Source organism: Syntrophomonas erecta subsp. sporosyntropha (genome assembly GCF_055395365.1).
This window is the reverse complement of the sequence record NZ_AP042459.1, coordinates 634,387-691,698: the sequence shown is the minus strand read 5'-3', so window position 1 is coordinate 691,698 and position 57,312 is coordinate 634,387. Positions and strand designations below refer to the sequence as shown.

Genomic DNA, 57,312 nt, shown 5'->3' with positions numbered 1-57,312 from the left:
CCTAGATCATGGTTTAGATATTTTAATTGGTTCGGCCAGCGAATGCGGGCAAGGTTAACCCGGTTTTTTAAAAGTACTATGAAAAATTACGTTTTTTAGAGGTATAAAAAGAAAAGCGCACGCGCATAATATAAATCGGAAATATTAGGCAGATTCGGTGCCTATCGTGAATTGAACACTGGCCTAGAGTTGCCTAATATTTATTATAGTGTTATTAGCACTCGCAATTAATGAGTGCTAATAACAAGATACAATAAATTACAAAATTTAAAGGGGGTATAACCTTTGAGAATTCAACCTTTAGCAGATCGTCTGGTGGTTAAAGTACTTGAACAGGCCGAAGAAAAAACTAAGAGCGGACTTTATGTTCCTGATACAGCCAAGGAAAAACCCCAGGAAGGAGAAGTACTGGCAGTTGGTTCTGGAGCTTTAAATGACAAGGGTGAAAGAATAGTCATGGATGTCAAGGTAGGCGACCGGATCATCTATTCCAAATATGCTGGTACCGAAGTTAAAGTTGATGGAGAAGACTACTTGATACTGTCCGAAAGAGACGTACTGGCAATTTTAAAGTAAACAGGTGAAGGAGGTACATAGATGATAGCCAAAGAAATTAAATTCGGTGAAGAAGCTAGAAGATCCCTGGAAAAGGGAGTAGATACACTTGCTAATGCAGTAAAGGTTACCTTAGGTCCCAAAGGTAGAAATGTAGTACTGGATCGCAAATTTGGGTCCCCTTCCATTACTAATGATGGTGTAACCATCGCTCGGGATATTGACCTGGAGGATCCATGGGAAAATCTAGGTTGTCAATTGGTAAAAGAAGTTGCTATCAAGACGAATGATGTGGCTGGTGATGGTACTACTACGGCTACTGTGCTGGCCCAGGCTATGATTAAAGAGGGCCTTAAGAACGTGGCGGCTGGCGCTAACCCTATGATTATGAGAAGGGGTATAGACAAAGCTGTTAATGCATTAGTCGATGAAATTAAAAATATTAGTAAGCCGGTAGAATCAAAAGATTCCATTGCTCAGGTAGCAGCTATTTCTGCGGATGATCCTGAGATTGGCACCCTTATTGCTGATGCCATGGAAAAGGTAGGGCGTGACGGTGTTATCACTGTAGAAGAATCTCAGTCGGTAGGCACTTACCTGGAAGTTGTGGAAGGGATGAGCTTTGACCGTGGGTATATTTCTCCTTATATGATAACTAATACTGAGAAGATGGAAGCAGTTCTGGATAATCCTTACATCCTAATTAGTGATAAAAAAATAGCTTCTATCCACGAAGTCCTGCCTGTACTAGAAAAAGTAGTCCAGACCGGCAAACCTTTATTGCTTATTGCTGAAGAAGTAGAAGGCGAAGCTCTGGCGACTATGGTAGTGAATAAGTTAAGAGGTACCTTTAACTGCGTGGCAGTCAAGGCTCCTGCCTTTGGTGAGAGAAGAAAAGCTATGCTTGATGATATTGCTATCCTGACCGATGGACAGGTGGCCTCAGAAGATCTGGGAGTAAAAATGGAAAACGTTACCCTGGATATGCTGGGAAGAGCTCGTCAGGTGGTAGTAAAGAAAGAGGAAACCATTATTATTGATGGGGCTGGTTCTGAGGGAGCTGTAAAAGATCGTATCGCCAACATTAAAAGACAGCTGGAGGAAACTGATTCTGAGTATGACCGCGAAAAATTACAGGAAAGAATGGCTAAACTATCCGGCGGCGTAGCTGTAATCCAGGTAGGGGCAGCTACTGAAACCGAGTTAAAAGAGAGAAAGCACCGTATTGAGGATGCTCTGGCTGCTACCAAGGCTGCAGTTGAGGAAGGTATTGTTTCTGGCGGTGGTGCAGCTCTGATTAATGTCATCGCTGCTATTGAAAAGATTACTGCCGAAGGTGACGAACAGACCGGTATAAACCTGGTTAAGAAAGCTCTGGAAGAACCCCTGCGCCAGATTGCTAATAACGCAGGTGTAGAAGGATCGGTAGTCGTAGAAAAAGTTAAAGCCGCATCAGTAGGAACTGGTTATAATGCCCTGACTGGTGCTTATGAAAATATGATCGGAGCAGGGATTATTGACCCGGCCAAAGTTACCCGTTCTGCTGTGCAGAATGCAGCCAGTATTGCTGCTATGGTGTTGACCACAGAAGCTGTAGTTAGCGAGATCCCCGGTAAGGATGACCCCATGAAGGGTATGGGAGCTGGAGCTGGCGGCGGTATGCCGATGATGTAAAAGTAACGAAAGAAAAAAGGCGCTCATAAAGAGCGCCTTTTTTTAACCTATAATACTGGTAAACTTTAAAAAATATCAGTTGGAAACATAGGAATTTATCTACCGACCCGGAAAAAGCGTATGTTTTTAAAGCCTAAGACGGAAATCTAGAGTATTAAAACGCTAATATGTATATAAAATACCAACAACTTATCAGAATATTCTGAAAATATTCTTGACTTTAGGATGTAGTTATTGCTTTAATTAATTCAAGTTGCATGTATCCTATGTAATATTCATAATGTATAGGGATCAATTAAAATCCTTAAGAAGGAATTAAGGTTATATTACCGGTTAAGGGTCCCGGAAAAACTGGAAATACGGGATTATTAAGGTGGTGGGTTCTTTTGGGTATTGAAATACTTGGTATGGGACATGCACTTCCGGAAGGAGTGCTGACCAATCAAGATTTAGAACAAATGGTGGATACTTCGGATCAATGGATAATAGAACGTACTGGTATTAGAGAAAGGCGCATAGTTAAACCTGGAACGGCCAACTCGGATTTGTGTGCTCAGGCAGCACTGGCAGCCTTAAAACAGGCTGGGTTACCGTCTTCTGAAATAGGCTTAATTGTCGTTGCGACTGTAACTCCAGATATGGTTTTTCCCTCGACCGCCTGCCTGGTACAGGAAAAAATTCAGGCTTTTAATGCGGCTGCTTTTGATCTGCAGGCTGGTTGTACGGGATTTATATATGCTATGGATCTAGTTAAAAAATATGTGCAGGCAGGTGGATGCAGGTATGCTCTTATTATAGGAGCAGACCTTTTAACCAGAATTACTGATTATACTGATCGGAATACCTGTGTGCTATTTGGTGATGGGGCTGGAGCAGCCGTTTTAGGTTTAGCTGAAGATAACGCCGGGATAATTGAGACTTTGGTGGGGGCAGATGGTCGAGGACATCAGCTTTTACATATGCCGGCCGGAGGTTCTTTGCAGCCGGCCAGTCAGGAAACAGTTGCCCAGCGCCTTCATTACATTAACATGAATGGTAATGATGTATTTCGCTTTGCTTCCCGGATCATTGTGGAGGTAAGTAAACAGTTACTGGACCGGGCCGGACTTGATTATAATGATGTTGACCTGTTTGTACCTCACCAGGCTAATTTAAGGATTATTCGTACTGCTATGAAGCGCATGAAAATAGCAGAAGATAAAACTATGATTAATATAGATCGGTATGGTAATATGTCGGCAGCATCTATTCCTGTGGCTCTGTCGGAGGCCTATTCCTCCGGACGGATAAAAGAAGGCGATGTAGTCCTTATGGTAGCCTTTGGTGCTGGGTTAACCTATGGAGGAGCATTGGTTCGCTGGGGGAGGTTAAATGCTGGTGATTAAAACTGTACTCTGTGATTTACTTGATATTAAATACCCGTTTTTCCAAGGGGGTATGGCCTGGATAGCGGGGGGGCGATTAGCCGGGGCTGTATCTAAGGCGGGAGCATTAGGCGTGATTGGAACAGGTGGAGGAGATATTAAATGGATCAGGGAACAGATTGATATTGCCTACACCATTACCAGCCAGCCCTTTGCTGTCAATCTGATGCTGGCTAGGCCTGACATAGATGAAATTATTAGGACTGTTATTGAAAAAAAGGTACCGGTAGTCACTACGGGAGGCGGTAATCCCGGAAAATACATACCGGTATTTAAAGAGGCAGGTATAAAGGTAATCCCGGTGGTAGCTTCAGTAGCTTTAGCTAAACGATTAGCCCGTCTGGGAGCAGATGCTATTATCGCCGAAGGAATGGAGTCAGGAGGACATATCGGCGAGATGAGTACCATGACTATTGTACCGATGGTTGTTGATGCAGTTGATATCCCGGTGATTGCGGCTGGTGGAATTTTCGATGGTCGGGGCATTATAGCAGCCCTGGCCTTAGGAGCCCAAGGAGTACAGGTGGGGACCAGGTTTATATGTGCCCAGGAATGTGAGGTCCACCCGGAATACCAGCAAAAAGTTATTAAAGCCCGTGACCGGGATACGGTAGTTTGTGGAACAGTGACCGGTCATCCGGTACGGGCCATTCGTAATCAGTTTACCCGTCTGTACCTGGAAAAGGAACGTAGTGGAGCTAGTCGGGAGGAACTGGAGCAACTAGGGCGGGGACGTTATCCAGCTGCGGCTGTTAAGGGAGATATTGTTGAAGGTACGGTACTGGCAGGCCAAGCGTGTGCAGCGGTAAAGAAAGTCGAAAGTGCTGCTGATATCGTTAATAGCATGATGAGGGAAGCCGCTGAGGTTAAAGAACGGTTAGGAGGGAAATAATGGCCCGGATAGCTTTACTTTTTCCCGGTCAGGGGGCCCAGCGGGCCGGAATGGGAAAAGAATTTGCTGAGCATTTTGAAGAAGCAGCCGGTATTTTTCAGCGGGCTGATAATGCTGCCGGTTTTAGTTTAAGCAATTTATGTTTTGAAGGTCCCCAGGAAAAGCTGGATATGACCCGCTGGGCTCAGCCCGCTTTATTAACTACCTGTATAGCCATGTTAGAGGTGGTTCGTAATAAGGGTATTAATCCCCAAATGCTGGCGGGACTAAGTCTAGGTGAGTATACGGCTTTAACGGCTGCCGGAGCCATAGATTTTGAACAGGCCCTAAATCTGGTAAGTATTAGAGGGAAGCTGATGCAGGAAGCGGTTCCTGAAAATTGTGGGGCAATGGCTGCGGTTACCGGCCTGGAGAATGCTAGAGTAGAAGAGGCCTGTGAGCAGGCGGAAGGTGTAGTAGGTATAGCCAATTACAACTGTCCTGGCCAGGTGGTTATTTCCGGAGAAAAAATACCGGTGGAGCAAGCCGGTGCCATTATCAAAGAAATGGGGGGGCGAGTAATACCTTTAGCGGTAAGTGTTCCCTCACATAGCCCTTTAATGATGGAAGCAGCACAGGCTTTAAAACCTTATCTTACTGAATTGGAATGGAATGAACCTTTGCTGCCGGTAGTCAGTAATGTTAATGCCCGGGAAAATTCCAGACAGGATTTACCCGGTATTTTAGCCAGACAATTATTTTCTCCGGTTTTGTGGGAACATAGTATACGTTACATGCGGGATAAAGTAGATTATTTTATAGAAATAGGCCCGGGCAATACCCTGGCTGGTCTGGTGAAACGGATTGATCGGCAGGCTTTTCTGGGGTCAATTCATGATGTGAATTCACTGAATAAGGTACTAGAGAGGGTGAAAGCTTTATGAAACCAAAAGTAGCTCTGGTGACTGGTGCTTCCCGGGGGATCGGCCGGGCTATTGCTGTCCAATTGGCTGGAGACGGCTTCCAGGTAGTTGTTAATTACCACAGTAACGAAGAAAAAGCTCGGGAAGTTGTGGAGGAAATCAAAAGCCGGGGAGGAGAGGCTACTGCTATAGCAGCTGATGTAGCTGATTCAGAAGCGGCCAGCCGCCTCGTTAAAGATACTGCTGGTTGCTACGGGAGAATTGATGTACTAGTTAATAATGCTGGGATAAACCAGGATCAGTTGCTATTACGCATCAGTGATGCTGACTGGGAAAAAATATTAACTACTAATTTAAATTCCGCTTTTTATTGCAGCCGGGCAGCTGTAAAATTAATGCTCCGCCAGCGTTATGGCAGAATTGTCAGTATATCATCAGTAGTAGGTATCAATGGTAATGCTGGTCAGGTACACTATGCGGCTTCTAAAGCCGGGCTGATTGGGATGACTAGGTCTATTGCTCGGGAATATGGAAGCCGGGGAATAAATGCTAATATTGTTGCTCCAGGCTATATTGCCAGCGATATGACCTCTGATTTGAATGAAGAGATTCAGCAAAAAATGCTGGAAGGCATTGCGGTAGGTCGCCTGGGAACTCCCCAGGATGTTGCAGGAGTTGTGGCATTTCTAGTCTCCACCCAGGCAGATTATCTTAGTGGTCAGGTGATCCGTGTGGATGGAGGCATGAGTGCATTATAAATATAAATAAACTTGTATTAAGGAGGAAAAAGAGATGGATGTATTTGCAACTGTAAGAGATATTATTGTTGAGATTAAGGATGTTCCAGCTGATACTGTAAAGCTGGAATCGCATTTTGAAGAAGATCTGGAGGCCGATTCACTGGATATTGTAGAGATGTTAATGTTGTTAGAGGAAAAATTTGAACTGCAGATTCCAGAAGAGGTTGCGGAAAAACTAAAAACTGTAAGTGATGCAGTTGATTATATCCAGGCCCAAGTGGCGGAAAAAGAGTAATTGGGGTGATAGGGATGACCAGGCGGGTAGTAATAACCGGGATGGGGATGATCACCCCGGTAGGACATAATAAAACCGAATTCTGGAACAACCTGTTACAGGGCAAAAGCGGGATAGGCCCAATTGACCGGTTTGATGCCAGCCGGTTTCCCACTCGAATTGCTGCCCAGGTAGAGGGTTTCAATGCCCAGGATTATATACCCCGGGCGGAAGCCAGACGGATGGACCGTTTTACCCAGTTGGCCTGTAGTGGGGCCCGGCTTGCTTTGGAAGATGCTCAATTAGTAATTAAACCAGAGGATTCTTATCGGGCCGGGGTATGGATCGGTTCCGGAATTGGAGGAATAGAGACTTTTGAAAAACAGCATGTGGCTCTGATTAATAGAGGGGCAGGAGGGGTAAGTCCCTTTTTCATTCCTATGTTAATTCCCAACATGGCCTCCGGCCAGGTTGCTATTATGTCTGGAGCCCGGGGACCGAGTGGTTGTACAGTTACCGCCTGCGCTTCAGGGGCTAACTCCATTGGTGAGGCTTTTAATCTCATTCGTTGGGGCAAAGCAGAAGTAATGTTGACTGGAGGAAGTGAGTCTTGTATTACTCCCACCGGCATAGCTGGGTTTTGTTCAATGAAAGCCATGTCCACCCGTAATGATGAACCTACTAAGGCCTGTCGGCCTTTTGATGCCGACCGGGATGGATTTGTTATGGGTGAAGGGTCAGGAGTGTTAATACTGGAGGAGCTCCAGCATGCCCAGGAACGCGGGGCCCATATTTATGCGGAAATTATCGGTTATGGGGGCAGTACTGATGCAGTGCATATGGTACAGCCGGATCCAGAAGGTAAGGGTGCAGCCATAGCTATACGAGCGGCTCTGGATGATGCTGCTATTCAGCCACAGGAAGTGGATTATATCAATGCTCATGGAACCGGCACCGGGCTTAATGATCTGGCGGAAACTCTGGCCATTAAAGAGGTGTTTGGTTCTCATAGCCGTAATTTAAAAATAAGTTCTACCAAACCGTATACAGGTCATATGTTGGGGGCAGCTGGGGCGGTAGAAGCGATAGCTTCAGTTTTGGCTTTGATAAACAATACAGTTCCCGCTACTCTTAATCTGGAAACGGCTGATCCGCAATGTGATTTAGACTATACTCCGTTGAAATCTTGCCAGGCTGAACTAAACACCGTTATATCTGAATCATTAGGATTTGGTGGTCATAATGCGGTATTAGTTATCAGGAAGGTAAGGTGATAGTGTGATAGATAAAGTAATGGCTTTATTACCGCACCGCTATCCATTTTTAATGGTGGATCGCATTGTGGATATAGAACCAGGGAAGAAAGCTACTGCCATCAAAAATGTAACCATTAATGAACCGTTTTTTACTGGACATTTCCCAGGGCATCCCGTTATGCCGGGAGTAATGATCCTGGAGGCCATGGCGCAAACCGGGGCCTGTGCTCTATTAGCAGATGATCATTACCAGGATTGTCTGCCTTATTTGGCTGGAATCGACCGGATACGTTTTAAAAATAACGTACTGCCCGGGGATCGTCTGGTGATTACCACTGAATTAGTGACTATAAAAGGTACGATAGGGCGGGGAAAAGGTCAGGTCATGGTAGAAGATAAACTGGTATGTAAAGGCGAGTTTTTATTCGCTCTAGTTAAAGGAGCTAGATAGGATGAAAAACTACCTATTTAGTAAGAAAAAGTATTTTTCCCTACCTCCCACGGTGATTTCCAAAGATACTACGGAGAGTCCGACTATTTCCAGGTGTCCCTCATGTTCCCGAACCCTGGAAGAGGTTATATCTGAGTTGAAGGTATGTGAGGAGTGTGGTTATCATCTCCCTCTGGATGCCTACCGGCGTATAGAATCTATCGTCGATCCGGGGAGCTTTGAGGAATTTGGAGGAGAAATCTCTTCCCATAATCTCCTTAACTTTCCGGGCTATGATGCTAAACTGAAACAGGCCCGTGAAAGAACCGGGCTTAGTGAGGCTATAGTTACTGGTATGGCATGTATTGGAGGGCACCAGGTAGTACTGGGTGTTATGGATTCGCGTTTTATGATGGCCAGTATGGGAGTGGTAGTAGGCTATAAAGTGGTACTGGCGGTTAGAAAGGCTATGGCGGAGAAATGTCCTTTGCTGCTGTTTACGGCATCAGGCGGAGCCCGTATGCAGGAAGGTATGCTGGCTCTAATGCAGATGGCAAGGACATCAGCAGCTATTGGTGAACTTGACCGGGCTGGTTTATTGTATGTAGCGGTATTAACTCATCCGACTACCGGGGGAGTGATAGCCAGTTTTGCATCTTTGGCTGATATTATTGTGGCCGAACCAGGAGCCCTTATTGGTTTTACTGGCCCTAGGGTAGTTGAGCAAACCTTAAAACAAAAACTACCCGAGGGTTTTCAGCGGTCGGAGTTTCTGTTAGAGCATGGAATGGTTGATGCGGTAGTGAACCGTCAGGAGTTACGCGAATACTTAACCCGCATTATAAGCATGCATACTGTTTCGGCGCTATAATCAAATCTAGTTAGTAACAGATAGCTGTCCGCAATTATGGTCAGGAGGATAGCATGGTAAAACGCAACTTTGATTTTGAGGAACAGGCCTTGCAGCTCCAGCGCAAGGTTGAAGAGCTAAAATTAATAGCTGAACAAATGCAGGTAGATCTGGAAAAAGAGATTGAAGAATTGGAAAACAAGATCGAATTTATGCGACAGGATAAATATAACCATTTAACTGCCTGGGAAAAGGTTTTGATAAGTCGTCAGCCCGGCCGGCCAACTCCCCTTGAATATATCGCTAGATTATGTGATGACTGGATCGAGCTGCGTGGGGATCGGCTAATAGGGGAAGATCCGGCTATTGTGGGAGGTATTGGGATTTATCAGGGGTATATAGTTACTCTGCTGGGGCACCAGAAGGGTAAACAAACTACTGAAAACCTGCAGCGCCATTTTGGAATGCCTCACCCGGAAGGGTTTCGTAAAGTATCTCGTCTGCTTCACCAGGCAGAAAAGTTTAATCGTCCAGTTATAACATTTATTGATACACCAGGTGCTTACCCGGGAGTTGCAGCCGAGGAAAGAGGTCAGGGATGGGCTATCGCCCGGGTACTTATGGAGCTTTCCAGGCTTTCGGTGCCAGTTATAAGCATAGTAACTGGGGAGGGGGGCAGTGGAGGAGCTCTAGCCCTAGCAGTTAGTGACCGTTTGCTTATGCTATCCCACGCAGTATTTTCGGTGGCTTCTCCAGAAGCATGTGCTTCTATTCTATGGAGGAATTTGGAAAAAACTGAACAAATGGCTGCAGTTATGAAAATTACTGCTCAGGATCTTTTGAAGCTGGGTTTGGCTGATGAAATTATAGAGGAACCTCCTGGTGGGGCTCAGCAGGATATGGATACCATGGTGCAAAGGATCGATGATAGGCTTAAATTCCATTTGCAGGAATTGGTTGAAGTAGACCGGAAGCTGCTGGTTACACAGCGGCAAACCAGGTTGTTAAGTGTGGGAGGAGAAATAGGTACTTTCTAAGATCACCAGGATTCTCCTGTAATCTGCCCTTTAGATAAAAAAAGTCTTTGGCTTTGCCAAAGACTTTTTTAATGAAGTAATGGCTAAACCATTACTTTTTAAAGATCATAATATAGTTCGAATTCCAGTGGATGGGGCTGGTCATTTACCTGACGGGTTTCTTTGCGTTTAGCTGCTATCCAGGTTTCGATCAACCGTTCCGGGAATACTCCACCAGCCAGCAGGAAGTCGTGGTCAGCTTCCAGTGCATCTAGAGCTTCATCAAGGTTTTTAGGCAGGGACTTAATCTTAGCCTGTTCTTCAGCTGGTAAATTATAAAGGTTTATATCATAGGGACCAAAACCTGCCGCAGTTGGGTCGGTTTTATTTAAAATTCCATCGATTCCAGCCATAAGCAGAGCGGCAAAGGCCAGATACGGGTTGCAGCTGGCATCGGAGGAGCGGAATTCAAAACGCTTTTGGGCGGGGGACTTGGCGTAAGCCGGGACTCTTATTACTGCACTGCGGTTAGCAGTAGCAAAGCATACACTGACTGGTGCTTCATAACCAGGAACTAGTCTTTTGTAGGAATTGGTAGTGGGACTAGTCAGGGCCAGTAATGCCGGAGCATGTTTAAGCAGTCCCCCGATGAAATACAGGGCTTCCTGGCTTAATTGTGAATATCCGTCTTTGTCATAGAATACCGGTTTACCATCCTTAAACATATGCATATGTACATGCATACCATTACCAGCTTCTCCATAGAGGGGTTTAGGCATAAAGGTAACCGTTTTGCCTTCCTGAAAAGCTAGATTCTTAATAAGGTATTTGGCCAGCATAGTCTTATCTGCCATTTCTTTAATTCCGCCAAATTCCACTTCAATTTCAATTTGACCGGGGCCACCTACTTCATGATGATGGTACTTAACTGCAATATTATTATCTTCTAAAAGCAGGCACATTCTGGAGCGCAGGTCATAGAGGATATCCTGTGGTGGTGTAATATGGTAGCCACCTTTGAGAGGGATTTTATATCCTAGATTTTGGCATGCGTTTTCACCGCTATTCCAGATAGCCTGTTCGGTATCTATTATAAAACCAGTCCGGTTAGGGAGGCACTCATAGCTAACCTGGTCAAAAACATAAAATTCGTATTCCGGACCTATGCGTATTTCATCTGCAATTCCAGTTGACTGCAGGTATTTTTCTGCCCGGGTAGCTATAGTACGTGGATCCTGATCAAAACGGTAATTTTTGGGCTGGGCAATAACGAAAACATCCCCAATCATACTTAGGGTTGGAACCTCGGTAAAAGGGTCACAGACCGCAGTGGTGATGTCGGGGATGAAAACCATGTCACTGTTTTCTATGGGAGCATATCCGTAGTTAGAACCATCAAAACCGATTCCGTATTCCAGGGTATCAGGGGTGAAGCGGATGGTAGGGATAGTTAGGTGGCGCCATCTACCCAGCAGATCAATCATTTTAAAGTCAATCATCTGGATCTGGTTATCTGTGCAGAACTTCATCACATCTTCATAACTGCCAAACACTCTATTGATCCTCCTTTAGTTTATATAGCTATAATGAACCATTTACGACTATACTAATCACCTGCAAATTATAACAAACCTGAAAACCCTTCGTAAAGGACTTTATGATCTAGTCCATGCCACCTGTATGGAATAATATTCTACAGTCGGTTAAGTAATATCCCGGGGATGAGTTTAATACAATGTATTACTTAAAGGACACTAGCAGGGAGTGAGTATTATAAATAAAACCCGTTGGATAATACTGATTATAACCGGGATGTTGCTGGTAGCTTTAGCAGCTTCAGCAGGAACCATTAAAGAATACTATATTAAATCAAAGTTGGAGCCCCAGGTGGTTCTCGATGAAGCAATAAAAAAAATGACCGCGGTCACCAGTTATAGATACCATCTTAAATCCGGATTTACCGTTGACAACCGAAAGGAGGTGATAAGTGAGGTCAAAGGTGAGAGAACTAAAGGAAATACTCATATAAAGGGGGAGATGGTTAACACACCGATTGATATTTATTATATAGACCGTACTATCTATAACTATGATTCCTTCTCCAGAAAATGGCTGGTCATCGATAGTGGTACTACCAACTCGGAGGAACTGCTGATTTCCGAGCTTAATCCACTTTCAAATTTTCGCTTTAAGCAGGTAGCGGATGTTAGTAAAGTAGGGTTTGGAACTATAGATGGTACGGAATGTTTGGTCATTGACTGCCGGCCCTCGATTGAGAGCCAGCTGTTGGAAAGTATCTGGAAGGATTTTCAATATAGATTATGGATTGATTACAAGCAAAATCTAATATGTAAGGCAGTTTTAACCGCTGTTAATAAACAAACACCCCAAACCAAATTAAACCTTAAAGTGGAATTTAAAGACATTAACCAGAAGCTAAGTATTAGACCGCCGGATACGGCCTCTAAAAAGGAATAACTCAATAAAATTGTTAACTTCAAGCCGGGGCTTAGCTCCGGCTTAATTATATTCAGGTACCTTTTTAAGCACTTATACTATCAATGGGATTAATTGCACAGTGCCTCTGTAGTTGTTATAATCCATTTTATAAGGAGGTGCAGTTGTTGAATTTGGATGAAGTAGATATTCTCTTCGACCGAGAAGCTGTTACCCGGAAGGTAAAAGAACTGGGGCAGATTATTAATGCTGATTATCAGGGTAGAGACCTTTTAGTAGTAGGCATTCTTAAAGGCGCCTTTATTTTTATGGCCGATCTGGTAAGGGAGATTGACCTTCCCCTGCAGCTTGATTTTATGGATGTATCCAGTTATGGCGATTCGACCGTTTCATCAGGGGAAGTTAGAATTATAAAGGACCTGGAGTATTCTATTAAGGATAAAGATGTATTGATCGTGGAGGATATAGTTGACACTGGGTTAACTCTCAAGTACATTAAAGAAATCTTACACCGTCGTGGCCCGGGTAGTATTAGGATATGCTGCCTTTTGGACAAACCTTCCCGGCGTAAGGCGGACATATTTCCCGAATACGTAGGATATTCTATTCCTGACAGGTTTGTAGTTGGTTATGGGCTTGATTACGCAGAGCAATACCGTCACTATCCGGCCGTCTGTGAATTAAAGCCCTCAGTTTATCAAAAATAGAGGTGAATTTATGGATAGGGAATTAGTTCTGGTACTGGATTTTGGTGGGCAACATAATCAACTGATGGCTCGCCGGATTAGGGAACTTTCAGTTTATAGTGAAATGGTGTCTTTTGATATTCCCTATGAAGAAGTAAAGGCTAAAAACCCGCAGGGGATAATTCTTAGCGGGGGTCCGGCCAGTATACAGGAAGAAGGGGCACCCCAGTGTGACTGGCGCATATTCGATCTGGGAGTACCGGTATTGGCAACTGCTTATGGAATGCAGCTCATGGTCCAGCATCTGGGGGGGGAGACCCAGCCTGTTAAACTATCGGAAGGTGGCACCCGGTTTTCAGTAGCAGGAGAAGACCTGTTATTTTCCGGCCTGGAAAAGGATATGCAGGTATGGATGAGTGGTAAGGATATGGTGGCTGCTCTGCCGGAAGGGTGGATAAAAACAGGTAGCACGGATAACTGCTCTTTTGCGGCTATAGCTAACCCGGAACGAAAACTATATGGTGTTCAATTTTATCCCGAGGCCAAAGAGACTGTTTACGGACGGGATATATTAAAGAATTTCCTGTTTAAAATTTGCAGATGCCGGGCAGATTGGAATATGGATGACTTTATAGATGAGACTATCGAAGATATTCGTACCCGGGTAGGTAACAAAAAGGTACTTTGCGGACTAAGCGGTGGGGTAGATTCTGCGGTTGCTGCTGCCTTAGTACATAAAGCGGTGGGTGACCAACTAGTATGTGTCCTGGTTGATCACGGTTTAATGCGTAAAGGTGAAGTCGATCAGGTGGTTGAAACCTTTCAGAACCAGATGCATATGAACCTAATTCTGGTTAGGGCGGAGGAGCGTTTTCTGGCTCGCCTGGCGGGAGTTACTGATCCAGAACGTAAGCGCAAGATTATCGGCGAAGAATTTATCCGTGTCTTTGAAGAAGAAAAAGCCAAATTAGGGGAAATAGATTATTTGGTACAAGGAACAGTATATCCTGATGTAATCGAAAGCGGTACCAAAACCACCGGTGTTATTAAAAGCCACCATAACGTAGGGGGACTTCCTGAGGATATGGATTTCAAACTTATTGAGCCCTTACGTCTTTTATTTAAAGATGAAGTCAGAATTATAGGTGAAAAGTTAGGTATTTCTGATGAAATTGTATGGCGTCAGCCCTTCCCGGGTCCAGGTTTGGCAGTTCGTGTTTTAGAAGAAGTCACCTGGGGAAAATTAGAGATACTGCGGGAGGCTGATGCGATTGTCCGGGAAGAGATAAAGAAAGCCGGCCTGGAAAAAGAAATCTGGCAGGCTTTTGCGGTACTGCCCCCGGTACGCAGTGTAGGGGTAAAAGATAATGAACGCACCTATGCTTATCCTATTATAATACGGGCAGTGATCAGTGATGATGCTATGTCTGCTGAAATAGCCCGTTTACCTTATGATCTACTGGAAATAATGGCCCAGCGCATAATAAAAGAAGTTAATGGTGTTAACCGGGTAGCTTACGATATTACCAGCAAACCACCCGGAACCATTGAGTGGGAATAGGAAAAAAAGATAACTCCTCTGTTCAGTAAAACAGGGGAGTTATCTTTGTATAAACGGGTAATTTATCTTTGATAATGGGGTAGTTTAGTAGGTGTTTCCACAATCATTTCAATAAACCCCATAAAGTTATGGTTTTCATACCAGGGAGACTGGACGATTAATTTTTTTATCCCGTCTTTTTCAATAGTGTAGTAGTTAGGAGTATGGTTTTTAAACATTTCATTGAGTTTACTGCGGGAAGGTTCAGGATGGCAATCGAATAGGTTTCTCCCCAAAAGGTGACGGCCCCCTTCCGCGGAAAAGTTACCAACCGAGATCTCATTCATATAGATTATAATCCCTTCCTGATCACATACGGTAACTGCAGCAGGTAACTGCTGGATCCAACGGGGAATCTGCATCTTATGTATTCTCTCTTTCCATTAATTTTAAACCCGTAGGGGACAAAAGGGATGTTTACCCTTTGTCCCAGCTAGTGAGAATTAATGATGGTGGTCACCATGATGGTTACAGGTTACATTTTGGTCGCTTAGCTTACCTGCTGAGAATTGTTCTAAAACCTCGCGGTAAAAACCTTGAGCGCCACGAATAACTGATAAACCGTTAATCTCTAAAGCCTGCTTGGCTGGAGCACCTATACCGCCAACTATCACTGTTCCCACTCCTTCACGGAGTAAAAGATCAGACAAACCCTCGTGATTATGCTGCAGGTTGTTAGCATTTACTAAGTGGATATCACTAACTACTCCATCCATAATGCTGGCTATAGCAAAGTCACGGCTCTTACCGAAGTGTTGATTAACGAATTCTCCTTCTACTGGGATAGCTACTTTCATCTTATGGCCCCCTTATTATTGTTGAGATAGTTTTATTCTAGCTTAGTATTATACAATATTCTACAATTATATTATCCAATCTGATAGTCGGCTATTAAAGGATAAACCAACCGGTGGATGACGAAAAAAAGGGGCTATAAAGCCCCCTTAATAATATCTCCATTGCGTTCAATTGGTTCGCCGATGTACCAGTGTCCTACCAGGGAATCTTGCTTTTTTCCGTTTATGAGTATTTGTACTCGATTGATACCTTTTAATTCGGTAAGGCTATTGACCAGCGAAGTGATAGTCATAGTCTCACCCGCACTACCGCCCCAGTGTTTAGTTCTAATCTCTTCGGTAAAGTCCACATAAGCGGTTCCATCCTTTATTTCTAGGGACAGTAATTTAGCCTCCGGTGGAATGGTGGGGCGCAGGTTATTATTACGGGGACCGTTAATAAGCTCTTTTACAATTTCAGTGGCCAAAAGGGCTTCTTTCTTACTGCTGTCAATTTGAACCACTCGTTTTTCCGGCACGAGATACATGGCCTGGTCATCACCAAAATAAAGGGTAACTTCCTGGCTGACCTTTTCCTTTTGGTTGTCTGCCGGATTAAGGGGGGGTTGGTCAGGATCGTTGGATTTCTTACTAGTTGGTGTGCACCCACTGACCAGAAGCAACAAGATTAAAATCACTAATGGCAGGATAGTACTTAGTCTTTTGAAATGCACTACTTCACCTTCTTTACCTGATTTATCTCCATTATACCTGGAGAATATTACACAATTATTACAAGAAAGAGGGGGATCACTTCAAAACCGGCCGCCGGTGTGAAAATCCCAAAAACCTGTATTTAAATCTACCGCTACGCATAATATACGCAGTAAACGGAAATAGGAAGATGATCGCCCCTATTTATATACTATTCCAGCATTTTTTATACAGCCTGCCGTCCCCTTGTTCCCCCTTGCTTACCAGGTATAAAAGCTCGTTTGGTCGGGTAACCTCCAGTTAAATGATCGGGAGGTGGATTTATTGACGGATAATGCCTGGGAAAAACCTGATTATGTCTCCCCTGTGGACCGTAGCGAAGACTCATTAGAAAAATTTATTAAAGGTTTAGCAGCCAGGATCATTACCAGGCTAGATGAGATTGAAAATGAAGCGGGCTTAAATTCTTTGGAAATGATTCCCGATGGAGAAATTCGCTATGAAGCCCAATCTCTTAAAGGGGAAATACAAAGGCTAAAAAACTGTTTACTGGAACTGTAAGGTCGGAATATGTCTTTGTTAAGTTGACACGTTAAAGAAGCTTTGCTAATATCAGCATATAAGCTAATACTTTAAAGAAACTCGAAAGTGTGTCTAGGGTTCCGCGCTCTTTATGATGTGGGCTGGTCCAAGTGACACAGGTGCCCTTCCCAGGGTACTACACCGTATAGGGATAAAAGCCCAGGCGGATAGGTTTCGGTGACGAAACTTTTCCGGCTGGGCTTCTCATTTTTTACCCTTTATCGCAGAAGATATAAAAAGAGTATTTACAGAGGAGTGTGGCTGATGCCTTTAGTTGGAATAATCATGGGAAGCGACTCTGATCTGCCCATTATGAAAGAAGCTGCCGATATTTTGGAACAATTCGGAGTGGATTATGATATAACCATTTGTTCTGCCCACCGGTTGCCGGAGGAAACGGCCCGTTTTGCTTCTACAGCAATAGAACGGGGAATGAAGGTTATTATTGCTGGAGCGGGAGGAGCTGCTCATTTACCCGGCGTTATAGCTGCTTATACAGTTTTACCGGTAGTTGGTGTTCCTATCAAGACTAGCAGCCTTTCCGGTGTAGATTCATTATATTCTATTGTGCAAATGCCTCGGGGTATTCCGGTAGCTACCGTGGCCATAAATGGTAGTGCTAATGCAGCCTTACTGGCAGTAGAGATTATGGCGGTAAGTGATTTACAGTTAAGGGACAGACTGGTTGCCTACCGGGAGAAAATGGCCCAGGGAGTACGGCAAAAAGATACCCGCTTAAAGGAAAAAGGTGTAGCTGCTTATCTGAGCAATAAGGGGGACTAATGTAATGATAGATCGCTACACCCTTCCGGAAATGGGTTCATTATGGAGTGAAACCAATAAGCTGAACAACTGGCTGAGAATAGAGGTAGCAGCTTGTGAGGCCTGGACCCGACTGGGAAGAATTCCGCCGGAGGCTATGGAAGAAATCAAAGCCCGGGCGAAGTTTGATATTGATCGTATCAGGGAGCTTGAAGCCCAGGTTCATCATGATGTGATTGCTTTTCTGACTAATTTAGCTGAAAATGTCGGGCCGGCTTCTAAATATATTCACCTGGGCATGACTTCTTCGGATATTCTGGACACAGGATTAGCTCTGCAAATGCGGGATTCTGCCGATATTATTTTAGATAAATTATCTATTTTAAAAAGTGTTATTGGCGAAAAGGCCTGGCACTATAAATACACTTTATGTATTGGTCGTACCCATGGTGTTCACGGTGAGCCTACTACTTTCGGACTTAAAATGGCTCTCTGGTATACCGAGATGGAACGTAATATAGAACGACTTAAACAGGCCCGGGACATAATTGCTTATGGAGCTATTTCTGGGGCAGTTGGTAATTTTGCTCATCTGAATCCCCGGGTGGAAGAGGATGTTTGCCGGGAACTGGGTTTAAAGCCTTGTTCGGTGTCCACCCAGATTATACAGAGGGACCGGCATGCTCAATTCATGACTAGTCTGGCAGTTATCGCCAGTTCATTAGAAAAGATGGCTACTGAGGTTCGCAACCTGCAGCGTACGGAGCTGCTGGAAGTGGAAGAGCCTTTTCGTAAAGGGCAGAAGGGATCATCAGCTATGCCCCATAAACGTAATCCGATGTTGAGCGAACGGGTGGCAGGACTTTCCCGGATTATTCGCAGTAATGCTATGGCTGCCCTGGAAAATGTTGCCCTCTGGCATGAGAGAGATCTGACCCATTCTTCCGTTGAAAGGATTATTATCCCCGATAGCTGTATTTTACTGGATTATATTCTGGAGAAATTCACCGGTATTATCAGGGGGATGGTGGTGTATGAGGATAATATGATGAAAAACATTTACTCTACCCGGGGATTGGTATTTTCTCAGAAATTAATGCTGGCTCTGGTTAGCAAAGGTATGCTTCGGGAAGAGGCGTATAGTCTGGTACAGCGCAATGCTATGCGCTGCTGGAATGAGCATCTGGATTTTAAGGAACTAGTTCTTGCCGATGAAGACATCACCAGCTATTTGTCTACCCAGGATATTGAACAGGTTTTCGATTGTTCTATCTATACGAGCCAGGTTGATTATATATTTTCTCGCTGTGGGCTAGGATAAGTTTTTATGGTAGTCTCAGTTTTGATTTCCTCATTTAATGGTATAAGTTGCTCATGTAAGGCCTGGATTTACATTACCTCAAAATAAGGGGTTTTTGATAGGGGTTTTAAAGAGGGGGGCTTAATCCTATTGATGGTAGATTACTTTTCTGTGAGGCACCAGGAAAAGTCAGGGCCAGTGCTGGTACGGAAAAGTTGATGGGTATTAAGGCTCTGGCCAATAAGCCCGAGGTGCAGGTAAATGTATTAAGCAGGTGCAGGGAAAGGACATGGTATTTATGAATGTAGATCAGACAGTTATCGAGATGATAGTAGAAAAAGCGGCCCAAACCTGGGGGGAGGCATTAAGATGCTATATGAACCGGTAGATGACAAATTTAAAGATGAGTGTGGGGTTTTTGGAATTTTTCTTAATGATCCCGAAAATGATACTGATGCGGCCCGGATAACCTTTTACGGACTTTATGCTTTACAACATCGTGGACAGGAGAGTGCCGGGATTGCGGCTTCTGATGGGCATAGAATACAATTGCAAAAAGGTGTGGGACTGGTTTCCGAGGTAATTAACCCGGATCATATCCGCAATCTAACCGGGCATATTGCCATAGGACATGTTCGCTATTCCACTACGGGGCAAAGCGGATTAGTAAATTCCCAGCCGCTGGTTTTCCATTATCTTAATGGTATGGTTGCCCTGGCCCATAATGGTAATTTGACTAATACAGTGGAAATGCGCAAGCGCCTAGCTACCTATGGATCAGTATTTCAGACTACTACTGATACGGAAATCGTAGCCAACCTTCTGGCTCGTTACTCGCAAGACAAAATGGAAGATGCCCTGGCTAAATGTATGATAGATATGAAAGGGGCCTTTGCTTTGGTGATCATGACTGAAGAGGCTCTGGTAGGGGTGCGTGATCCCATGGGTATTCGTCCCCTTTGTTTGGGTAATCTAAATGGGAGCTATGTTTTAGCTTCAGAGTCGGCCGCCCTGGATACTATCGGGGCTGAATTAATTCGTGATGTAAAACCGGGGGAAATTGTAGTAATTAACCGTGATGGTATTCAGTCTATCCAGGTTATAAATTCACCACGTAATGCGCACTGTGTTTTTGAGTATATATACTTTGCCCGTCCTGATAGCACTATCGATGGCATGAATATCTATAAAAGCCGCCGGGAAATGGGTAAACAGCTAGCCCGTGAATGTTCTGATATTGAGGCTGATCTGGTTATTTCGGTACCAGATTCGGGAACTGCATCAGCCCTGGGGTTTGCTGAAGAAGCCGGGCTTCCTTTTGAGGAAGGTCTGATGAAGAACCGTTATGTGGGCCGGACTTTTATACAACCTACGCAGAAGATGCGTGAACTAGGTGTAAGACTAAAGTTAAATGCTATTGCGCAAATCGTAACCGGAAAAAGAATTATCATGGTGGATGATTCGATTGTAAGGGGAACCACTAGCAAAAAGATAATAAAGATGCTCCGCGATGCCGGTGCCCTGGAAGTGCATATGGCAGTGGCATCACCGCCTACCCGGTTCCCTTGCTATTATGGAATAGATACCTCTCGCCGGGAGGAACTTATTGCCAATACCATGGAAATGGAGAAAATTGGCGAGTTTATAGGTGCAGATAGTTTAACTTATTTAAGTATGGAAGGGATGTTTAGCGCTTTAAAAAACAGCCGGGATCATTTTTGTGCGGCCTGCTTCAGCGGGGAATATCCCATCAAAATAGAAAGTTAATAAAGAAGAACTTGCCTGGTTTTAAACGGGCAAGTTCTTTCTTAAACTGGTGATTAAATCTAATTATAGGCAAGAATGCTATGTTTAAGGAGGTTTGACATGGAAAAGCAAGGCTTGAATTACAAGCAAGCTGGGGTTGACATTGATGCTGCTAACCAGTCAGTCGATTTAATCAAGCCATGGGTGGAGCGCACCAAACGTCCCGAAGTGCTATCTGGAATTGGCTCATTTGGAGGCTTTTTTGCGCTGGATACCAATCGCTACCGTGAGCCGGTTCTAGTATCTGGAACTGATGGAGTAGGTACTAAACTCCGCATTGCGCAGATGATGGGGGTCCATGACACGGTCGGGATTGACCTGGTAGCCATGTGTGTCAATGATGTATTAGTTCATGGGGCAGAACCGCTTTTTTTCCTTGATTATATAGCAGTGGGTAAACTTGATCCGCAACTGGTAGAAGCCCTGGTTAAAGGGATCAGTGTAGGCTGTCAGCAAGCCGGATGTGCCTTGATCGGTGGAGAAACAGCGGAAATGCCGGGATTTTATAGTGAAGATGAATATGATCTGGCCGGGTTTACGGTGGGGGTGGTAGAACGTTCTCTTCTCATCGATGGTTCCCAGGTTGAATGTGGGGATGTAATTATCGGTCTGCCTTCTTCAGGAATTCACTCTAATGGATACTCCCTGGTGCGTAAAGTCCTTTTGGAACAAAGCAGGTTAAATCTGGACCAGTATATAGACGAGCTGGGCCGCACTTTAGGGGAAGAACTATTAACTCCTACCCGTATCTATGTTAAATCTATACAAAGTCTATTACCAGAAGTTGAGATCAGGGGTATGGCTCATATCACGGGTGGAGGTATAATCGAAAACCTGCAGCGCAGCCTGCCCAAGGGTATGGGCGCAGAAATCGATAGTAAATCTATCGATATTCCCCCGGTGTTTAATTTGATCCAGGAGCGGGGAAGGGTGGAAAAGGATGAAATGTATCGAACTTTTAACATGGGGATAGGATATACCTTGATAGCTTCACCGCAGCAGTCAGATAAAGCATTAATGTGCTTGCGTGATAAAGGAGAAAAACCTATAGTAATAGGAAGGGTAACCTCCGATCAGGAAAGGATAATGGTCCGATGAGACTGATTATGCCCCCCGGCCAGCTGCACCTGGCAGTGCTGGCTTCAGGACGGGGGAGTAATTTTGAGGCCCTATGCCAGGCTATTGATAGAGGTGACTTAAATGCCAGGATCCATGTACTGGTAAGTGATAAAGAAGATGCTCCCGCATTGGAAAAAGCTTCGCAGCGGGGTATTAAGGCTGTGTACATAGATCCAAGTGCCTTTGCTGGTCGTGATCAATACGAAACCGAAATTTTACGGGTGTTGCAAGAGCAGAAAGTGAATCTAGTAGCCCTGGCCGGTTATATGCGCCTGGTAGGCCGGGTCATGTTAAATGCATTTCCCCATCGTATTGTTAATATACATCCGGCTTTGCTTCCTTCATTTACTGGACTGAATGCACAGAAACAGGCTTTGGAATACGGGGTACGCTATAGCGGCTGTACCGTCCATTTGGTAGATGAGGGTATGGATACTGGACCAATTATCATGCAGGCGGTTGTGCCTGTTCTTGATGATGATTCTGAAGAAGGTTTGACGGCACGAATATTAAAGGAAGAACATCGGATTTACTGGCAATCGCTGCAATTGCTGGCCGAAGGAAAAGTATTTATTAAAGGGCGTCGCCTTTACCTGCATTCTATGTTCTAAAAAGGTTAATTAAGAATATTAGGAGGTTTAACCATGAAAAGAGCACTGATCAGTGTCTCCGATAAAAGCGGAGTGGTGGAATTTGCACGAGGCTTAGAGGAAATGGGTTACGATATTATATCTACCGGTGGTACATATAAAACCCTAAAAGAAGCCGGAGTCAAGGTAACTATGGTTTCCGATGTGACTGGATTTCCGGAAATACTCAATGGACGGGTTAAAACCCTACATCCTAAAGTTCATGGTGGCATATTGGCTCTGCGAACTGAAGATCACCTGCAGCAGCTAGCTGAAAATGGCATAACTCCTATTGATATCGTAGCAGTTAACTTATATCCTTTCCGGGAAACCATATCCCGTCCCGGGGTTTCACTGGCAGAAGCCATAGAAAACATTGATATTGGCGGACCTACTATGGTACGGGCAGCAGCTAAAAATTATAGTAATGTGGTGATTATAGTCAAACCTGAGCATTATATCACGGTTTTAGATGAATTAAAGGCCAGTGGACAGGTGAGTCAGGATTTACGGCTCAAGCTGGCGCTGGAAGCCTTTAGCCATACGGCCTGCTATGATACTATGATAACCTCCTATTTAACTGATCTTAGTGGCGAAAAGTTTGGCGATCACCTGGTTTTAGCGGGAGAAAAGGTTTATGACTTACGCTATGGAGAAAACCCTCATCAAAAAGCAGCTTTTTACCGGGTTATGACTCCGGGAACTGGTCTGGCCGATGCCCGGCAGTTAAATGGTAAAGAGCTTTCTTATAACAATATTATTGATACTCAAGGGGCCTGGGATCTAGTCAAAGAGTTTGAACAGCCTGCCTGTGTAATCGTTAAACATACTAATCCTTGCGGTACTGCCATAGCTGACAACCTGGAAGAAGCCTATGTAAGAGCTTTTGCGGCTGATCAGGTTTCAGCATTTGGTGGAATTATCGCTTTCAATCGCACTGTAGATGCTAAAACTGCTGCCAGGGTAGCGGAACCATTTATGGAAGTAGTTATTGCTCCTGGGTACGATCAGGACGCGCTAACTGTTTTACAGGCTAAGAAGAATTTACGGGTATTAGAGATGCTCATAAAAGCTAATACTGGTTTTCAGCTCCGTACCGTAGAGGGTAGTTTTGTGGTGCAGGATATGGACACCCATTCTTGGGATCCGGCCAATTTAAAGGTGGTTACTGAAACCCAACCGGAGGAGAGCCTAGTTGAGGATCTGCGTTTTGCATGGAAAGTAGTCAAGCATGTGAAATCCAATGCCATTGTTATAGCCCAGAATGGGCAGACTTTAGGGGTGGGGGCCGGACAGATGAACCGGGTCGGATCAGCTAAAATTGCTCTGGAACAGGCGGGGGAAAAAGCCCGGGGAGCAGTAATGGCCTCTGATGCTTTCTTCCCCTTTAAGGATACGGTGGAAATGGCGGCAAAATACGGTATAAAGGCCATCATTCAGCCTGGCGGCTCGATACGCGACGAGGAAAGTATTGCTGAGTGCAACCGGCAGGGTATTGCTATGATATTCACCGGTGTACGCCATTTTAAACACTAAAAGTTGCATAAGGGATAGATTTTAAGATAAGGAGGAGCCTATGGGGAAAAAGGTTCTGGTGGTGGGCCAGGGCGGTCGTGAACATGCTCTGGTATGGAAGATGGCCCAGAGTCCAGAAGTGGATAAAATATATGCAGCCCCGGGTAATCCCGGGATAGCTGAGTATGCTGAATGTATAGATGTAAAGAGTAATGATGTTGAAAGCCTGGCGGTATTTGCCCGGGATAATAAAATAGATCTTACCGTGGTGGGACCCGAAGATCCACTGATGGCAGGAATTGTAGATCGTTTTCAAAAAGAAGGATTATTAATTTTTGGACCTAGTGCGGCTGCTGCCCGTCTGGAAGGAAGTAAGGTATTTGCCAAGGACCTTATGCAGAAATATGGAATACCTACCGCTGCCTATCAGGTATTTGATCAAGCAGAACCAGCTCTTTCCTATGTCAGGTCCATTACCAGCCAGGGGAAGCCGGTAGTGGTTAAAGTGGATGGACTGGCGGCTGGAAAAGGAGTAGTAGTAGCGACTTCTTTTGAAGAGGCCAGCCAGGCTATTAATGCTTTTATTAGGGAACGGGTATTTGGCGAAGCTGGTGGGCGGATAGTAATTGAAGAATGTTTAACTGGAGAGGAAGTCAGTGTATTTGCTATCTGTGATGGCAAGCAGGCGGTAACCCTAATATCCGCTCAGGATCATAAACGAGTATTTGATGGTGATAAGGGGCCTAATACCGGCGGTATGGGGGCTTATGTCAGACCACCGATCTATACTGCAGAACTGCATCGTCAGGTGGAAGAAACTATTATTAATCCTACTATGGTTGCTATGTCTAGTGAAGGTTGCCCTTATCAGGGGGTTTTATATGTAGGATTAATGATTACTCCTGAGGGGCCTAAGGTTTTAGAATATAATGCCCGTTTTGGCGATCCAGAGACCCAGGTGATTATGCCGGTTGTGGCTGGGGATATTGTTCCAATTTTAGAAGCAGCCGCCCGGGGTAATATGGCCGGATGCCGGGTTAATATGAGTGATGAGCATTGTATCTGTGTAATACTAGCCTCTGGTGGTTATCCAGGTACTTATGCCAAAGGCAAAGCCATCACTGGACTTAACCGGTTGAATCCAGGCACACTAGTATTTCAGGCGGGAACGGAGAAACAGGCGGGACAGTTAGTTACTAGCGGGGGTAGGGTTATGGCAGTGGTGTGCCAGGGTAAAACCATGCAGGAAACTATTAGACAGGTATATCAGGAGATTGAAAAAATATCATTTGAGGGGATGCATTATCGACGTGATATAGGAGGCAGGGCTTTGCGGTAGGGAGGGAGAGTTATGCCGTCTATTAAAAATCCCGGGGTTAAGTTGCTTATGGTAGGGGCCCTGGTGGTGGGCCTTTTTTACCTGCCGGTACGCGAGTTTCTCAAGATCACCTTTATTATGGGGATACCTTTTGTCTTTGTGCTAGGTTATATGTTTAGGCAGCGTCCTAAATCATTAACGTGGATTCTTTCTCTAATCCTACTAGCTGGTATTCTGGTCGGTTATAGCAATTTACTTTCCCAGTTACCGGAACGCATTAAAGTTCGGGCCATTATCAGCGAAGGCGGTGCTCTGGTAGCTGAAGGCCACTATCAGGAGGCTATTAAAGAATATGAAAAGCTGGCCCGGTTAGATAAAGAGGAGACGATGAAGAGCAAAATTGAGACAGCTAAAAAGGAACAACAGGCGGCATACAATTTAGCCCGGGCCCAAACTCTCATTGAACAACATAAGATTGAAGAAGCCCGGCAAATCTTAGCATCTATTCCACCCCAAACCAGAGCCGGGCACGAGGCAGCCCGGCTGATAAAAACCCTGAAATAGAGAGGGGAAATGTAGTGGCCACACTTCAGGATGTGAAAAACAGTAATTTAGTACAACAATATATGAATATGGGGAATGTATTTATAGGTAATATCGGAGCTATAGAGCATAACATCCATCATGCTGAATTAACCTCTGCACTTTGCCGTGATATCCTTCTTAAGCTGGGGTATGGGGAGCGGGAGGCAGAATTGGGAGCTATCGCAGGTTACCTACATGATATCGGAAATCTAATTAATCGTTATGGTCATGGCATGTCAGGGGCGATTATTGCCTTTTATTCTCTGATGGATTTGCATATGGATCCGGAGGAAATAGCAATAATCATGGGAGCCATCGGTAATCATGAGGAACAGGCGCAGGGGAAATGTGTAAATAATGTAGCGGCTGCCCTGATCCTGGCGGATAAATCTGATGTTCATCGTTCCCGGGTACGCAAGCGTGATTTCGCTCAGTTTACTCCCCGTGACCGGGTTAATTATGCGGTCACAGATTCTAAATTAATAGTGAAACCGGAAAAAAGAATGATAACCCTGGATATAAGTATTGATACCGCGGTTTGTTCGGTAATGGAGTATTTTGAGATATTTTTGACAAAAATGCTGATGAGCAGGCGGGCAGCCGAATACCTGCAATGTGAATTTGAACTGATGATTAATGAATATAAATTGCTGTAAGACCTGTGCAGGAGGATGAAAAATGTTTAACCCTAACTGGTCAGATGAACAAACTGATTTTCTGGTTAAAGCATTGCTAAGCCTGAAAAGTGAAGAAGATGCTTATCGCTTATTGGAAGATTTATGTACTATTAGCGAGATAAAGGCAATGGCGCAGCGTTTGCAGGTAGCTCGTATGCTTTACCAGGATGTGACTTACAACAGCATTGCTGCTTCAACCGGAGCCAGTACGGCTACCATCAGCCGGGTAAAACGCTGCCTTAATTATGGGGCGAACGGGTATCGCCAGGTATTATGTTATCTTGACAAGGAGATAGAACATGAGAAAGAAAGAAGTACCGAAAGGCCTTCGTGATTTGCTTCCCGAAGAGGTCAAAACTAAACGTAATATGGAACAAAAGGCGGCTCGCCTATTTAGAAGTTATGGGTATGAGGAAGTTATTACTCCGACCTTTGAGTTTCTGGAAGTGATTGAAGCTGGTACCAGCGGCCATATGCGGGAGGAACTGTTCCTGTTTATGGACCGCGAAGGAGGGATTTTGTCCCTGCGTCCGGAAATGACCGTTTCCATAGCCCGTCTGGCTGCTACCCATCTCCAGGAGGAAGTGTTTCCGCAGCGTCTTTATTACATAGCTAATGTTTTCCGCCATGTTTTGCCCCAAAAGGCTCAGTACCGGGAATTCTGGCAGATAGGTATTGAACTGCTAGGGGCAGCCGGGGTCTGGGCTGATGCTGAGGTTATCACCATTGCGGTTAGAACCTTGCGTGAGTTGGGGCTTAAGGATTTTAAGATTAGTCTGAATCAGGTGGGCATTTTTAATAGCCTGCTGGAGGATAGTGGGTTGTTGCCTGAGAACCAGGAGTTGATTCGCAACCTGGTGGAAAGAAAAGATTTGGTAGAGTTATCCCGGGTACTGGAAGGTCTGCCGATTCAAGATGAGTTAAAAGAAAGCATAGCAGTTCTGCCAATACTGCATGGGGGTTTGGAAGTAATTGACCGGATACCTTATCTGGAGCAAAATCGAAGGGCTAGTACTGCGGTCAATGACCTTATTAAAGTATATGAGGCCCTGAAAGTTTACGGTGTAATTGATAATATTGTTATCGATATGGGGGTACTACGGGGGCTGGATTACTATACCGGTATAGTGTTTGAGGGTTATTCTCCTGGTTTGGGTTATGGACTGCTGGGAGGAGGACGGTATGACAATTTAATGGGACAGTTTGGTTTTGATCATCCGGCTACTGGATTTGCTCTGGGGATGGACCGGTTAGCCCTGGTACTTAATAGCCGGGATGATGAACCGATCCGTTTTATAGTTGGAGGCAACAGCCTGGAGAAGATGGTTAGCGAAGCAGAGCGCTTGAGGCAGCAGGGATATATTGTGGAAGTAGATGTGGAGGCCAGCAGCCGGGAAGAGTTAGAAGCGAAACTTCAGAATAAAAACGGATATTCCCTGGTTTATCTGGATAATGATTAAAAGGGGTAAGAGGATGTACAAAGAGCAACTGACTATTGCCCTTTCCAAGGGTACACTTTTAAAATCTACTCTTAAACTGTTTCGTAGTATTGGATTACCCACTGAGGGGGTAGATGAAGATAGCCGCAACATGGTTTTCACTTATGAAAACCCGGCCATTACCTATATTATGTGCCGGCCTACTGATGTACCTACTTATGTAGAACAAGGGGCGGCTGATCTGGGTATTGTCGGCAAAGATGTAATTATGGAGCAGGGGCGGGATGTTTTCGAACTGGCTGATTTAAAATATGGATACTGCCGCTTTGTTGTAGCTGTCCCAGCTTCTTTAAAGGATATTCCCCTGAAAAAACTAAACTACCAGCGGGCTGCTACTAAATTTCCGGTAGTAGCAGAGCAGTTTTTCCGCAGCCAGGGACTGCAGGTAGAGATTATTAAGCTGCATGGTAATATCGAATTAGCGCCCTTGATGGGATTATCCGATATGATTGTAGATATTGTTTCTACGGGGCGCACCTTGAGAGAAAATAACCTGGTGGAGTTAGTTGATATTATGGATTCCACCACCCGCCTGATCTGTAACCGGGTTAGCTATCGGACTAAACATCATCAAATTCAACCTTTAGTCGAAACCATTCAGAAATATGTGAAAGGTGGTCAGGATTGATGAGGATTAAGCGAATCAAGGCTACAGGGGAGGAACTCCAGCATTTTATTCATAGTAATTACGAAGATATGAAACAATATAATGACCAGGTGGCTCAAATAGCTGACCTGGTTAGGGAAAAAGGTAATCAGGCCCTGTATGAGCTGGCCCAAAGGTTTGATGGTGCTGTTATTAATGATGATAATTTTAAAGTTAACCAGGCAGAAATTAGGGAGGCCTACCAGAAGGTTGACGATGATTTTCTATTGGCGATCCGTTCAGCCATAGATAATATAGCTGATTTCCATTCCCGGCAGCTGAGGAATTCCTGGATGGAACCAGATGAGCGGGGAAATATACTGGGGCAACTATATCGCCCCTTAGAACGGGTAGGAATATATGTACCAGGAGGTACGGCGGCATATCCGTCTTCAGTGCTTATGAATGCCATACCGGCCCAGGTAGCCGGGGTAAAAGAAATAGCTATGGTTACGCCTCCTGACCGCAGCGGTAAAATGAATCCCTATACCCTGGTGGCGGCAGCCGAACTGGGAATTGAGGAGATTTATAAAACTGGCGGAGCCCAGGCGGTATTAGCCCTGGCCTGGGGTACGGAAACTATAAGAAAAGTTGACCTCATAAGCGGCCCGGGGAACATTTATGTTACCCTGGCTAAAAAGATGGTTTATGGGGACGTTAACATAGATATGCTGGCTGGTCCCAGCGAGATACTGATTATTGCCGATCATAGTGCTGATCCGGCTTATCTGGCGGCTGACATGATGTCCCAGGCGGAACATGATGTTTTAGCACGTAGTATGCTAATAGCTTGTGATTCCGGTGTTTTCGGGGAAGTGGAGGCTGAACTGGATTGCCAGTTAGCCCAGCTTTCCCGTAAGGAAATAATTGGAAAATCCCTGTCCAATTATGGAGCTTTTATTTTGGCTGAAGATTTGCACCAGGCCTGCCAGGCAGCTAATCAGATTGCTCCTGAACACCTGGAACTGATGGTGGAAAATCCTTTTAGCTTACTTAGCCAAATAGAAAATGCCGGGGCGATATTTATGGGACATTATACCCCGGAACCGGTAGGGGACTATTATGCAGGTCCCAATCATATACTTCCTACCGGTGGAACGGCCCGGTTTTATTCACCGGTTACGGTGGATACCTTTAGAAAGGCCTCCAGTCTTATATACTACTCCCGGGAGGGCATAAGCCAGGATGCAGACGATATTATAAAACTGGCCACTGTGGAAGGACTTACCGCTCATGCTAATTCAGTACGGGTAAGAAAGGAGAAAATAAATGAGTAGTTCAACCAGGACGGCTGAGATCCAGAGAAAAACTCTTGAAACCGAAGTTCTACTCCAACTGGACCTAGATGGTACCGGCAGCCATCAGATTGATATCGAAATTCCCTTTCTAGGCCATATGCTGACCCTTTTTTCCGTCCATAGCCTATGTAACCTGAAAGTAACCGCTCGGGGAGATATTGATGTTGATGATCATCATTCAGTTGAGGACATTGGTATCTGTTTTGGTCAGGCATTAAAAAAGGCGCTTAAGGGTAAACAGGGCATTACTCGTTATGGAACGGCTACAATACCTATGGACGAGGCCTTGGTGCGGGTAGTGTTAGATATTTCAGGTCGCCCCTATCTGGTTTATAATACCAACCTGCAGAAAGAACACATAGGTAATTTTGCAGTAGAAAATGTTAAAGAATTTTTCCAAGCTATAGTGGGAGCGGCGGGTATGAATATTCATATTGATGTGATTCGAGGAAGTAATACTCACCATATTATCGAAGCTATTTTTAAGGCTTTTGCCCGGGCATTGAAGATGGCAATTGAAATAGAACCCCGTGTGCAGGGAGTATGGTCTTCCAAAGGAAATCTTTAATTTACGGTTAATCCAGGGAGGTTTACCTAGGTAAACTAGTAAAAAATTTTGGAGAGATATGCCATGATAATTTATCCAGCTATAGACCTTAAGGATGGACAATGTGTCCGATTAGTGCAGGGAAGGGTCGAAGATAAAACGGTGTATTCCAATTCTCCGGCAGAAGTAGCCCGCAGTTTTGAAGAGCAGGGAGCTGAATTTTTGCATGTGGTAGACTTGGATGGTGCTTTTGAAGGTAGTCCCAGGAATCTGACTGCAATTGCTAAGATTGCTGATGAGATTCACATCCCCTTCCAGGTGGGGGGAGGGTTACGCTCATTAAGTGATGTAAAACGGGTTTTAGGAGCTGGGGCAGCCCGAGTTATTATCGGAACCCGCGCAGTTAACAATCCGGATTTTATGAAGGAACTACTAGATCAATTCGGACCGGAAAAAGTGGTTTTAGGTTTAGATGCCCGTAATGGAATGGTGGCATTAGAAGGATGGGTAAACACCTCCAGCCTTTCGGCGGTGGAATTCGGAGTTACCATGAAAAACATGGGTGTTAAAACGGCTATTTACACGGACATAAGCAGGGATGGACTGTTGTCGGGACCTAATCTAAGTTCTACTCGCCGGATAGCGGTTGAGACTGGTCTAAAAGTCATTGCTTCTGGTGGGGTATCTTCCCGGCAGGATGTGATTCAGATCAAAGAATTAGAACCGCTGGGGGTAACCGGAGCTATTATTGGCAAGGCATTATATGATGGTAAGTTATCACTGGAGGAGGCCCTTCAGGCGGGTCAATAAATGTTAAGTGGGGTAGAAAAGATGCTAGCAAAAAGAATTATTCCTTGTCTGGATGTTCATGAAGGTCGGGTAGTTAAAGGAATAAATTTTGTAAATTTGCGCGATGCAGGTGATCCAGTGGAATTAGCAGCCTATTATGACCGGGAAGGAGCTGATGAACTAGTTTTTTTAGACATCAGCGCTACTTCTGAGGGCAGAAAGACCATGGTGGATGTGGTTCGCAAGACAGCCCAGAAAGTATTTATTCCCTTTGCGGTCGGAGGCGGGATTAGCACAATAGATGATATACGGGATTTATTAAATGCTGGTGCTGATAAAATATCCCTCAATTCAGCAGCGGTTAAAGATCCCGGACTTATTACCGAAGCGGCTGGCCAATTCGGAAGTAAGTGTGTGGTTGTAGCTATTGATGCCCGTAGTACCGGAAAAGATTCCTGGGAAGTTTATATAAATGGTGGAAAAACTTCTACGGGTAAAGATGCCGTAGAATGGGCCGGCCAGGTGGAAAAACTGGGGGCAGGAGAAATTCTTTTAACCAGCATGGATAAAGATGGCACCAGGGATGGTTACGATCTGCCTCTGACTAGAGCGATAAGTGAAACTGTGGGAATACCCGTTATTGCTTCCGGAGGAGCCGGATCATTAGAGCATCTTTATCAGACTATAATTGCCGGAAAAGCCGATGCAGTTTTATGTGCCTCTATTTTTCATTACCGGGAATATACAATTAAACAGGCTAAAGAATACCTTGAGCAAAAAGGAGTACCGATGCGATAATGATGGTTAATACTATAAAATTTAATCAGGATGGACTCATTCCCGCTATAATTCAGGATTATTCCAGTGGACAGGTTTTAATGATGGCTTATATGAATGAAGAATCATTAAAGCGTACTGTTGAAACGGGTAAGACCTGGTTCTATTCCCGCAGCCGGCAGACCTTATGGATGAAGGGCGAAACTTCCGGACATATTCAGAATGTAAAAGAAATTCGTTATGACTGTGATCAGGATAGTCTTCTGGTTATAGTAGAGCAGATCGGTGCTGCTTGTCATACCGGGCATTATTCCTGTTTTTACCGGGATCTGGAGGGGAATGAAAAAACCACTCCGGTATTTGATAGTTCCAAGGTGTATACAGGTAAAGAAGGTCCTGGAATTCTTTTCGAACTTTATGAGGTTATAGCTGATAGAAAGATCAAAAGACCGGAGGGGTCTTATACCACTTATCTTTTTAATGAAGGTATTGATAAAATATTAAAAAAAGTGGGAGAGGAGACTGCTGAGGTTATCATAGCAGCTAAAAACCCTGATAATGCCGAATTGGTTTATGAAACTTCTGACCTGCTTTACCATTTGCTGGTGTTGCTGAATGAAAAAGGTGTAGATTTAAGTGATATCTTTACTGAGCTTCGCTCCCGTCGTTAGTGAGCAAATTTAGCACGCTTTGGATGCGGATGGTCAATTGATTAAATAGATGGCTATCCGCGTCTAAAAATCAGTACCTAAACAGTGGATTATCCTTATTCCAGGTGGGAACCGGAAAGTGTTTTCTAGCTATCAGTAGGGTGGTTTGTATTAGTATGAACACGGATTTTATCAATACGCAAGCCTTTCATGCCTACCACTTCCAGGCACAGATTATCCGGGTTTATGATATCACCCTCCCGCGGCCGGCGGCCCAGTTTACCAAGTATGTATCCAGCCAGGGTATTATATTGCTCATTTTCCTCATTTAATGGAATATCAAAGCGCTCCATAGCATCGTCAATAAACATACGTCCGCTTACCAGAAAACGGTTATTTCCTTCGGCGACTATGGGCGGTTCTTCATGGTCAAACTCATCCTGAATTTCACCGACCAATTCCTCCAGAACATCTTCCATAGTAACTATACCGGCAGTTCCCCCATATTCATCCATAATTACTGCCATGTGTATACGGCTGGTCTGGAATTCCTGCAGCAGTTGATCTAGGGGCATTCCTTCCGGAATAAAGAGAATATCGCGTTTCAGGTCATATATTTTGGTTACCTGGTCATTAAGCAGGATATCTTTTATGTTTACCAGCCCGATTACCTGGTCAGGACTTCCCTTACAGAGCGGAAAGCGCGTGTGGCCTGCTTTACGAGCTATGCGCAGGTTTTCTTCTAAGGAATTGTCCGTATCCAGGTACCATACTTCTGGCCGGGGTACCATAATCTCCTCGGCGATCCGTTTTTCAAATCGAAAAACATTCTGCAAAAGTTCCTGTTCGCTCTGGTTGATCTGCCCGCTTTTATAGCTTTCCGAAATAAGCATGCGCAATTCTTCTTCACTATGGGTAACTTCATTATCAGTGGCTGGTTCAAAACCCATTAACAGAACAATTTTATTAGCGGTACCATTTAAAAGAATAACAGCCGGATAAAATAAAAGATAAAAAAAACGCATGGGGGCAGCCAGTAACAGCGCAAGGGTCTCGGCCTTCTGAATAGCCAGTGATTTAGGAGCCAGCTCTCCAAAAACTACATGTAGAAAGGTGATAAAACCAAATGCCACCAGAAACGATATGGAATGAACCAGAGCCGGGGAATCAATTCCCCAGCCTGATAGCAGCGGAGTAACTAAGGTTGCTACAGCCGGTTCCCCTAACCACCCCAGCCCTAAACTGGCCAGAGTAATTCCTAACTGGCTTACGGAAAGATAAGCATCAATGTGCTCTATACATTGCCGGGCCAGTATGGCTTTATGGTTACCTTCTGCGGCAAGCTGGGCGATTCGGGTAGGCCGGACCTTGACGAAAGCAAATTCAGCGGCTACAAACAGGCCGTTCATAACTACCAGGAATAATGCTGCTAAAATTTTTAAAACACTTAATAGGATATTCAAGATATAAGTATTCATTCAGCTTACCCCCTTACTATTTAAAAACATCAACCGTCAAGGACTTGTCAGATTAGGTAATCTATAGCTTTAATATGTACTGCTATAAAGATGTCTATCCTGAGCAGGGTCCCTCCCCAAATCTCAAAAAATTATAAGTTTAGTATTAAATTTAGTATTGTTTGGTTGAACAGCAGATTATTTTAAATAAACCAGTCTAGTTATTCTTTTATGTTTTTGGTAAAATGTAGCTTGTTGGACCTAGGGGGGAAGGATAATGTTTGCTTTAATTAATACCGCTTGGCCATTAGTAGTTATGGCCTTAGTGATGGTAGTTTTTGGCAGTATCCTATATCGATGTTTCTGGTCTGGTAGAACAGAAGAGCATCGATTTTATGATGAGGGTGAAGAAACTACTGAAAGCCATAGACCTGCCTCGTTACCGTTTAACAATATGTTTGATGAGAGTCAAGGAGCTTCATTTGAGCGTTATCTGGCCTTGCTTTTTGCCCGCATGGGTTACCAAGTAAGGCGACCTGGTTATGGTGGCCCTAATCGGTTTTTAAAGGCCTCACGTAATAATGTGACTTACATCATACAAGTCCAGCGTAGTGATGACAAAATAGGGATAAATTCCATTAAAGAAGCCTTATTGTCACGGGATTTTTACGGATGCGAGCAGGTGATAGTGATTACTAATCAATACTTTACCCGCCGGGCCGTACGTATGGCTAGCGTTAATAAAATAGTCCTGGTAGATAGGAACGATCTTTATAACGAAATAGCCAACTTAAATGCTAAAAAAAACCTTTGTCGAGCTGAGGCCTGTCAATGATTAGCGGCAATAGGTAGGCCAATATGAAATGGAAAGTTAAAGTAAAAATATTAGATCTAGATCTGGTAGTCTCCGGGGGGGATGGTACCTGAACAGGGGAGGGGGCGATTATGATAGCAAAACCAGTTGACGATGACCAGAAACAAAGATTAGGAATACTTATCCATAGGATTGAACAGGAACGCGCTCAACTCGTCGAACTAGGAACCCAAAAAGGTTTCTTGCATGAGGAGGTACTTTCCAAAAGCCGGCTAGTAGACGATATGGTTAATGAGTACTACGCTCTATTAAGCAACAGCTAGCGGGACAAGTGGGACACGGGGACAGGTTTGCTGTCCCAATTGGGACAGCAAACCTGTCCCCGTGTCCCACCTAAGCAGAAAGAAGAAAAAACCCCTGAATATCAAGGGTTTGATTTTTCATATGGTGCGGATGAGAGGACTCGAACCTCCACGATGTTACTCGCCAGATCCTAAGTCTGGTGCGTCTGCCAATTCCGCCACATCCGCATAGCTATTAAAAAGGTTACTGCTGTTATCTTTAACACACTTTAATATTATATGGTGAATAACTAAAGGTGTCAATAAAACAAAAAAGATAGCTTAAAATCTCAGGTCTACCACAGACTGGGCTTTCTCATGGCCCTGTTTTTTATTTCCTTTCTTTTCTTCATACATACGGTGATCGGCTAAGCTAACCAGTTCTATTACATCATTAGCTTCCTCGGGAAATAGGGCTGCTCCCATAGAGACGTTATCAAAATATCCCAGATCAATGATAGCTGCCCGTAGGCGGTCCATTATGGTTTGACATAGCTGGTAGCCTACCTTTGGTAGGATAATGGCAAATTCATCCCCCCCATAGCGAGCGACAATATCTGATTCCCGTACGTTTAACTGTATAGTTTCGGCAATTTCTTTAAGAATACGATCGCCCTCCACATGACCATATTGGTCATTAAGGCGTTTAAATTCATCAAGGTCAATCATAATAAGACTAAAAAATTCGGGTTGGCTAACCATAAGGTCTAATTTATCGTAAAAGTATTTATGGGTAAAGAGGCCGGTAAGACCGTCGCAGACTGCATATCTGGATAGTGCCCGGTAATCCTTAGAGACCAGGTAGTTAACAAAAAAACCACTTATGGTAATAAAAAAACCCATATAAATAAAAGCCCTCAGGTTGCCCCCGGTAGTAATTTTTAATATACCCAGACCTAAAATTGAAATAAAGATAATTAGAGCTAGTTGTAAAATGCGGGGGTTAATAGCAAAGACCAGCACGGGTAGAAGGAAGGCTGGTATATAGGGGGAAGCTAAGCCACCAGAAAAATAACAGGTGAAAAAAATCAAAATTTCGTCCATTAGAAAAGCGATATAACTATGGTTCATAATCCAGGTATTAATGCGGGTAATCAAAAATAGAATGGTGGCATATAATGCGTAGATTAAAAGGACTATTAGAACTGGATTGTGCTGCAGGTGGTCATCAAATGCCAAAAATAGAAGCAGGGCTATATATACAGTACCTAGCCTTATACGGGCCAGGTTTTTCTGGTTCCTTTTAGTCGCCTTGAGCATCAATACGGAGGTAATCTTTGATTGTTTAAAAGAGCTATTTTTAAACATATTAGATATTTTCACTATTGTTCACTTGCCTTAAGTCTATAGTACCGATATCAGTCTATAGTACTAGGAAAAAGGATGCCATTGTATTATGTCTAATATAATTAACCATTTCCACTTTTTTCTGACAGAAAAGCTGCCTAAGGCTTAAGAAAATTTATGGTTTATCAGTTTCAGGAGATTTTAGTCGTACCGCCCGGGTAATAACGGCCCCTTCGAAGCGAAGCTGGAGATTATCTAGCAAATGATCGATTTTGCCATCCGTATTATTAAATAAGGCAGGTTGTTCCAAGCCTTCGCAAGTAAGACCACTTAAACCTACTCCTACTAGTCTTAGTGGTACCTTTTTCAGACCAGAATGGTCATACATGTTATAGGCGGTTGTGAATATTTCCAGGTCAGTTTCGGTAGGAGAGTCCATAGTTTGGCGACGGTGTAAAGTTTTAAAATCACTGGTGCGTAATTTTAGCATGATAGTTCGGGCCTTAAGACCTTCTCTTCGTAAACGGAGCCCTACTTTATGGCTTAGCTCCATAATGGCTGATCTGATAAGGGAAGGATCAGCCAGGTCATTTCCAAAGGTAGTTTCATTACTAATAGATTTAATATTTGTACCTGATACCACCGGTCGACGGTCAATACCCCGGGCCAGGTCCAGGTAGAAATCAGTATTAGAGCCAAAAACATCCGTTAGCTTACTGCGAGGAATAAAAAAGAGGCTGCCTACGGTGTCGATTCCCAATTGGCGAAGACGTCCGGCGGTTTTTTCCCCAATTCCCCACAGGCACGTGACGGGGAGACCAGGTAATACGGTGGATATCATTGTAGAGGTGAATTCCATCATCCCATCTGGTTTGGCCATATTAGTAGCCAGCTTGGCTAAAAATTTATTGGGGCCGATACCTACAGAAATTGTCAGACCGGTTTCATCAAGTACACGGCTGCGTATTAAGGAAGCTATATGACGGGAGGAACCGAACAAGCGGTGACAACCGGAAACATCCAGGAAAGCTTCATCTATGGAAAGGGCTTCCCATATTGGGGTAAAATCCTCAAAAATAGAGAATACCTGCCGGGAAACCTTCTGATAGTGTTCCATTCTGGGCGGAAGAAAGATAGCCTGCGGGCAGAGACGATATGCCTGATTAATGGGCATGGCCGAATGAATGCCATACTCACGGGCCTCGTATGAACAGGTCGATACTACCCCACGTTGACCGGGAAGTGCTCCCACAATTACTGGTTTTCCTCGTAACTGGGGATTATCTCTTTGCTCTACTGAAGCATAAAATGCATCTAGATCACAGTGTATTATATCCATAGCTTCATCTCCGAACAGGGGTTTGTTTAAAATACATATTAATACATTAGCATAAAAAAAGGTAGATGAAAAATAGGCAGTTAAATAACCGGGAGAGTTAACTACCCCCGGTTATCCCTGACTTATTAAAAACTTTTATTCCTGGATTAGATGATTGTCATCATCATTATTAAAATCATACACTTGATAGAGAGGATCGTTTAAATGCTCAAGCAGTAAGGGATTATTACACACGATGTCAAAGAGGTAAGCGGTTTTTTTGTCCTTTTGATGGTCAGGCATTTATTCACCCCCTTTTTTGTAGTGTACCACCTACAGTTTGCAAATATTGATAAAGGAAATGTCATTTTATAACCTATCCAAGAGTGGGTATTCTGATATAATAAAGACAAATCAGCAATTAAAAGTAGCCAAAGGAGGTTGACGTGAAGTTTATCTGGATAATAACCCCTATTGTTATTGTTTCTTTAGCGGCGGTTTATTTTATATGGGCCGTAAAAAAACGGGAGAAACGATACAGTATCGAAAAGGAAATTATTAAAAGTGGTAATCGGGGTGAATATAAGGTACAGGCCGTTTTGCGTGCTTTGGAAAATCCAAAATCACGGTATCGAGTTTATCACAACATAAGACTGGGGCCTGATGCTGAGCATACTAATGAATATGATACTGTTATATTAGGGCCTAATGGGATCTTTCATATTGAAACTAAAAATTATGGTGGGGAACGCGGAGGGATTATTGATATAGATAGTCAGCAGAATTGGATACTACATAAAAAAAGTGGTTATTCTAAACTGATTACTAATCCTTCTGGACAAGTTGATTCTCACGAATATCGGCTGCAAGGTTTTCTTAATCGGGTAGTGGGAATTAAAAAATTGCCTACTCAGGGTATAATTGTTTTGTCATGTGATGATATAACCCTTCGGTTTAATACTAAAACGGAAAGCGACATTCCTATCCTAAGTCGTCACGAATTAGTTCCCTATATTAAAAGCTATAACCAGGGGAAAGTAGTTCTTTATCCGCGTACTATAAAAAAGATATGTAAAAATATAGAGGCGATGAATCGCACTGCTAAGGCTAACTAAATTATATAAAGTTCCTTTCCGATTTCCTGACGAGTAACTTTAATAATTGTATTATAAAAATACTATTGTAGTTATTAAATATATAAAACCAATACAAATAGCACCGCTTTACTAAAAGCGGTGCTATTTGTATTGGTTTTACCGGGATCTAGTAGCAGCAGTTTTGGTGGTAATTTACTATCAGCCTGGGCCAGAAGGTGCTATCAAAAAAGTCCAGACTGCGAAAACCTACCAGGCTATTCTGGGTTTCGTCACCTTCGATAATGATTCCATATGGTTCGATAGCACCTTCGTACCAATCCCGGACTAGATCAGTGATATCAATCTTAATAAAACCTAGTGTGTTAGCTGAAATGGTAGTGCTGCCAGACGGTATCCCATATCTAAGCGGCTGATTATTCCAGGTAACCGTATTTTGATTAAACCTTTCTAAAAGCCGATAGATAGTAGCGGTTATAGAACCGCACGGGATTTCGTTGCGGTAGATATAAAGCCTTAAAAAGGCACAATCAATAGTGCTATCAGGTGGAATTTGGTTACACCGGTTGCTGCATAGATCGAATTGAAGCAGGCTGCGATAGTCGTCTCCGCATCCATTAAACTGGCCTATAAACAATGCTGGGCTAGAGCCAAAATTAGTGTCGCGATAAAATTCGGAGACATACGCATCCTGAATGGCAGGAAAATAGATAGTAGCCATGCCCATATCGTCCCCTTTCGCTATATTCTTCACTATATACTATTAAATAAATAGGAACTTCGTGACAAATGTATACAATTAAAACAGTTTGTGGTAAAGAGGAAGGCTATTTTTTAATTATTACTATTAAGGATTATAAAAAGGTAAATACGATGTTATCTCTAGTGCTGTGGTCATATAAAGGGATAAGGTCTTTTTTTAGTTATAAGGATATAAGGATTTCAAATAATTACTTGACATAGCTAGACATTATAATGGACGTAAGGTAAAAGAACTACTTTAGTGTAACAATTTGTTATTGGTAAAGTGGTAGGAGGTGAAGGCATAACCAACTGGTTATAGGTGAAGGGGTAAATTCATGTAGTGTACCTAGGGCCATCATAAAACATAAGGAGGAAGGAACAGGTGAAAAATATACGGTTTAAATGGCTATCTGTTTTCCTGGTAGTTGTGATGCTGGCTGCATTTGCAGTAGGTTGTGGCGGAACTGATACTAATGATAAAGCGCAGAATCCGCCCGTTTCCCAACAAGAACCGGCAAAAGTTACGGTTACTATTGAGCAGGTAGCAGATGCTTACTTTGCTAATATGCCTGACCATATTTATAAGATCCCTGAGCAGGAGCTTAAAGACCGCATAGATGCCAATGATGATAAGATGTTGATCATTGATATTAGAAAGGCAGAGGATTATGCCAAAGGCCATATTAAGGGCGCAGTAAATGTTCCTTTTGCAAAAGTACATGAATATTTGGACAAATTACCTGCTGACAAGGAATTGATAATATACTGTTACACTGGACAAACTGCTGGCCAGACTGTGGCTATCATGAATATGTACGGTTATAACGCCAGATCCCTTAATCTTGGGTTTGATAAGGGCTGGATTGGTAAGAATAACTTCCCGGTTGATAATACTGCAAACCAACTACCTGCCAGCGTAACTCCGGCAAAACCAGATCCGGCTATTGCTAAAATTCTTAAGGACTACTATACTAACATGCCGGAGCATATTTATAAGATTCCCACCCAAGATCTGCAGAAGATGATAGAGGATGGTGATGATATCCAGATCGTGGATATTCGTAAAGCTGAAGATTATGCCAAAGGAAGAATTAAAGGAGCTATCAATATTCCCTTCGGGGAAGTAAATAAACATTTCAGCGAATTCTCTAAAGATAAACCCGTATTCGTCTACTGCTATACAGGTCAAACTGCTGGACAGACGGTAGCAGTTCTTAATGCTATGGGAATTAATGCCCGCTCAGTTAATGCTGGATTTGATCTGGGCTGGACTGCTGATGGATTACCAGTAGAAAAATAAGCCTTCAAGTTTAATTCTGGACATATACATTACGATTGGATACAGTAGAGGGAAAAGGGAAACTTTTCCCTCTACTGTTTTTTTATAATAATTTATAATTAAATAGCATCAGGCATAGATATTGACAGGAATAATTATACTATAAAAAAATGCCGTTCGGGTTATGCCTGTACGGCTTAAATTTTTAGCGCGGCAGTATTCGAGAGGAGGTATTATTGAATATTCTGGTTAGTGGTGGGGCAGGATTTATAGGTTCAAACTTTATCAGGTTATGGCTTAAGCAAAATAGTAATGATCACGTAATTAATCTGGATAAATTAACATATGCGGGTAATTTAAAAAACCTGGCCGGAATTGATCATTGCAAGGAATACCATTTTGAACACTGTGATATTGCTGATCGGGAAGAGGTACATAGAATTTTTAGTGAGTTTCGCCCGCAAATGGTAGTGCATTTTGCGGCAGAGACCCATGTTGATCGTAGTATAACTGGACCCGAAGTGTTCATCATCACCAATGTATTGGGAACCCAAATATTATTGGATGCGGCTTTGGAATTTGGGGTAGAAAAGTTCTTATACGTTTCCACTGACGAAGTATACGGACCAGCTGGAAAAGGGATTTCCTTTACCGAGGAAGAGCGTTTTAACCCCAGCAGCCCTTATGCCGCTTCCAAAGCCGGGGCTGATCACCTGGCTATGTCCTATTTTAAAACTTATCATTTACCCGTGGTTATCAGTCGTTGTTCAAACAATTATGGTCCTTACCAATACCCGGAAAAGTTTATTCCCCTTATAATAAGGAACTGTTTAAACAATTGTCCGGTACCGGTTTATGGAGATGGTCAACAGACTAGGGACTGGCTTTTTGTCGAGGATCACTGCACAGCTATTGCTACCCTGTTAAATAACGGAGTTCCCGGACAAGCTTATAATATAGCCGGACGTCAGGAACTAAAAAATATTGATCTGGTACGTATTCTGCTTGATCAGACCAGGGATTATTTGCGTTCCCAAGGCCGGCCCTACCAGCATATTGGGGAGCAGTTACTTAACTATGTTGATGACCGGCCGGCCCATGATTTTAGGTATGGCCTGGATGACAATAAGATCCGCACTACATTAGGATGGCAACCGGCCTCTACTTTTGACCAAGGGATAGAAAGTACGGTAAGATGGTATGTTGATCATCCAGCCTGGTTGAATCAGGATTAACAGAGGTGGCAGAATGAAAGGAATTATTTTAGCCGGGGGGCGGGGAACCCGACTTTGTCCATTGACTAAGGTAACTAATAAACACCTGTTACCGGTAGGTAAGGAACCTATGATTTTTAATCCGGTCAAACAGCTGGTATCGGCCGGCATTACCGATATTATGGTAATAACCAGTAAGGATCATATGGGGGAAATTGTCCGTCTGCTAGGCAGTGGACGTGATTTCGGTTGTGATTTTACTTTTAAGGTACAGGAGGAGGCATTGGGGATAGCCCATGCCTTATTGCTGGCGGAGAATTTCGCCCGGGGTAATAAAGTGGTAGTTATATTAGGGGATAATATTGCTACTTGTAGTATCAAACCTTATGTGGAAAGGTTTGTTCGCCAGGGAACTGGAGCCCGGGTGTTGTTACGCCGGGTAGAAGATCCAGAGCATTACGGTATCGCTGCTCTGGATGAACTTAAGATAGTGGAAATTGAAGAAAAACCCCGCCATCCCCGGAGCAGTTATGCGGTAATTGGGATTTATATGTACGATAAGGAAGTGTTTGATATGATTAGAAAGATTCGGCCATCTGAGCGGGGGGAATATGAAATTACCAGTGTAAATAACGAGTACATTAAAAGCAGTCAGTTGTGTTATGATATTCTGCATGGAAAGTGGGCTGATGCAGGAACCTTTGAATCACTGGCCTATGCTAACCAAATTATGCTGGCGGTAAATAATCAGCTAAGTGAAGAATGGAATGATGTTGATGCAGATACCATTTAACCGGCTCTTTCTAACTGGTCGGGAATTAGAACTTATTAAAGATGCTATAAACCGAGAAAGTATTACTGGTGCAGGATATTATACCCGCATGGCGCAACAGTGGTTGGAAGAAAAACTTCTGGCTGATAAAGTATTTTTAACGACTTCGGCGACCGGAGCCCTGGAAATGGCAGTATTGTTATGCGGTCTCAAACCGGGGGATGAGGTAATAATGCCATCGTTTACTTTTGTATCTACTGCTAATGCAGTACTACGCAGTGGTGCCAGGCCCATTTTTGCCGAAATAAACGCCCAGACCTTTAATCTTGACGTTGAAGATGTAGCCCGCCGGATTAACCATAATACCCGGGCTATTATTCCTGTGCATTATGCTGGTGTAGCTTGTGATATGGATGCCCTGCTAAACTTGGCTAGATCCCGGGATATAACTATCATAGAGGATGCTGCTCAGGCATTAAATGCCACCTATAAAGGATCCTACCTGGGGACCATAGGGGAGTTAGGCTGTTACAGCTTTCACGGTACGAAAAACTATACCTGTGGGGAAGGGGGAGCTTTGGTGATAAACCAGGCTGAGCTTAAAGAACGGGCGGAAGTTATATGGGAAAAAGGTACTGATCGGCAGCGCTTTCTGGCTGGTGAGGTTGATCGCTATACCTGGAGGGATATCGGATCCAGTTTTGCTCCCTCAGATATCCTGGCAGCCTTTCTTTGCGCACAGCTCCAGGAAACCTCTACTATTACCAACCGTCGTCAGAGGGTATACCAGCGCTATTATCGTGAACTTAAACCTTTACAGGAAGAAGGCTTATTACAACTCCCCAATATTCCTGATTATGCTGAACCCAATTATCATATATTTTATATTGTTCTACCTTCACCAGTTAGGAGAAATATGGTGATGGTGGAACTACATAACCGGGGAATAGCTGCTACTTTTCATTTCGTTCCCCTGCATACTTCACCTATGGGAGCTAGACTAGGATACAAGGCAGGTGATTTTCCCCTTACTGAGGAGTTTAGTAACCGGCTATTACGTTTGCCTATTTACCCAGATATGTCTGATACTGAGCAAGAGTATGTTATTGAACAGTTAAGAGAATGTCTGGAGCAGTTTAGCCATGACTGATCAAGCGGTGTTTATTTCCATAGTTATTCCTGTATATAATAGTCAGGAGATCCTGGAAAAACTTTATAAAAGATTGGTAGCAGTTCTACAAAATATTGAAAGAAATTTTGAAATAATTATGGTGGATGATGCTAGTTACGATAGTAGCTTCAAGGTTATGCAAGGACTACATCGTCAGGATCCCCGGGTTAAGATTATCCGCTTGAGCAGGAACCAGGGGCAGCACCAGGCTACCCTGTGTGGTTTATTTTATTCCCAAGGAAGATTTGTCGTTACTATGGATGATGATCTGCAAAATCCTCCTGAGGAAATTCCGCGCCTTTTGGAAAAAATCCAGGAAGGCTACCAGGTGGTATTTGGTATACCTGGCCACAAACAGCATGTTTTTTACCGTAATTGGGGAAGCCGGGTTATTAATTACTGCTTAAACCGGATTTATCCCTGGAAACCATACCATATCCGCAGCAGCAGTTTTAGGATTATGGATAGGGAATTAGTGGAGAAGATAATTAGGCGACCGGGATCACGCATATATATGGCGGCTCTGATTTTTGCCAATACCCATCAGATAGCGAATCTGGATGTGGTGCATTTAAGTCGCCCTTACGGAAAGAGCAATTATAACCTAAAAAAATCGGTACAATTAGCGTTAACCCTAGTTCTCTACTATTCTTTTATACCCTTAAACATGGTGCTTATGTTATGGCAGGGTCTTTTTTTTGTAAGTATGCTGTTTTTCCTATGGACTATAATCGGTCCTAAAGGAGCAGGACCATGGTTATGGGCAGTAGGTCTCTTAGCGGTGTTATTCAGTAGTAGTATGGTTTTAACCGTGTCCTTTATAAGAGACTATTTTAAAAGAGTTCTGGAAAATCCGGTTAGTTTCGAAATTGCTGAGAGTAAGTTTTAATAAAAATTACTGCTAAAAGATTATATTTAAGATAGGTGAGGAGAATGAAACTTCTTTGTTTAGGTGCCGGGTTTATGCAGATTAACGCCATAAAAAAGGCGCGGCAAAAAGGGTATACTGTAGTGGTATCTGATTATCTCCCTGATGCTCCGGGTAAGAAATGGGCCCATCATTCGGAATTAACCAGTACCTTTGATGTAGAAGGTAATATTCGGGTAGCGCGTAAGCACGACGTAGACGGGGTATTTACCATTGGTACCGACCAACCGGTTTTAACCGTGGCTCAGGTAGCGGAAGCCTTGGATTTACCACATATGATCAGTTCATGGACGGCTTTACGGGCTACCAATAAGAAATATATGAAGGAAGTTTTTGCAGCGGCGGGGATTCCCTGCAGTAAACAGGTTTATATAGAACGGCAGGATCTTGCCCACATGGATACCATATTAGATAAGCTCACCTCTCTAAATTTTCCGGTAGTGGTAAAGCCTTTAGACAGCCAGGGTCAGCGGGGCATATATAAGATTTACGAACCAGACTCAAACATCCTGGATTACCTACACCATACCTTTAATTTCACCCGTGGTAATGAGATTATTGTGGAAGAGTTCTTTAGCGGGGATGAGATAACCATTAGTGCCTGGGTAGAAGATTTTCATCCCTATATACTGATGATTACGGATCGGCCTTTGCTGAATGTAGAACCTCACCTGGGTATTCCAGATGGGCACGTATTTCCGTCCCGGTATGGCCGCAGCCACGCATCCCGAATTACCAGGGTAGTAGAGCAAATCGTATCGGCTTTTAATATTCGCTGTGGTCCTTTATATATCCAAATGATGGTTAATGGAGAACAGTTACAGGTGGTGGAAATTGCCTGTCGGATTGGCGGCGGGCACGAGGAAGAACTGATTCCCCTGGTTACCGGGATTGATGTAGTTGATATGTTAATAGATAAAGCCGCTGGTCAACCAGTTAATATTGAGACTTTAAAACATTATAATCTTTTGGACAACCCTAATTACGCCATGGTGAAGTTCGTCATTGCCCGGCCTGGTATGGTGGATAGTACGGGTGATTTAACCCAAGCATTATCCCTACCAGGTGTAGTTAACGCCGGTTTCTATAAACCAGCCATGCAAGAAGTTAAGGAATTGGTGGATAGTACCTGTCGAATCGGTTATATCCTTGTAAAGGGCTCCAGTCATGAAGATGTTAAGGAGAAAGTTAGCCAGGCCTATAACCAAATAAAAGTTTTTGATTCCTGGGGAAAAAATATGGTGGTGGATACTTCCCGGTCTAATGGCTATTATCAAATTTATAAGGAGAGCAAGCTATGTTAAAAAAACCTACGATTGTTTTAATGATCCTAGCAGTTTTTTTACTGGTAACCCTGGGAGGATGCCAAGCATCTACTCCTCAGCCGCAATCAACTAATACTGCTAATGAAACTACTGTCACTATCGCCATTCAATATGGACTTGCTTATGCTCCCCTGCAGATCGTAAAAGAAAAAGAACTGCTGGAAAAATATTTACCGGGCGTAAAGGTAGTATGGAAACAATTAGGCACCGGGCCGGTTATACGTGATGCGATGGTTACTGGAGAAGTTGATATTGGCTTTATGGGGGTGTCACCTTTTCTAATTGGCTGGGATAAGGGAGCAGAATGGAAAATTGCTGTAGCTTCTGGAAGCCAGCCTTTAGGTTTGCTGACCTATAGGGAAAATATTAAGATTCTGGCCGATTTTAAATCTGGGGATCGAATCGCTACCCCGGCCTTAGCCAGTATACAGCATATTCTATTGTCAATGCAGGCGGAAAAAGAACTGGATAATGCCCGGGCATTAGATAACCTGCTGGTCTCGGTAACTCATCCGGATGCTGCGGTTGGTTTATTAGGGAAAAAGGATATTACCGCCCATTTTTCTTCTCCTCCTTATCTTTTCAAGGAGCTGGATGATCCACAGATAAAACAGATCCTCGATGGTGAGGATGCTTATGGTGGAGAATTTACGTTTATTTACGGTGTAGCTACTGATAAATTTCATGATAGCAACCCGGCAGCCTATAGTGCTTTTGTCGGTGCATTTAATGAGGCCGTAGCGTTTATCAATAATAATCCTCGTGAGGCTGCTCGTTTATTGGCCCCCCGTTATAATTTAAGTGAAGAGCAGACCTATCGTTACCTTACCTGGAAGGGAACTAATTATACCAGTACCCCTTATGGATTAATGGGCATGGCTGAGTTTATGCACCGTTATGGTTTTATTAGCAAAATGCCTCAGGATCTTTCCGAAATAGCTTTTGAAAATGTCCAGGCGATGGTGGGTAAACGATATGGAGAATTATCGGCGGTGGAGAAATTACAATGGAGAAATGGTGAACCTGGTGAAAATATCAAACCATAACGGACTGCAAAAATTCATATTTGTAATTCTGCTTATACTGGCCTGGGAAATCACTGCTCGGGCTGGATTGTTCAACCAGTTGGTGTTCCCTTCTTTTTCATCGATTGGGGCTGTTTTTGCGGAACAGGTAGCCAGTGGTTTCCTGCCTCGCGTAACGTTATATTCTCTGGGCTTAATACTGAAAGGATTGGGAATATCACTAGTGCTTGCCATAGTACTAAGTTTTTTATCTACTCTATCCAGGTTAGCGGAAAACATGGTGGATGTACTAAACTCCATCCTTCATCCTCTGCCAGGTATAGCTCTTTTACCGGTAGCCATGCTCTGGTTTGGATTAAGTGAGGCTAGTATAATATTTATCATTGTGCACTCGGTGCTTTGGCCCATGGTGTTGAATTTTATTACCGGTTTTAAGTCTATTCCCAGGATATACATGGAGGTAGGACAGAATTATGGCTTAAAGGGATTCCGGTTATTAACTGAAATCATGTTACCCTCCTCACTGCCCTATTTGCTTTCCGGGATAAAAATTGGTTGGGCGCGGGCCTGGCGTGCTGCCATAGCCGGGGAAATGGTATTTGGTGCGGTAGGAACCGCCGGAGGCTTAGGCTGGCAAATTTTCAAAACTCGTTATGACTTTGATATTACTGGAACCTTTGCTGCTTTATTGGCCATAACCATTATAGGGGTGCTGGTAGAAGAACTATTTTTTAAAAGCATTGAAAAGGCTACCGTTAAAAAATGGGGTATGAGTGTTTGAGCTTTAAATTAAACTTAAGGTATGCTGTAAAGCTAATGGCAGTAATTAACTTGGTTTAAGTGGCTTCGTTTTAAGCAGTTCTATTTAGACAGGCTTGGTAGGGGATATGTTTTCAGGAGGAGTTAAAGAATGTTAGAACTGGTCCGGGTAGATAAATCTTTTAACAGCCACGGAATGGACCAACAGGTACTTAATGATATAAATCTAAATGTGCCCGCGGGTGATTTTTTATGCATACTAGGCCCTTCCGGTTCCGGGAAAACTACCTTGTTACGATGTATTGGCGGATACGAGAAGATTACCGGAGGGAGTATTTATGTAAAGGGAAAAGAGATTACTTCACCAGGCATTGATCGTATTATGGTTTTTCAGGGATTTGAGCAGCTTTTTAGCTGGAAAACAGTGGCCGGTAATATTGAATATCCCCTTAAGATTAATAAGGTAAGAAAAGAAGATCGCATTAAAAGTGTAGCCTACTACCTGGAGATGGTTGGATTAACGGATTTTGCCCATTATTATCCGCACCAGCTATCTGGGGGGATGAAGCAGAGAACAGCTTTAGCCCGGGCTCTTGCCCTGGAACCCCAGGTACTGCTCATGGATGAACCATTTGCCAGCCTGGATGCTCAGACCCGTAATATCTTGCAACATGAACTCATTAAGTTATGGAAAAAAACCGGATCGACTATCTTATTTGTTACCCATGATATTGAGGAAGCTATTTTATTATCTGAGCGCATATTGGTAATCTCTAAGGAGGGGAGAATAATCAGGATTATTGATAATAACCTGCAACGTCCTCGCAAGCCTAGTATGATGGGGTTTGCTGCTTTATGGGATGAGGTGTATCAATATCTGGGCAACGTCCCCCGGAGGTCATGATGTCCAACCGGCTAAAGTTCTGGCTTAAGTTACTAGTAAGTATGACTTTGCTAGTATTAATACTGAGCCAGGTAAATCTATCCGTTATTATTAAACAGGTACAAGGGTTGCCTGTTTTTAAGTTGATCAGTGTATGGGGGCTATCTTTTCTATTTTTAACCATTGCTGCTGGGCGTTCCTGCCTGCTGGTGGCTAAACGGTGCAGAGTTAATATTTCCCTCCTGCAATCCTACCGTTTTTATCTTACCGGACTATTTTACAACCAGCTTCTCCCCACCAGTATTGGTGGAGATCTGGTACGCATTTATATGATTGACGGTTTCGTTGGCGACCTATATGGTAGTAGCTCTACGGTTTTTATAGAAAGGTTTAGTGGGCTGCTGGCTACCTTAATGATTTCTTTAGCAGCAGCCGGAGTTCTTTATTATTATCTCCAGGTTAGAGTATACATTAATTATGTTGTGGTGGTTTTAATATTGGCTGCCATAGCCGGGTTTTTAGTTATGCACCCGGCAACCAGAAAGGTACTGCAAAGATCCGGACCTTGGGTACGAGTTAACCGTTTAAAAGTAATAGCTGATCGGTTTTTGGGAACATTACAGGAGTACCGTTATCATCCCGGCTTATTGATGAAAACGAGTTTTTTATCTTTATGTTACCAGCTTAGTGATATTTTGGTAGCCTATCTCCTGGGCCGAATGGCTGGAATTGAGCTAAACTTCTGGTATTTTCTTCTGTTTATACCTTTAGTATATGTAGTTACTTTAATACCTATATCGATAAATGGGCTGGGGGTTAGGGAAAACACCATGGTATTTCTCTTTGCTGGTGCCGGGGTAGAAAGTTCGGCCGCTCTTCTTTTATCTCTACTTATCTACCTGGATCGGCTGCTTAAAGGGTTAGCAGGCGGAGTGTGGTCTGCTTTTCAGGGGCGTAGCCGTACCATAACAGGAGGTCAAAACAATGACAGCCGTCCGATTCATTAAACCGTGTGCGGCTGCCCTGGTCATCAGTATTAACCTGCTGGTGCTCCAATGGTACGGGGTAGCCTGTTTAGAAATAGTCTGGTTTGTTCTGGCTGTACTGGTGGCTACCTTAATCCCGGGGCTTTTGGTACTTAATAGCTTAAATTTATATACTGAAACCTGGTACAGGTTTATCCTGGCCCTGGCAGTAGGAATCTGCCTGGACATATTACTTTATGTGATTTTATCTATTGGACAGGTGAAGTTTTTACTAATCCCGGTATTCCTCTTACTTTTGCTAATTTATCTTGTTAAATGGGGAAAAAGGGACTGGTTATGTTTAGGGAATTTGTATTGCCGGGCAGACTATGGCCTGGTTTTAATCTTGGGTTTTTTATCGGTAGCAGTTTTGCTGATCATTATTCTCTTTTATTTTATTCCTAATCCGCTTCCGGGCGCCCAGGCGGCCGTGTACCATGTGGATTATCCCTGGCATTTAGGTAATATAGCTGAGGTTAAAAATCACTGGTATCCAGAGGACTCGCGCCTAGCCGGCAATTATTTCCATTATCATGTTTTTATCTATGTATATCTGGCTTTGTTATCCTATCTTACCGGGCTGGATTTACCGGTGGTTTTTTTTCGGCTTTACATACCTCTTTTTCACTACCTGCTGTTAGCAGGTGCCTATTTCTGTGCCTCCCGCTGGTATGGCAGCCAAAGGGCCGGAATCTGGCATGTAGTAATCGTGATGTTCCTGGGAACGGCTTTACTTTCCTGGCCATATAATGTTGCTCTGCGTAATCTATTTATCAGTCCCACCTATTTACTGGCCCTGGTTCTAACGGTTTTTTTCCTCACGGAGATGAAATCCTGTTTGCAGTGGGAGGGGTGGAGAGCATTATTAGTAGTACTTTTACTTGTTTTTGGTATTAGTGGAGCTAAAGGAAGTTTTTACCCGGTTATATTGGCCGGGCTGCTACTTGGTTTTATTTACATGGTGCTTACCCGCCGCTGGAATAACCGACTCGTTATTTTATTAATATTATCTCTAGCTGTTTTTTTAGGTGTTTTTGTTTATATATATCAAGGAATCGGTAGCGAAGGGATAAATATATTACCGGGGGAGATTATTACTGCCACTGATCTTTGGAAATATTACCAGGAAAATCTGGAGTGGTCCCGGGAACCTTGGGGTATTGTTATTTTGATAGGTTCTTATGTGCTATTATTCTTCAGTTTTCGTTTACCGGCTTTTGTGAATCAGGTGGGCAGTATCTGGCGACGGAGGAATTTCATACCTGTGGAGGATATGGTGTTGGTAGGAATGATCCTGGGAAGTTTAATTCCTGCCTATTTATTAAGCTATCGGGGTACTTCCCAATATTATTACCTGTTGGCCGGGTTTACCGCTTTAAATCTGATATCCGCCGGTTATTTACAACAAATATTTCATGAACGTAAAATATCTTTTTTAAAAATAGTGTTGGTAATATTGCTGGTGTTATCAACTGCCGATACCCTGGCTACCGCCGGTTATCAGCAATATGTTAATACTAAATTTGCCGGTATTCGCAACCAACCCCTTACACCGGAGGTATACCAGGCTTTGACCTATATAAAAGATAACACTGCGACTGATATATTATTGGCATCATATCGTTCTTTTTGGTTAAATGAAGACGATTCCCGGTTTTTCTACTATTCAGCCTTCAGCCAGCGCCGGGTATTGGTAGAGGGATGGCAGTATATGTCTCCGCAATATCAGGAAGAGGCTCTAAAACGTTACCAGGATATGAAAACACTTTTTAGTACCCGGGATTGTTACCGGGCTAGGGCTATTATTAATAGCTATGGCCTTGATTATATACTGGTAGATAAAAAACATGGCCAGCGGTTGCGGTTTAAACAGAAAAATCTGGTAGAGAAGGTCTTCGAAAATAAGGAAATGGCTATTTATAGAACGCAAGTTGTCGATAAAAGGTTATAATCAGCGCAAAGTCATGCCTATTTAAATCCCACCTAATTAGTGTCTTTTACTAACCCCCTTTTTTAAATCTAATGCTAAAACCAACTGGTATATGGTTTACAAAACCTGCTTAGGTCGGTTGTTTAAAACCAGCCTATGAATATACGATAGATTTTTACTGGTAAGGCCTATGTGAAGGGGCTAACTCCTAAATTAGAAACCCAAACCCAGGGGGAAAAGCTCAATTTGATAATGCCTAATTTTAAAGGAGCTAAAAGACTTACTTATAGCCTGATAAAAAAGTAAGATTAATGAGGCGGTATAATCAATGTTATATTGTAGTAAAACAATGTAACATTATTTACTCAACCGTTCGAGGAGGGGAGTCAGTATGGGCGTTACCAGGCGCGAGTTTCTAAAGATCGGCAGCGGTAGTCTTGCGGCAGTAGCCGGAGTGGGTCTTTTAGGGAACGGATTATTAGAGACTGGGAATAAAGCCTTTGCAGATGCCGGGCCCCAAAAAGTGGAATATAAACAAGGGGTTTGTGGTATCTGTGAAATGGCCTGTGCTATGAGGGGTAAGCTTGAAAATGGAAGACTGGTTAAACTGGAAGGTAAGCCTGCCGACCAGCATAGCCGGGGATCTTTATGTGCTAAAGGGAATTCCGGTATAAACATGTTGTATGACCCGGATAGGCTTAAAGCGCCTATGTTAAAGACTGTTAAGGGAAGGGTTCCTGGACAGGATCCCGGCTGGAAAAAAATAAGCTGGGATGAGGCCATAAACCGCGCCGCAGCGGAAATAAAAAAAGCTATTGATAAATATGGTCCGCAGTCTGTTATTTGGATTGGTCATCATAGGGGTGTGGATTTTCTAAAGGCTATAGGTAGCCCTAATGATATATCTCATCAGTCGACTTGTAATAATGTTAGGCAACTGGCTACCCAATTAACTTTGGGTTCGGGAAACTATGTGCCCGATTTTGAACATAGTAAATATATTCTCTGTTTTGGTTGGGATCAGATAGGTAAAGCCAAGAACTCATTTGCGCGCGGACCTATTGCGGGAAGATTTGAAAACGGGGCTAAACTGGTTGTTTTCGACCCTCGCTTATCAACGACTGCTGCCAAGTCTACCGAGTGGATTCCTATTCGACCTGGTACTGATCTAGCGGTTATTTTAGCTATGCTAAATGTGATAATATCGGAAGAACGTTATGATGCTGAGTACGTTGCTCAGAATGTTTACGGCTTTGAGGAACTGGCTAATGAAGTAAAACAGTATACTCCTGAATGGGCTTCTAAATTAAGTGATGTACCTGCTGATAGTATCCGCAGAATAGCCCGTGAATTTAGCGGAGGATGTCCGGCGGTTATTCCTATTCATAAGCGGGAAGCAATTCAGTCTCATCCAGGTGGATTTGAACTGGTACGGGCCTGCTTTGCTATGATGGCCATTACTGGCAACATTGAGAGACATGGTGGAGCTATGCTTCCCCGGGTTGCTGCTACCGGTAGTGCCCGGGCACCAAAAAATCCTCCGGAAATGAAAGTAACCGAACGTGTAGATGGGGGACACTTGTTCCCGTTATCTATTACCGGACCCCTTAGGGGGCCTGGGTTATACCAGAGCGTACCGGATATGATCCTGGCCGACCAGCCTTATCCGGTAAAAGTGGCCATAGTATACGGCCAATCATTACAATCTATGCCTAATCCTCAGAAATGGGTTAAAGCCTTTGAAAAACTGGATTATATGATCAATATAAACATTTACCCGGATGAAATGGCAACTATAGCTGATCTAGTTCTTCCCGAACCTACCTATCTGGAAAGAGCCGATGTAGCAGTACGTATTACTAATGCTCGTTTTCCCCAGATCGCTTTGGCAGAACCTATGATCAAACCGCTTTATGATACTAAAGATGCTGATGAAATCAAACACCTAATTGCCAAAAAACTAGGAATTGAACAATACCTGCCTCCTGCTGGTAAAAAAGCATTAGATGCCAAGCTCAAACGTTATCGCTTAACTTTTGATCAAGCTATTAAAAAGGGTGGCTTGATTAGCCAGCGTAAGGATTTTGTACCGTTAAATTTAAATGAACTTAAAACTGAAAGCGGTAAGATTCAGATATATTCTCCTAAGTTAGCGGAAATGGGATATCACCCGCTACCGTGGTTTGATGAAAGTTGGGTATTGCATCCCAAGGCTAAGGATGAGTTTTATCTGGTCACTACCCGGCCGCCTACCCATCGCCATGCTAAGACTCATAATTTAAAGTGGCTGCACGAGATTAATCCCCAAGGCGTTATCTATATGAACACCCGAAGAGCTAAAAGCCTGGGAATTAAAGATGGCGATACTATTGAATTGAGTACTCCTTATGGTAAAGGCCAGGGTGAAGTTAAATTAACTGAAGGTTTACGGCCTGATACCATAAGTTTTCCGCATGGTTTTGGGCAAAAATCCCAGCTGATGAAACTGGCCTATAACGACGGAATGAATGATGGTGACATAATGCCGGCCTATGCCAAAGAAATAAGCCTCAAGATGAAGGATCCTACTGGAGCCTGCTTGGACTGTCATGTACTTGTCAAAGTCAGAAAGGTGTGATAGGCATGACACAACTAACTATAGACCCCAATTTATTATGGGCAGCCCGGGAAGTTTTTCGTTATCCGGAAAGAGAAATCTTTCTATATTACCGGGAAGATATTTTATCGTTGATAAAATGGGCAGGAAAGTATGGTCAATCAGGCCTGGAAGAATTAGAGGATTTATTGCGGTCAAAGGATCCTGATTGTGGCCCATTGAAAATTGATTTTACCGGATTGTTTATAAATGGTTTTCCTGCTGCCCGGGCTCATCCCTTTGCTGGCTGGTATCTGGGAGATGGTGAGATTTTTGGTTCTACTGATGAAAAAACTCGCCGTTTCTATAGCCGGTATGGCATAACTATGGAGGAATCACAGGCTGAACTACCTGCAGATCACATAATGGTGGAACTAGAGTTTTTAGCTGCTATGGCAGAAGATTATATCCATACCGGGTTTAATCAGTATCTGCAAGCCCTGCAGGAAATGATGAATCAACATTTAAGCACCTGGATATTTACCTTTTTGCAGACTATGCATGATGAGGCTCATACAGATTATTACCGGAAAATGGCCCAGGTAATTATGTTGCTTTTCTATAAGCTCGAGGAGGAATTGAAGGGGGTGGCTCTAGTTGGCTGAAAAAAGGAAAAAAAGATACGGAAAAATCGTGGATATGAATAAATGTGTAGGCTGCCATGCCTGCAGTGTTGCCTGTATAGCTGAAAACAAAGTGGCGGACGGTAAATTTAGAACTCGTATTATCGAACATGAGGAGGGAACTTTCCCCAACGTATATCGGTATACGGAAAAATGGTCCTGTAACCATTGCCAGGATGCCCCATGTGTGGATGCCTGCCCGACCAAAGCGTCCCACTATACCGAATGGGGAACTGTAGAGGTAAAGCCGGAACTATGCATTGGATGTGGTTATTGTGTGCTGGCGTGCCCGTACCGGGTGCGGATGATGGATGACCGCCATGATGGGGGACTACCGGTAAAATGCACTTTGTGTGTGCACCGGCTGGAAAAGGGGCTTAAACCTGCCTGTGAGGAAACCTGCATAGCGGGTGCGATCATAACCGGTGATTTAAATGATCCCAAGAGTGAAATTAATAAATGGATGGCGAAGGGTGCAGTAGAACGGCGGCCGGATCTGGCCACTCGTCCTAATGTATTCGTCATACCCTACCGGAGGTGATTGTGATGGAACATTTGTTTACATGGAATTATCTTATTGCTATTTACCTGTTTACGGCGGGGCTTTCTTCTGGTGCAGCTGTAATAGCCTCAATAGGCGACATCATTAATAATACTGATGACAGGATCAAACGACTGGGAGCATACTTGGCTCCGTTTCCAGTGATGCTGGGACTAGCCTGTCTGGTAGGAGACTTGCATCGCCCCTTAAACTTTTACCAGGTATTGATTCATTATCATGTTACTTCGGTAATGTCCTGGGGAGCATTTTTCCTGCTGGTATTTCCGATTATTTCTTTAATTTATGCGGGAATGGTTTACTTTAATTATTCCGGAGTATTACGTAAAGTATTCGCCTGGCTGGAACTGGTTTTAGGAGCAGCTATCGGTATTTATGCCGGCCTCCTGCTGGCAGCTATCTACAACAACCCGGTATGGAGTAATCCTTTAATAGCGTTCCTATTTTTCGTCTCCGCCTTATCTACCGGTTTATGTATGATTATTATCGGTGGCAAGATATGGGACCAGCTAGAAAAGAAGGTCCTGCGGCGGATTATACCTGAACATTTATTACCCCGTCCGCTTAGCTTAAACCTGGATCATAATATTACCCGCCGTTTAATAGCTATTGATGCAGTGATAATTGTAATTGAGCTCTTGGTAATATCAACCTTAATTATCAGTTATGCACTAAGGCCCACGGGAGAAATAGCTCTAGGTGCCATAATAACCGGTGGATACTATTTAGGGTTCTGGATCGGAGTAGTAATAATAGGTTTAACCTTACCTTTAATACTGGGGATTATGGAATTACGCAATGGTTTATCCAAAGAAGTCGCCCACCTGGTGTCCTGGGTTGAACCGGTGCTGGTATTGACGGGAGGATTTATACTTCGCTGGGTAATCGTTTATGGAGGACAAATGGTTTATCCTATACTAACTTTTTATCGATAAAAAAATTTGTCGGGGGCAGGGTAACACCTGCCCTTTGTGACTTCCTAAGATTAAATAAGATCCACAAGAGGTAATGTTTAAGTTACAATAGGGAATGGGTTGGGATAGTTATGTTTAAGGCTCTACTCGGTTTCTATAAGGACTTTATAAAATGTTGGGGCAAACTGTAAATTACTTGCCCCGGGATAGAGGAGAAATTTATTAAATGGAAATAGACCGAAAAAGCCCAATACCAATATATGTTCAATTAAAAGAGCAAATTAAATTTGCCATAGAAACCGAGCAATACGCTGTTGGTGACCAATTACCTACAGTACGACAGCAGGCAGTAGAGTTTAAAATCAATCTTAATACCGTGCGTAAGGTATATCATGAGCTTGAGGAGGAGGGATATATCTCCACTCAACAAGGGAAAGGCACGTTCGTATGTGGCATTCCCTCCCGAGAAG

The 57,312-nt window shown here is 43.5% G+C and carries 61 protein-coding genes and 1 tRNA gene (2 of these 62 cut by a window edge); 52 read left to right on the top strand and 10 right to left on the bottom strand.

Annotation, left to right across the window (positions count from 1 at the left end; translation table 11 throughout):
* From ACZ5Q0_RS03235 to ACZ5Q0_RS03180, 12 genes are all read left to right on the top strand, one after another.
* On the top strand, positions 1 to 58 hold the end of the coding sequence (locus ACZ5Q0_RS03235; protein ID WP_447182702.1) for a MogA/MoaB family molybdenum cofactor biosynthesis protein. Its footprint begins 431 nt before the window's first position; only the last 58 of its 489 coding nucleotides appear in the window; the start codon falls outside the window, past its left edge; its stop codon occupies positions 56 to 58.
* A 227-nt stretch (positions 59 to 285) separates the two neighbouring features.
* A complete protein-coding gene (groES, locus tag ACZ5Q0_RS03230) occupies positions 286 to 576 on the top strand; it encodes a co-chaperone GroES (protein WP_446819415.1) in 291 nt (96 codons plus the stop codon).
* 24 nt (positions 577 to 600) lie between these two features.
* On the top strand, positions 601 to 2,229 hold the full coding sequence (gene groL, locus ACZ5Q0_RS03225; protein WP_446820718.1) for a chaperonin GroEL: 1,629 nt from the start codon (positions 601 to 603) through the stop codon (positions 2,227 to 2,229).
* Positions 2,230 to 2,636: 407 nt separating this feature from the next.
* A complete protein-coding gene (locus ACZ5Q0_RS03220; protein ID WP_464827282.1) occupies positions 2,637 to 3,614 on the top strand; it encodes a beta-ketoacyl-ACP synthase III in 978 nt (325 codons plus the stop codon).
* The gene (locus ACZ5Q0_RS03215; RefSeq protein WP_447182861.1) at positions 3,604 to 4,545 is read left to right on the top strand and encodes a DUF561 domain-containing protein; all 942 of its coding nucleotides are present in this window, start codon (positions 3,604 to 3,606) and stop codon (positions 4,543 to 4,545) included. The genes ACZ5Q0_RS03220 and ACZ5Q0_RS03215 overlap by 11 nt, the downstream gene beginning before the upstream one ends.
* Complete coding sequence (gene fabD, locus ACZ5Q0_RS03210) at positions 4,545 to 5,468, top strand: ACP S-malonyltransferase (protein ID WP_446819419.1); 924 nt, start codon at positions 4,545 to 4,547, stop codon at positions 5,466 to 5,468. The genes ACZ5Q0_RS03215 and fabD overlap by 1 nt, the downstream gene beginning before the upstream one ends.
* On the top strand, positions 5,465 to 6,205 hold the full coding sequence (gene fabG / locus ACZ5Q0_RS03205) for a 3-oxoacyl-[acyl-carrier-protein] reductase (RefSeq protein WP_446819421.1): 741 nt from the start codon (positions 5,465 to 5,467) through the stop codon (positions 6,203 to 6,205). Before fabD ends, fabG begins: the two co-directional genes overlap by 4 nt.
* A 34-nt stretch (positions 6,206 to 6,239) precedes the next feature.
* The gene (gene acpP / locus ACZ5Q0_RS03200; RefSeq protein WP_446819423.1) at positions 6,240 to 6,482 is read left to right on the top strand and encodes an acyl carrier protein; all 243 of its coding nucleotides are present in this window, start codon (positions 6,240 to 6,242) and stop codon (positions 6,480 to 6,482) included.
* Between the two features lie 14 nt (positions 6,483 to 6,496).
* On the top strand, positions 6,497 to 7,735 hold the full coding sequence (fabF, locus tag ACZ5Q0_RS03195) for a beta-ketoacyl-ACP synthase II (RefSeq protein WP_446819424.1): 1,239 nt from the start codon (positions 6,497 to 6,499) through the stop codon (positions 7,733 to 7,735).
* A 19-nt stretch (positions 7,736 to 7,754) separates the two neighbouring features.
* Positions 7,755 to 8,168, top strand: coding sequence for a 3-hydroxyacyl-ACP dehydratase FabZ (gene fabZ, locus ACZ5Q0_RS03190; protein WP_446820720.1), 414 nt, complete (start codon positions 7,755 to 7,757; stop codon positions 8,166 to 8,168).
* 1 nt (position 8,169) lies between these two features.
* Positions 8,170 to 9,018: an acetyl-CoA carboxylase, carboxyltransferase subunit beta gene (accD, locus tag ACZ5Q0_RS03185; protein ID WP_446819426.1), complete on the top strand. Its 849-nt coding sequence runs from the start codon at positions 8,170 to 8,172 to the stop codon at positions 9,016 to 9,018.
* A 53-nt stretch (positions 9,019 to 9,071) separates the two neighbouring features.
* On the top strand, positions 9,072 to 10,034 hold the full coding sequence (locus ACZ5Q0_RS03180; RefSeq protein ID WP_446819428.1) for an acetyl-CoA carboxylase carboxyltransferase subunit alpha: 963 nt from the start codon (positions 9,072 to 9,074) through the stop codon (positions 10,032 to 10,034).
* A gap of 98 nt (positions 10,035 to 10,132) precedes the next feature.
* Here ACZ5Q0_RS03180 and glnA read toward each other — a convergent pair whose 3' ends face one another.
* Positions 10,133 to 11,566, bottom strand: a complete 1,434-nt coding sequence (glnA, locus tag ACZ5Q0_RS03175) for a type I glutamate--ammonia ligase (RefSeq protein ID WP_446819430.1) — start codon at positions 11,564 to 11,566, stop codon at positions 10,133 to 10,135.
* Positions 11,567 to 11,777: 211 nt separating this feature from the next.
* Between glnA and ACZ5Q0_RS03170 the strand changes: the two genes are divergently transcribed.
* The 3 genes from ACZ5Q0_RS03170 to guaA all read left to right on the top strand — a co-directional run bounded on the left by ACZ5Q0_RS03170 (position 11,778) and on the right by guaA (position 14,717).
* Entirely contained in the window at positions 11,778 to 12,491 is a 714-nt protein-coding gene (locus ACZ5Q0_RS03170; protein WP_447182701.1) for a hypothetical protein, read from the top strand.
* 152 nt (positions 12,492 to 12,643) lie between these two features.
* Positions 12,644 to 13,177: a hypoxanthine phosphoribosyltransferase gene (gene hpt / locus ACZ5Q0_RS03165; protein ID WP_446820721.1), complete on the top strand. Its 534-nt coding sequence runs from the start codon at positions 12,644 to 12,646 to the stop codon at positions 13,175 to 13,177.
* Positions 13,178 to 13,187: 10 nt separating this feature from the next.
* Positions 13,188 to 14,717 (top strand): glutamine-hydrolyzing GMP synthase, encoded by a 1,530-nt coding sequence (gene guaA, locus ACZ5Q0_RS03160; RefSeq protein WP_446819434.1) that lies wholly within the window; start codon positions 13,188 to 13,190, stop codon positions 14,715 to 14,717.
* A 62-nt stretch (positions 14,718 to 14,779) separates the two neighbouring features.
* Here the strand turns inward: guaA and ACZ5Q0_RS03155 are convergent, their stop codons facing one another.
* From ACZ5Q0_RS03155 to ACZ5Q0_RS03145, 3 genes are all read right to left on the bottom strand, one after another.
* A complete protein-coding gene (locus ACZ5Q0_RS03155) occupies positions 14,780 to 15,118 on the bottom strand; it encodes a PAS domain-containing protein (protein ID WP_446819435.1) in 339 nt (112 codons plus the stop codon).
* 81 nt (positions 15,119 to 15,199) lie between these two features.
* Complete coding sequence (locus ACZ5Q0_RS03150) at positions 15,200 to 15,553, bottom strand: NifB/NifX family molybdenum-iron cluster-binding protein (protein WP_446819437.1); 354 nt, start codon at positions 15,551 to 15,553, stop codon at positions 15,200 to 15,202.
* Between the two features lie 134 nt (positions 15,554 to 15,687).
* Positions 15,688 to 16,266: a GerMN domain-containing protein gene (locus tag ACZ5Q0_RS03145; protein WP_446819438.1), complete on the bottom strand. Its 579-nt coding sequence runs from the start codon at positions 16,264 to 16,266 to the stop codon at positions 15,688 to 15,690.
* Positions 16,267 to 16,570: 304 nt separating this feature from the next.
* Here ACZ5Q0_RS03145 and ACZ5Q0_RS03140 point away from each other — a divergent pair, with 304 nt between their 5' ends.
* From ACZ5Q0_RS03140 to hisIE, 18 genes are all read left to right on the top strand, one after another.
* A complete protein-coding gene (locus ACZ5Q0_RS03140) occupies positions 16,571 to 16,807 on the top strand; it encodes a hypothetical protein (RefSeq protein ID WP_446819440.1) in 237 nt (78 codons plus the stop codon).
* Positions 16,808 to 17,092: 285 nt separating this feature from the next.
* Entirely contained in the window at positions 17,093 to 17,611 is a 519-nt protein-coding gene (purE, locus tag ACZ5Q0_RS03135) for a 5-(carboxyamino)imidazole ribonucleotide mutase (protein ID WP_446819442.1), read from the top strand.
* Between the two features lie 4 nt (positions 17,612 to 17,615).
* Positions 17,616 to 18,911 (top strand): adenylosuccinate lyase, encoded by a 1,296-nt coding sequence (gene purB / locus ACZ5Q0_RS03130; RefSeq protein ID WP_446819444.1) that lies wholly within the window; start codon positions 17,616 to 17,618, stop codon positions 18,909 to 18,911.
* A 348-nt stretch (positions 18,912 to 19,259) separates the two neighbouring features.
* Complete coding sequence (gene purF / locus ACZ5Q0_RS03125) at positions 19,260 to 20,657, top strand: amidophosphoribosyltransferase (protein WP_447182700.1); 1,398 nt, start codon at positions 19,260 to 19,262, stop codon at positions 20,655 to 20,657.
* Between the two features lie 99 nt (positions 20,658 to 20,756).
* The gene (gene purM, locus ACZ5Q0_RS03120) at positions 20,757 to 21,794 is read left to right on the top strand and encodes a phosphoribosylformylglycinamidine cyclo-ligase (protein ID WP_447182699.1); all 1,038 of its coding nucleotides are present in this window, start codon (positions 20,757 to 20,759) and stop codon (positions 21,792 to 21,794) included.
* Complete coding sequence (gene purN, locus ACZ5Q0_RS03115) at positions 21,791 to 22,426, top strand: phosphoribosylglycinamide formyltransferase (protein ID WP_446819449.1); 636 nt, start codon at positions 21,791 to 21,793, stop codon at positions 22,424 to 22,426. The genes purM and purN overlap by 4 nt, the downstream gene beginning before the upstream one ends.
* Before the next feature lie 33 nt (positions 22,427 to 22,459).
* Positions 22,460 to 23,980 (top strand): bifunctional phosphoribosylaminoimidazolecarboxamide formyltransferase/IMP cyclohydrolase, encoded by a 1,521-nt coding sequence (gene purH, locus ACZ5Q0_RS03110; RefSeq protein WP_446819451.1) that lies wholly within the window; start codon positions 22,460 to 22,462, stop codon positions 23,978 to 23,980.
* A 40-nt stretch (positions 23,981 to 24,020) separates the two neighbouring features.
* The gene (gene purD, locus ACZ5Q0_RS03105; protein ID WP_447182698.1) at positions 24,021 to 25,298 is read left to right on the top strand and encodes a phosphoribosylamine--glycine ligase; all 1,278 of its coding nucleotides are present in this window, start codon (positions 24,021 to 24,023) and stop codon (positions 25,296 to 25,298) included.
* A gap of 12 nt (positions 25,299 to 25,310) precedes the next feature.
* Positions 25,311 to 25,841 (top strand): tetratricopeptide repeat protein, encoded by a 531-nt coding sequence (locus ACZ5Q0_RS03100; RefSeq protein WP_447182697.1) that lies wholly within the window; start codon positions 25,311 to 25,313, stop codon positions 25,839 to 25,841.
* Between the two features lie 14 nt (positions 25,842 to 25,855).
* The gene (locus ACZ5Q0_RS03095; RefSeq protein ID WP_446819456.1) at positions 25,856 to 26,518 is read left to right on the top strand and encodes a phosphohydrolase; all 663 of its coding nucleotides are present in this window, start codon (positions 25,856 to 25,858) and stop codon (positions 26,516 to 26,518) included.
* Between the two features lie 22 nt (positions 26,519 to 26,540).
* Positions 26,541 to 26,873, top strand: a complete 333-nt coding sequence (locus ACZ5Q0_RS03090; protein WP_446819458.1) for a YerC/YecD family TrpR-related protein — start codon at positions 26,541 to 26,543, stop codon at positions 26,871 to 26,873.
* Positions 26,839 to 27,999: an ATP phosphoribosyltransferase regulatory subunit gene (gene hisZ, locus ACZ5Q0_RS03085; protein ID WP_446819459.1), complete on the top strand. Its 1,161-nt coding sequence runs from the start codon at positions 26,839 to 26,841 to the stop codon at positions 27,997 to 27,999. The genes ACZ5Q0_RS03090 and hisZ overlap by 35 nt, the downstream gene beginning before the upstream one ends.
* Before the next feature lie 13 nt (positions 28,000 to 28,012).
* Complete coding sequence (gene hisG / locus ACZ5Q0_RS03080; protein WP_446819460.1) at positions 28,013 to 28,666, top strand: ATP phosphoribosyltransferase; 654 nt, start codon at positions 28,013 to 28,015, stop codon at positions 28,664 to 28,666.
* Complete coding sequence (gene hisD / locus ACZ5Q0_RS03075) at positions 28,666 to 29,961, top strand: histidinol dehydrogenase (protein WP_447182696.1); 1,296 nt, start codon at positions 28,666 to 28,668, stop codon at positions 29,959 to 29,961. Before hisG ends, hisD begins: the two co-directional genes overlap by 1 nt.
* Positions 29,954 to 30,550: an imidazoleglycerol-phosphate dehydratase HisB gene (hisB, locus tag ACZ5Q0_RS03070; RefSeq protein ID WP_446819462.1), complete on the top strand. Its 597-nt coding sequence runs from the start codon at positions 29,954 to 29,956 to the stop codon at positions 30,548 to 30,550. The genes hisD and hisB overlap by 8 nt, the downstream gene beginning before the upstream one ends.
* 63 nt (positions 30,551 to 30,613) lie before the next feature.
* The gene (hisA, locus tag ACZ5Q0_RS03065) at positions 30,614 to 31,339 is read left to right on the top strand and encodes a 1-(5-phosphoribosyl)-5-[(5-phosphoribosylamino)methylideneamino]imidazole-4-carboxamide isomerase (protein ID WP_446819463.1); all 726 of its coding nucleotides are present in this window, start codon (positions 30,614 to 30,616) and stop codon (positions 31,337 to 31,339) included.
* A gap of 21 nt (positions 31,340 to 31,360) precedes the next feature.
* Positions 31,361 to 32,116, top strand: coding sequence for an imidazole glycerol phosphate synthase subunit HisF (hisF, locus tag ACZ5Q0_RS03060; RefSeq protein ID WP_446819465.1), 756 nt, complete (start codon positions 31,361 to 31,363; stop codon positions 32,114 to 32,116).
* A 2-nt stretch (positions 32,117 to 32,118) separates the two neighbouring features.
* The gene (hisIE, locus tag ACZ5Q0_RS03055; RefSeq protein WP_446820722.1) at positions 32,119 to 32,766 is read left to right on the top strand and encodes a bifunctional phosphoribosyl-AMP cyclohydrolase/phosphoribosyl-ATP diphosphatase HisIE; all 648 of its coding nucleotides are present in this window, start codon (positions 32,119 to 32,121) and stop codon (positions 32,764 to 32,766) included.
* 125 nt (positions 32,767 to 32,891) lie between these two features.
* On the opposite strand, the gene ACZ5Q0_RS03050 is transcribed toward hisIE, so the two are convergent.
* Complete coding sequence (locus ACZ5Q0_RS03050) at positions 32,892 to 34,223, bottom strand: hemolysin family protein (protein WP_446819467.1); 1,332 nt, start codon at positions 34,221 to 34,223, stop codon at positions 32,892 to 32,894.
* A 256-nt stretch (positions 34,224 to 34,479) separates the two neighbouring features.
* Between ACZ5Q0_RS03050 and ACZ5Q0_RS03045 the strand changes: the two genes are divergently transcribed.
* Positions 34,480 to 35,037, top strand: a complete 558-nt coding sequence (locus tag ACZ5Q0_RS03045; RefSeq protein WP_446819468.1) for a restriction endonuclease — start codon at positions 34,480 to 34,482, stop codon at positions 35,035 to 35,037.
* Positions 35,038 to 35,147: 110 nt separating this feature from the next.
* Positions 35,148 to 35,339, top strand: a complete 192-nt coding sequence (locus tag ACZ5Q0_RS03040; protein WP_446819469.1) for a Spo0E family sporulation regulatory protein-aspartic acid phosphatase — start codon at positions 35,148 to 35,150, stop codon at positions 35,337 to 35,339.
* Positions 35,340 to 35,461: 122 nt separating this feature from the next.
* Here ACZ5Q0_RS03040 and ACZ5Q0_RS03035 read toward each other — a convergent pair.
* The 4 genes from ACZ5Q0_RS03035 to ACZ5Q0_RS03020 all read right to left on the bottom strand — a co-directional run bounded on the left by ACZ5Q0_RS03035 (position 35,462) and on the right by ACZ5Q0_RS03020 (position 38,265).
* Positions 35,462 to 35,546: transfer RNA gene (locus ACZ5Q0_RS03035), tRNA-Leu, on the bottom strand.
* Between the two features lie 93 nt (positions 35,547 to 35,639).
* Positions 35,640 to 36,617: a GGDEF domain-containing protein gene (locus ACZ5Q0_RS03030; protein ID WP_464827221.1), complete on the bottom strand. Its 978-nt coding sequence runs from the start codon at positions 36,615 to 36,617 to the stop codon at positions 35,640 to 35,642.
* Positions 36,618 to 36,819: 202 nt separating this feature from the next.
* Positions 36,820 to 37,983 (bottom strand): DNA polymerase IV, encoded by a 1,164-nt coding sequence (dinB, locus tag ACZ5Q0_RS03025; protein ID WP_446819471.1) that lies wholly within the window; start codon positions 37,981 to 37,983, stop codon positions 36,820 to 36,822.
* 135 nt (positions 37,984 to 38,118) lie between these two features.
* Positions 38,119 to 38,265, bottom strand: a complete 147-nt coding sequence (locus ACZ5Q0_RS03020; RefSeq protein ID WP_446819472.1) for a hypothetical protein — start codon at positions 38,263 to 38,265, stop codon at positions 38,119 to 38,121.
* 143 nt (positions 38,266 to 38,408) lie between these two features.
* Between ACZ5Q0_RS03020 and ACZ5Q0_RS03015 the strand changes: the two genes are divergently transcribed.
* A complete protein-coding gene (locus tag ACZ5Q0_RS03015) occupies positions 38,409 to 39,077 on the top strand; it encodes a nuclease-related domain-containing protein (protein WP_446819473.1) in 669 nt (222 codons plus the stop codon).
* 148 nt (positions 39,078 to 39,225) lie between these two features.
* Here the strand turns inward: ACZ5Q0_RS03015 and ACZ5Q0_RS03010 are convergent, their stop codons facing one another.
* Positions 39,226 to 39,810, bottom strand: a complete 585-nt coding sequence (locus ACZ5Q0_RS03010; protein ID WP_464827219.1) for a DNRLRE domain-containing protein — start codon at positions 39,808 to 39,810, stop codon at positions 39,226 to 39,228.
* 372 nt (positions 39,811 to 40,182) lie between these two features.
* Between ACZ5Q0_RS03010 and ACZ5Q0_RS03005 the strand changes: the two genes are divergently transcribed.
* The 16 genes from ACZ5Q0_RS03005 to ACZ5Q0_RS02930 form a co-directional block, all read left to right on the top strand.
* Positions 40,183 to 41,100 (top strand): rhodanese-like domain-containing protein, encoded by a 918-nt coding sequence (locus ACZ5Q0_RS03005; protein WP_446819476.1) that lies wholly within the window; start codon positions 40,183 to 40,185, stop codon positions 41,098 to 41,100.
* 215 nt (positions 41,101 to 41,315) lie between these two features.
* Complete coding sequence (rfbB, locus tag ACZ5Q0_RS03000) at positions 41,316 to 42,314, top strand: dTDP-glucose 4,6-dehydratase (protein ID WP_446819478.1); 999 nt, start codon at positions 41,316 to 41,318, stop codon at positions 42,312 to 42,314.
* A gap of 13 nt (positions 42,315 to 42,327) precedes the next feature.
* Positions 42,328 to 43,086, top strand: coding sequence for a sugar phosphate nucleotidyltransferase (locus tag ACZ5Q0_RS02995; RefSeq protein ID WP_446819479.1), 759 nt, complete (start codon positions 42,328 to 42,330; stop codon positions 43,084 to 43,086).
* Positions 43,049 to 44,215, top strand: coding sequence for a dTDP-4-amino-4,6-dideoxygalactose transaminase (gene rffA / locus ACZ5Q0_RS02990; protein WP_464827218.1), 1,167 nt, complete (start codon positions 43,049 to 43,051; stop codon positions 44,213 to 44,215). Before ACZ5Q0_RS02995 ends, rffA begins: the two co-directional genes overlap by 38 nt.
* Positions 44,208 to 45,125, top strand: coding sequence for a glycosyltransferase family 2 protein (locus ACZ5Q0_RS02985; RefSeq protein WP_446819482.1), 918 nt, complete (start codon positions 44,208 to 44,210; stop codon positions 45,123 to 45,125). Before rffA ends, ACZ5Q0_RS02985 begins: the two co-directional genes overlap by 8 nt.
* 44 nt (positions 45,126 to 45,169) lie before the next feature.
* Positions 45,170 to 46,468 (top strand): ATP-grasp domain-containing protein, encoded by a 1,299-nt coding sequence (locus ACZ5Q0_RS02980; RefSeq protein ID WP_446819484.1) that lies wholly within the window; start codon positions 45,170 to 45,172, stop codon positions 46,466 to 46,468.
* Positions 46,462 to 47,535 carry an ABC transporter substrate-binding protein gene (locus tag ACZ5Q0_RS02975; protein ID WP_447182693.1) on the top strand — a complete coding sequence of 358 codons (1,074 nt, stop codon included), beginning with the start codon at positions 46,462 to 46,464 and terminating at the stop codon, positions 47,533 to 47,535. Before ACZ5Q0_RS02980 ends, ACZ5Q0_RS02975 begins: the two co-directional genes overlap by 7 nt.
* Entirely contained in the window at positions 47,465 to 48,295 is an 831-nt protein-coding gene (locus ACZ5Q0_RS02970) for an ABC transporter permease (protein ID WP_446819487.1), read from the top strand. Before ACZ5Q0_RS02975 ends, ACZ5Q0_RS02970 begins: the two co-directional genes overlap by 71 nt.
* A 129-nt stretch (positions 48,296 to 48,424) precedes the next feature.
* On the top strand, positions 48,425 to 49,177 hold the full coding sequence (locus ACZ5Q0_RS02965) for an ABC transporter ATP-binding protein (RefSeq protein ID WP_446819488.1): 753 nt from the start codon (positions 48,425 to 48,427) through the stop codon (positions 49,175 to 49,177).
* A complete protein-coding gene (locus ACZ5Q0_RS02960; protein WP_464827217.1) occupies positions 49,174 to 50,163 on the top strand; it encodes a lysylphosphatidylglycerol synthase transmembrane domain-containing protein in 990 nt (329 codons plus the stop codon). The genes ACZ5Q0_RS02965 and ACZ5Q0_RS02960 overlap by 4 nt, the downstream gene beginning before the upstream one ends.
* Complete coding sequence (locus ACZ5Q0_RS02955; RefSeq protein WP_446819491.1) at positions 50,141 to 52,132, top strand: hypothetical protein; 1,992 nt, start codon at positions 50,141 to 50,143, stop codon at positions 52,130 to 52,132. The genes ACZ5Q0_RS02960 and ACZ5Q0_RS02955 overlap by 23 nt, the downstream gene beginning before the upstream one ends.
* Before the next feature lie 370 nt (positions 52,133 to 52,502).
* On the top strand, positions 52,503 to 54,728 hold the full coding sequence (locus ACZ5Q0_RS02950) for a molybdopterin-containing oxidoreductase family protein (RefSeq protein ID WP_446819492.1): 2,226 nt from the start codon (positions 52,503 to 52,505) through the stop codon (positions 54,726 to 54,728).
* A gap of 5 nt (positions 54,729 to 54,733) precedes the next feature.
* The gene (locus ACZ5Q0_RS02945) at positions 54,734 to 55,351 is read left to right on the top strand and encodes a TorD/DmsD family molecular chaperone (protein WP_446819493.1); all 618 of its coding nucleotides are present in this window, start codon (positions 54,734 to 54,736) and stop codon (positions 55,349 to 55,351) included.
* Entirely contained in the window at positions 55,344 to 55,910 is a 567-nt protein-coding gene (locus tag ACZ5Q0_RS02940; protein WP_446819494.1) for a 4Fe-4S dicluster domain-containing protein, read from the top strand. Before ACZ5Q0_RS02945 ends, ACZ5Q0_RS02940 begins: the two co-directional genes overlap by 8 nt.
* A 5-nt stretch (positions 55,911 to 55,915) precedes the next feature.
* Positions 55,916 to 56,863 (top strand): NrfD/PsrC family molybdoenzyme membrane anchor subunit, encoded by a 948-nt coding sequence (gene nrfD / locus ACZ5Q0_RS02935; protein ID WP_464827215.1) that lies wholly within the window; start codon positions 55,916 to 55,918, stop codon positions 56,861 to 56,863.
* A 205-nt stretch (positions 56,864 to 57,068) separates the two neighbouring features.
* Positions 57,069 to 57,312 carry the 5' portion of a GntR family transcriptional regulator gene (locus ACZ5Q0_RS02930; protein WP_447182691.1) on the top strand. The gene runs 122 nt beyond the window's last position, so the window shows 244 of its 366 coding nt (coding positions 1-244); the start codon lies at positions 57,069 to 57,071; its stop codon lies beyond the right edge, outside the window.

Excerpts from the sequence above, each read along its gene's own strand:
- ACZ5Q0_RS03220 (WP_464827282.1), top strand. The coding sequence starts at position 2,637 with ATGGGACATGCACTTCCGGAAGGAGTGCTGACCAATCAAGATTTAGAA.
- fabD (WP_446819419.1), top strand. The coding sequence starts at position 4,545 with ATGGCCCGGATAGCTTTACTTTTTCCCGGTCAGGGGGCCCAGCGGGCC.
- fabG (WP_446819421.1), top strand. The coding sequence starts at position 5,465 with ATGAAACCAAAAGTAGCTCTGGTGACTGGTGCTTCCCGGGGGATCGGC.
- acpP (WP_446819423.1), top strand. The coding sequence starts at position 6,240 with ATGGATGTATTTGCAACTGTAAGAGATATTATTGTTGAGATTAAGGAT.
- fabF (WP_446819424.1), top strand. The coding sequence starts at position 6,497 with ATGACCAGGCGGGTAGTAATAACCGGGATGGGGATGATCACCCCGGTA.
- fabZ (WP_446820720.1), top strand. The coding sequence starts at position 7,755 with ATGGCTTTATTACCGCACCGCTATCCATTTTTAATGGTGGATCGCATT.
- accD (WP_446819426.1), top strand. The coding sequence starts at position 8,170 with ATGAAAAACTACCTATTTAGTAAGAAAAAGTATTTTTCCCTACCTCCC.
- ACZ5Q0_RS03180 (WP_446819428.1), top strand. The coding sequence starts at position 9,072 with ATGGTAAAACGCAACTTTGATTTTGAGGAACAGGCCTTGCAGCTCCAG.
- guaA (WP_446819434.1), top strand. The coding sequence starts at position 13,188 with ATGGATAGGGAATTAGTTCTGGTACTGGATTTTGGTGGGCAACATAAT.
- ACZ5Q0_RS03155 (WP_446819435.1), bottom strand. The coding sequence starts at position 15,118 with ATGCAGATTCCCCGTTGGATCCAGCAGTTACCTGCTGCAGTTACCGTA.
- ACZ5Q0_RS03150 (WP_446819437.1), bottom strand. The coding sequence starts at position 15,553 with ATGAAAGTAGCTATCCCAGTAGAAGGAGAATTCGTTAATCAACACTTC.
- purE (WP_446819442.1), top strand. The coding sequence starts at position 17,093 with ATGCCTTTAGTTGGAATAATCATGGGAAGCGACTCTGATCTGCCCATT.
- purB (WP_446819444.1), top strand. The coding sequence starts at position 17,616 with ATGATAGATCGCTACACCCTTCCGGAAATGGGTTCATTATGGAGTGAA.
- purF (WP_447182700.1), top strand. The coding sequence starts at position 19,260 with ATGCTATATGAACCGGTAGATGACAAATTTAAAGATGAGTGTGGGGTT.
- purM (WP_447182699.1), top strand. The coding sequence starts at position 20,757 with ATGGAAAAGCAAGGCTTGAATTACAAGCAAGCTGGGGTTGACATTGAT.
- purN (WP_446819449.1), top strand. The coding sequence starts at position 21,791 with ATGAGACTGATTATGCCCCCCGGCCAGCTGCACCTGGCAGTGCTGGCT.
- purH (WP_446819451.1), top strand. The coding sequence starts at position 22,460 with ATGAAAAGAGCACTGATCAGTGTCTCCGATAAAAGCGGAGTGGTGGAA.
- purD (WP_447182698.1), top strand. The coding sequence starts at position 24,021 with ATGGGGAAAAAGGTTCTGGTGGTGGGCCAGGGCGGTCGTGAACATGCT.
- ACZ5Q0_RS03100 (WP_447182697.1), top strand. The coding sequence starts at position 25,311 with ATGCCGTCTATTAAAAATCCCGGGGTTAAGTTGCTTATGGTAGGGGCC.
- ACZ5Q0_RS03090 (WP_446819458.1), top strand. The coding sequence starts at position 26,541 with ATGTTTAACCCTAACTGGTCAGATGAACAAACTGATTTTCTGGTTAAA.
- hisZ (WP_446819459.1), top strand. The coding sequence starts at position 26,839 with ATGAGAAAGAAAGAAGTACCGAAAGGCCTTCGTGATTTGCTTCCCGAA.
- hisG (WP_446819460.1), top strand. The coding sequence starts at position 28,013 with ATGTACAAAGAGCAACTGACTATTGCCCTTTCCAAGGGTACACTTTTA.
- hisD (WP_447182696.1), top strand. The coding sequence starts at position 28,666 with ATGAGGATTAAGCGAATCAAGGCTACAGGGGAGGAACTCCAGCATTTT.
- hisB (WP_446819462.1), top strand. The coding sequence starts at position 29,954 with ATGAGTAGTTCAACCAGGACGGCTGAGATCCAGAGAAAAACTCTTGAA.
- hisA (WP_446819463.1), top strand. The coding sequence starts at position 30,614 with ATGATAATTTATCCAGCTATAGACCTTAAGGATGGACAATGTGTCCGA.
- hisF (WP_446819465.1), top strand. The coding sequence starts at position 31,361 with ATGCTAGCAAAAAGAATTATTCCTTGTCTGGATGTTCATGAAGGTCGG.
- hisIE (WP_446820722.1), top strand. The coding sequence starts at position 32,119 with ATGGTTAATACTATAAAATTTAATCAGGATGGACTCATTCCCGCTATA.
- ACZ5Q0_RS03050 (WP_446819467.1), bottom strand. The coding sequence starts at position 34,223 with ATGAATACTTATATCTTGAATATCCTATTAAGTGTTTTAAAAATTTTA.
- ACZ5Q0_RS03045 (WP_446819468.1), top strand. The coding sequence starts at position 34,480 with ATGTTTGCTTTAATTAATACCGCTTGGCCATTAGTAGTTATGGCCTTA.
- ACZ5Q0_RS03040 (WP_446819469.1), top strand. The coding sequence starts at position 35,148 with ATGATAGCAAAACCAGTTGACGATGACCAGAAACAAAGATTAGGAATA.
- ACZ5Q0_RS03030 (WP_464827221.1), bottom strand. The coding sequence starts at position 36,617 with ATGCTCAAGGCGACTAAAAGGAACCAGAAAAACCTGGCCCGTATAAGG.
- dinB (WP_446819471.1), bottom strand. The coding sequence starts at position 37,983 with ATGGATATAATACACTGTGATCTAGATGCATTTTATGCTTCAGTAGAG.
- ACZ5Q0_RS03020 (WP_446819472.1), bottom strand. The coding sequence starts at position 38,265 with ATGCCTGACCATCAAAAGGACAAAAAAACCGCTTACCTCTTTGACATC.
- ACZ5Q0_RS02995 (WP_446819479.1), top strand. The coding sequence starts at position 42,328 with ATGAAAGGAATTATTTTAGCCGGGGGGCGGGGAACCCGACTTTGTCCA.
- ACZ5Q0_RS02985 (WP_446819482.1), top strand. The coding sequence starts at position 44,208 with ATGACTGATCAAGCGGTGTTTATTTCCATAGTTATTCCTGTATATAAT.
- ACZ5Q0_RS02980 (WP_446819484.1), top strand. The coding sequence starts at position 45,170 with ATGAAACTTCTTTGTTTAGGTGCCGGGTTTATGCAGATTAACGCCATA.
- ACZ5Q0_RS02975 (WP_447182693.1), top strand. The coding sequence starts at position 46,462 with ATGTTAAAAAAACCTACGATTGTTTTAATGATCCTAGCAGTTTTTTTA.
- ACZ5Q0_RS02970 (WP_446819487.1), top strand. The coding sequence starts at position 47,465 with ATGGAGAATTATCGGCGGTGGAGAAATTACAATGGAGAAATGGTGAAC.
- ACZ5Q0_RS02965 (WP_446819488.1), top strand. The coding sequence starts at position 48,425 with ATGTTAGAACTGGTCCGGGTAGATAAATCTTTTAACAGCCACGGAATG.
- ACZ5Q0_RS02960 (WP_464827217.1), top strand. The coding sequence starts at position 49,174 with ATGATGTCCAACCGGCTAAAGTTCTGGCTTAAGTTACTAGTAAGTATG.
- ACZ5Q0_RS02955 (WP_446819491.1), top strand. The coding sequence starts at position 50,141 with ATGACAGCCGTCCGATTCATTAAACCGTGTGCGGCTGCCCTGGTCATC.
- ACZ5Q0_RS02950 (WP_446819492.1), top strand. The coding sequence starts at position 52,503 with ATGGGCGTTACCAGGCGCGAGTTTCTAAAGATCGGCAGCGGTAGTCTT.
- ACZ5Q0_RS02945 (WP_446819493.1), top strand. The coding sequence starts at position 54,734 with ATGACACAACTAACTATAGACCCCAATTTATTATGGGCAGCCCGGGAA.
- nrfD (WP_464827215.1), top strand. The coding sequence starts at position 55,916 with ATGGAACATTTGTTTACATGGAATTATCTTATTGCTATTTACCTGTTT.